The sequence below is a fragment of the Nocardioides sp. genome (assembly GCF_050246775.1).
Lineage (GTDB): Bacteria > Actinomycetota > Actinomycetes > Propionibacteriales > Nocardioidaceae > Nocardioides.
In genome coordinates this window covers 1-55,604 of the sequence record NZ_JBFWVK010000009.1, presented here as the reverse complement: position 1 = coordinate 55,604, position 55,604 = coordinate 1, and the positions used below count along the sequence as shown (strand labels likewise).

The window sequence follows — 55,604 nt, the reverse complement described above, 5'->3', positions numbered from 1 at the left end:
CCATGACCATTCACGACCAACGTGGGTCGGCCTCGATCGAGGCCACGATCGGTCTGCCCGCGTTCGTGCTGTTCGTCGGGCTGATCATCTTCGGAGGGCGGACCTCCGTAGCCCACCAAGCGGTCGAGTCCGCGTCCGCCGACGCAGCCCGCTCAGCCTCCATCGCCCGTACCAGCACCGATGCCAAGCACGACGCTCAACAGGCCGCACACCTCAGTCTCGCGAACCAGGACGTCCACTGCCTGAGGATCGACGTCATCATCGACGCCAGCGACTTCACCAAGCCCATCGGCCACCCCGCCACGGTCAGCGTGACAGTTGAATGTGTCCTCGATCTCGCCGATCTGTCGGTGCCGGGGATTCCTGGCACTCGGGTGATTCGCTCCACGACCTCCAGCCCGCTCGACTCGTGGCGGGAGCGCGCATGATCGTGAGGCTACGAGACGAACACGGTTCGATCAGCCTGTGGCTGGTCACCGCCAGCTTCGTGATGATCGTGCTCGTGGGTCTCGCTGTCGACCTCGGCGGGCAGGTGCACGCCCAACAACGGGCACACGACGTCGCGGCAGAGGCTGCCAGGGCCGGTGGCCAACAGGTCCAGGCGGCGCCTGCCGTCGAGGGCCACTACCTCGCGATCGACACCGCAGCCGCCCGGGCCGCAGCTCAGGACTACCTCGCCGCCGCGAATGTCGAAGGCAGCGTCACCATCACCGGTGGCGACACGATCACAGTCGACGTCACCGACACCTACTCCCCCACGTTCCTCAACTTCATCGGAGTCGGTGATCTCACGGTGACCGGGGAAGCCTCGGCACGACTCATCCGCAGCCTCGGAGGGACCGAACGATGAGCAACCTGCGCCAACGACTCCGCGGCCTCGCCGCCACGATCGCGATCCTGCTGCTCGTTGGCGGCACCCCCGTGCTGCTCGTCGCCATCCGTGCGACGCCCTGGCACCAGGATCTCGGGGATCTCGGCGACCTGCTGACCAGCCCCGACGACGGCACCCTCGTCATGGTCATGATCGCCGTCGTCGCCTGGGCGGCGTGGGCCGTCATGGCGCTCTCTGTGCTGTTCGCTGCGACCGCGCAGGTCCGTGGCATCTCGGCACCGAAATTGCCAGGGCTGGCAATCCCTCAGGGTGTGGCCGGGCGGCTCGTCGCGATGGCTGCGTTACTCTTCGTCGCCGTGCCGGCGGTGACGGCTGCGTTCCCAGCGCCGCCGGCGCACTCCATCGCTGCGCCGCCTGTAGACGCGCCCCAGAAGAGCGCTCCAGCGGTGGCTCTCGCTCAAACCCCCATCCAGGCAGCGCCGGCAGCACCCGTCGTCGATGCCCTGATGGCGGACGAAGACACGATCGACTACACCGTCAAACGCGGCGACAGCCTATGGAAGATCGCCGACCGCCTGCTCGGAGACGGCGCCAGATATGTCGAGATCGTCGACCTGAACGCCGACGTCCTCGGCGGACACCCGGACTTCATCACCGCCGGAACCGTCCTACGGGTGCCGCACACCGTCGAACCCCACGCGGGCGACCAGCCGTCCGAGACCTACGTGGTCGAACCGGGCGACACCCTGTCGGAGATTGCCCTCGACGAACTGGGCGACCCGATGCGCTACCCGGAGATCTACGAGGCATCCCGCGACACCGTCCAAAACGACGGCACCCACCTGGAGGACCCCGATGTCATCCGCCCCGGCTGGAAACTGACGATCCCCGGCACAGCCCCACGTGAGCCCATCGAGCCCGTCGAGGCCGTCCCTGACCCGCCGTCACACCGGAGCGAGGGCGCGACACACCCGGCGGCACCGACACCTGGACACACGCGTGAGCCGACCGCCGAGCCCTACGACGGCGCCGAGCCCACCCAGGTTGCTGGCGTCGACGACGCTGCCAACCCAACTGACGACGTCACTCCCGGTTGGCTGTTGCCAGGACTCACCGGTGCAGGTGCGCTGCTGGCCGGAGCCCTCCTGCTCGCCCTGCGGCGCCACCGCAGCACCCAGCTCCGCTTCCGGCGCCCCGGTCACATCATCGCTCCCCCACCACCGGAGCTCCGAGCCGTCGAGAAAACCACGCAGTTGGCCGGCGCGGTCATGGCCCCCAGACTGGAAGCGCTCGACGCTGCCCTGCGCTGGCTCGCAACAGTCATGTCCACGCTACCCGCCGTCACCAGTGTGGAGCTCACCCCGGACACCCTGATCCTGCATCTCGCCCAGGACTCAGCCCTGCCCGCACCCTGGGAGGGCAACGAGAAGACGTGGTCGCTTGCTCTGGATGCCGCCATCCCCACCGACCTCGACCAGTTCGCGCCGTACCCGCTGCTGGTCACCGTCGGACAAAGCGTCGACCAACACCTGTGGCTCCTCAACCTGGAACACCTCGGCGTCGTCAGCGTCACCGGCGACCCCGAGAACGCTGAAGCAATCGGGCGGTACGTCGCGGCCGAGTTGGCCCTCAACCCCTGGTCGGACCTGGTCGACGTCGACATCCTCGGGCTCGGAGCAGAGCTCGCCACTATCGCGCCGGTGCGCCTCCACCACCACAGCGATGGTGACCTCACGTTCCTCGACCGCCTCGCTCGCCACCTGACCAGCGGCCCCAGACTCCCCGGACACGACCCCGAGCAGTTCCATGCCGTCGTCTCCGCGAACGGTGTGGGTGGAAGAACACCGGTGCGACAGATCGTCAAGATCATCAGGGCTCACCCCGGAAGGCCAGGGGCAGCGGTCATCGCCGTCAACAGCACGCCCGAGCCTGGCGACGTCATCCTCGAGGTCACCCCGGATAGCAGGCTTCGCGTCAGCAGCCTCAACCTCGACGTCACCGCGGCCGGCCTCACCGCGGAAGAAGCGGCCGTCTGCGCGGCGATCGTCGAGGTCACCCGCGACGCCGAGAACGCACCGATGCCGGTTGACGACACAGCGGAAGAGGGATGGCGCCGCCGGACCGACGTCGCGGGCGCCCTGCGCACCGCACTGGTCGAACCACGCCCCGACGGCCCAGCCGGCGAGGGCTCGCTCCTACCTCTTCCCGCGATGCAGTACGCCGACGCCGCCCCGACAACCGCCCAAGACATCGAAGCCCTGGCCCCCGTTGCAGCACCCGAGACGCGCACCAGTGCCGAGGCCGCTGATCCCACCCTGGATCAAGACATCGCACTCTGGCTCGCTCCCGAGTGCCCCCTCCCGAAGCTCGTGCTCCTCGGACCGGTCCGCGCCCGAGCCCACGGGGACGTCTCCGGCATCGCCAAGCGCAAGCCCTTCTACACCGAGCTCCTCGCCTACCTGGCCTTGCATCCGGCCGGGACGACCAGCTCCGAGATTGCTGACGCCATGTCAATCACCACCAAGCGCGCCTACGTCGACCTCAAGATGCTCCGCTCCTGGTTGGGCACCAACCCGCGAACCGGCGTTGACCACCTCCCGAGCGCCAAGCAGTCGCGGGCGGCAATTGAGCGCGGGACGCCCTCCTATCAGGTCGACGACGTCCTGGTCGATCTCGACCTGTTCCGACGCCTGCGAATGCGAGCACAATCCCGAGGGGCCGCCGGCCTCAAAGACCTACAGACGGCACTTCGACTGGTGACCGGCGAGCCCTTCACCCAACTGCGCCCCGTCGGCTGGACCTGGCTCCTCGAAGGCGAACGCCTCGACCATGTGATGGGCTGCGCAGTCGTCGACGTCGCTCACATCCTCACTACCCATGCCCTGAGCGTCGGGGACCTTGACCTCGCTAGGTTTTCGGCCGAAACGGCGTACCGCGCAGCTCCCTACGACGAAACCAGCCGACTCGATCTCGTTGAGGTCGCCGCCGTCACCGGGCACGCCGATCTCGCCGAGCGTCAGCTGATCGACGGCGTCTTCAACCGCAGCGACGACGACCTCGGCCCCGTGGATCTGCCACCCCGGACGGCCACGGTGGTCCGTCAACGTGGCTGGGATCGTCGCCCGTCGCGACGATAGAACCGTCAAATTGTCGGTAGTCCGGGCGAACTCAACCTTTCGGGGGAAGGTGCCCTGACCTGCGAAAACACGGTCCTTCCCCCTGTTCGCAGCGACATCGGGGGAAGCCCCAGGGTAAGGACGCTCGGGCAATCTGACCGCCATGAGCAGCCGGACAGAAACCACAACGCGGTCGGTGGCTACGGCGATGCTTCGAGCGGCCGGGGCACCCGACACCTCGACCGCGGCACAGACCTTGGCACGCTCTGGAGTTCCAGTCTTTCCGTGCTTTCCGGGCGGCAAACAGCCGCTCACAACACGCGGCTTTCACGACGCCACAGCTGACCCCGCACAGGTCGTTGGGTGGTGGCGGCGGTGGCCGGACGCCAACCTCGCGGTACCGACCGGGGCCGTGTCCGGGATCGACGTCGTCGACGTTGATGTCCACCCCGGCGGCAACGGCTTCCCCGCGTTCGAGCAGGCCCGGTCTGCCGGATTCGTCGCAGGCTGGGCATGGCTGGTGCGCACTCCATCGTTCGGCATCCACGCCTATTTCCTGCGAGCCTCGGCAACCGAGCAAAGGTCGTGGCAGGTGCCGGGTAAGCATGTCGACTTCCGCGGCGACGGTGGCTACATCGTCGTACCGCCCTCAACGGTCAACCAGGCCGATGGCATTCGACACAGCTACGAGCTCATCGCCGTGGCGAAGCACCAACCGCACCCGGTCGACGCAGCCGGGCTCCGGGCCTTCCTCGATCCACCCCGGCCAACGCGGCCACCCGCCTTCGTACACACCGCCGGTGCCCGCCCGGACCGCCTCGCCGCCTGGGTGGCCTCGCGACCCGAAGGCGCCCGCAACCACGGCCTGTTCTGGGCGGCCTGTCGGATGGCTGAAGACGGTCACAACCTCGACGTCACCTCTGACCTGCTCGGAGATGCGGCTCGCTCGACGGGACTGACCCGGCGTGAGGTCCAGACGACGATCCAGTCGGCGTACCGAAGGGTCACACGGGTCAGCCCAACACCTGCCGGCGGCCCTACCCGGGCGGTTGAGGCGGTGCGACGGTGAACACCAACGAGCCCTACCACCGCCTGGGCGAACGCAGCCTCGGCGAGGCACCCCCGCTCCCCGAGCACACTGCGGAGGTCGCAGCCCTCGCCATCCACCGCGACCCCTCCCAGCCAGCTCCCCACGCCGGCCCCGAGCCGACTCTGGCGAAACCCACCGTGGCGTGGGTGCGCCCGACCGATCTCCCCGGGTTCCTGGGCGCCCCGCTGACGCGTCGAGGCATCGACCTGCAAGCCGAGCTGACCCGCCGCGCCCGCCAGGCACCAGCCCGCGCAGGACACCGCATCACGCGCTCAGCGATCGCCCGCCCGGACACTCCAACCTCCGCCGCCACGACCCGAGAGGGACTTGGACTATGACCACCCAGCCGACCTTCGTCGAATCCGAGGGGTTGCGAAACCTCTTGACTCACCTCCACTCATCGGGTCCGGAGGCCTGGAGCCGCGCACCTGAGGCCACCGACCTGGTGACCTACGCGATGGACAAGTACGGCGCCCTGGCCCGCAAGCACGGGCAGGAGCCGGCGGATGCCGCTGTCGCCGCGTTCGAGGTGATGCTCACCCGAGCTGCCCGCGATGCGCTCGACCCCTGGGCCGTCATCACCCGGGCGGTGCAGTTGACGTTGACCTACGACGCACGCGCGAACGGTCTTCTGTGCTCCACAGGTCGCGCCAGGCGTGCAGAGAGCGCGGGCTTCCACGACGCCGAGCGTTTCAGCGAGCGCGAGACCCCCGTCTACGAGTACCACCCGGCCTTCACTGTTCCTGCCGAGTCCGAGTCGTACGACGGCGACCCGTTGCCGGAGAGTGATGCGCCGACCAACGCCCTGGTCGCGCTCGACCGCGCAGTGTCGGTCTTCATGCGACAAGGCTGGCCGGAGGAGACGGCACGATCTGGCGTCGAGTACATCTGCAGCCGCTTGATGCGGACCGGGTCCCGGCTCGCGGCCTTCGAGTACCTGCGCCGCGACCGCCACGCCCGAGCGCTCTTCGACCTCGACCAGCGCTGCTGGCTCGCGATGCTCCGTGCCGTACTTGGCAACCAGCACCCGGATCGAGCCCACACCAGCGCCGGCCGCGGGCTCCTGCTCCTGCTGGTGATCGGCTACGACGTCGAGGACGTCCTGGAGATCGCAAGCATCACCCGACCGATCACGCGGGGCGTCCGCGCACTGGAGGACGGGCACACCCATGGCTGACATCAACGGTCACATCGAGCTCGAGAGAAGCATCGACTCGATCATCATCGGAGTCCGTCACCGCAAGGAACTCGGCGACCTCGTCCCGTTGATGACATCGATCCAGGAACGCGGCCTGCTGCAACCGATCACGATCACCCCCGACGGCGTTCTGGTCTGCGGCCGGCGGCGACTGGAGGCCGTCAAACTCCTCGGGTGGCGCACGTTGAAGGTCTGGGTGCGGTCCGGCATCTCTGACAACCTGTCGCGGCTCCTCTCCGAGCAGGACGAGAACGCGCTGCGCAAGCCGCTGACACCGACCGAGGAGTCGGCGCTGTTCGAGGAACTCAAGGAACTGTTGGCCGAAGACGCCGCCCGTCGCCAGGAGGCGTCACGCTTCGGCTCCAGCCCGACTGTGGGTGGAGAGAACGGTGGTGCGGACTCCGCACCACCGTCGCCGCTCGGCAAGGCCCGCAACAACGCGGCGAAGCTCGTCACCGGCAAGGCCTCGCATCAACGCCTCGAACAGATCAACACGATCAAGCGGACCGCCGCCGACCCCACAGTTGCAGCGGTAGTGCGCGACCTGGCGGGCACCGAACTCCGGGCCATCGATGACGGCGCCGACGTGGCTCCCGCCTTCCATCGCATCAAGGCGGCGATCGAGCTGACCGGGGGCCAACTCAACGCCGCCCCACTCTCCCGCGACGAACTCGAAGCCCTCGCCGCCGAAGCCCTGGCGCGCGTGAAACAGGAACGAGCCCGCGGCGGCGGAAGGATCCGGCCGCCCCACCCCGACCACCAGCCCTCACAGCGCTCACTTCGGGCCTTCATCCTCACCTGGAGTGACCTCGACGGCTGGTCGAAGCACCACGACGCGACGGAGGTTGGGCAGCAGCTCTCCGAAAGCGACTGGGCCACGTTCGAGCGAGTGCTGGCCGAAACCGAGGTGTTTGCGGACGCAGCCCGTCGCGCTCGGCAACGGATCCCACAGCCCGCCAGCGCCTGAGCCCGGTTCCAATGCCGCCGGTGCCGGGGATCCACCTGTGACGTGACCGAGTCTCCGCGACCAAAGGACACGCACTGATGTTCCGTTCCTCCGCTCGTGACGGCGGCCTCCGCCAGCGCCGCATCCTGGTCGCGGCCGCCGCCCTCACCGCCCTGCTCATCGCTGCAGGCCTCTACGCCGCCCTTGCACACGACCCTTCTCCATCGGCCACCCAGCCGGCTCCTCAGCCCGACACGGTGGACCCGCTCCCAGCCGAGGAGGACGAATCCCCGGCCGGCGGACTACCGGCGCTGCCACCGACCGACGATCCGGAGGCCTTCGCTCGCATGGCGGCGTCCGCGGTCTTCGAATGGGACACCGCCGCTGCGGTGCCGCTGTCCGAGTACGTCGCACGGCTGGTCGCCGTCGCTGACCCCACTGGCGAGTCCGCCCCCGGGCTCGTCGCCGACCTCAGCACCTACCTGCCCACGTCGGCGGCCTGGACCGACCTTCGCCGCTACTCAACCCGCCAGTGGCTGACCATCACGTCGTCTCAGGTGCCAACTTTGTGGTCACAGGCCAAGGCCGAGGCGGGACCGAACGGGCTGCTCCCCGGCACGGTGGCCTACACGATCGAGGGCGCCCGACACCGAACTGGAGACTGGGAGGGCGAGCCCGTCGCGACAGAACACGAGGTCGCGTTCACGGTGTTTGCGGTCTGCCGTCCCTCGTACCCCCGTTGCTATCTGCTGCGGCTCTCACGTCTCGACGAGCCCCTGAGCTGAGCGGGCAGCGGTGGGCAAGGCAGTAGCCACGGCCCTGGTCCTAGGACTGTTCTTCGGGCCTGCCTCGTGTCTGGTCGGGATGGCTGTCCTGCTCAACCCCGCAGCGCAGGCTTCCTGCCTGCCGACAAGCCGGCTGAACGTTGGTGCCATCCCCGCCAGCCTCAGCGTGACGACAAGCGACGGAACAACCCTGACCCTGAACCGGCGGCAACTGACGCACGCCGCGACGATCATCGCGACCGGCGGGCGCACGCGGGGTGTGGGACGCGACGGTGTGGTCATCGCGCTGATGGCCGCACTCACCGAGTCGAGTCTTCGGATGCTCTCCAACACCAGCGCCTACCCGGAGTCGGCGAACTACCCCCACGACGGCAACGGCGGCGACCGCGACTCCCTTGGCCTCTTCCAGATGAGGCCGAGCGCCGGCTGGGGCACGATCGCCGACCTCATGGACCCCGCCTACCAAGCTCGCGCTTTCTTCGGAGGCCTGACCAGCCCGAACCACGGGTCACCCCGAGGCCTGCTCGACATTCCGGGTTGGCAGCAGTTGTCACCGGGCGCCGCAGCTCAAGCCGTCGAGGGCTCGGCGTACCCCGACCGGTACGCCAGGTTCGAGCGCGTCGCCGCCCAGACCGTCGACGCGCTGACACGCACCGCGTCGACCAGCGCGAGCGCTAGTTCGGTGGTCCCAGAGACCGGACGCGTCGTCTTCCCGCTGCCAGCCGGGACGTGGGTGCGGACGAGTGGCTTCGGGATGCGCGTCCACCCGGTCACTGGCGAGTCCAAGCTGCACACGGGCGTCGACCTCGCCGCTCCCAGCGGCACACACATACTCGCGGCAGCCGATGGTCGTGTGTCCTTCGCCGGACCCGCCCCGGGCTACGGCCACCTCATCCTGATCGAGCACACCGTCGCCCGACGGCGAGTCGCGACCGGCTATGCGCACATGTACGCCGAGGGCATCCGCGTCAAAGCCGGCGACACCGTCACCGCGGGGCAGTACATCGGCGACGTCGGGATGGACGGCTATGCCACCGGGCCTCATCTGCACTTCGAGGTTCGCCCGGGCAGAGCCGATGCTGCACCCGTTGACCCAGAGGAGTGGCTGACCTCGAACGGCGCGTCCGACGTCGAGAGCAGAACCGAACGGAGCGCCGCAGGCTGCGGCAACGCCGGCGGCCCAGCGAGCTCCTACGCTGGCGACGACCCCAACCACCTCATCGACGACCCGACCACCGATGGCCAGATCACCGAGCGCACCGCGAGCGTGCTCGCCCAGGTGCAGAAGAACTTCCCCGACTCGCGTTGGGGGTGCTGGTCGCCGCGCGCAGGCCAGCAATCAGAGCATCCCCTCGGTCGCGCGTGCGACGGCACTTTCGGCAACTCGATCGGCACGGCGGCCAGCGGTCCCGCGCTCGACCTCGGCTGGAAGATCTGCAACTGGCTGAAGGTCAATGCCGTGACCCTCGGCGTCGAGTACCTCATCTGGCAGGGCCACATCTGGTCGGTTGCACGCAACTCCGAAGGCTGGCGCCCCTACGACGGCGGAGGGATGCACGACCCCAACAGCGTGACCGGCGGTCACTATGACCACCTGCACTTCACGGTGGTCGGGTAGTGCCGGAAGTCTGCATCAGCCGCGTGACTCAAGGCTTCGAGGCAAGCGCGAAGCGGTCGTTCTCAACAGGCCCTCAGTCGTCACTGGGATCGGCTTAGGCGCCACGGCGTCGACGCAGTTCTAGAAACAGTGCACCGAGCACGAAAGCTGTCCCGACGACGAGTGATCCCAGCCCGATGACTTGCCATGCGTCGGAAGCGAAGGTGCCGAAACAGCTACCGCCCGGCTCCAGTGCGTCCAAGCACACAGTGGCCTGTGACGATTTGACGTAGCCGCCGATCCAGATCATTGCCAGACCCGTCATGGCCAGGCCGACTGTCCAGCGGATTCCGAACACGAAGACTCCTAACCCGGCCATTCTCGGCAAGCCGGCCTCGGCGAGACTCGAACTATCCATCAGACGGTGCGCGTCGAATGGGCGGTTCCACAGATGCGAGCGTTCCACGCGCTGATCAGCGTAAGCGTGCGCTTGGTCGCGTCGATTTCGTCCGCTGCGATCGTCAATCGCTGGCGTAGCTGATCGCCCGCACGCGCGGTTTGCCGGAACCATCATGCGTCCCTGGGCCCGTACATGATCACCGCGACGCCGACAAGGCAAACAGCGGCTCCGACAAGGTCGTAGCGGTCGGGTTTGAACCCGTCGGCGACCATGCCCCAAAGCAGGGACCCGGCAACGAAAACACCGCCGTACGCAGCAAGGATGCGCCCGAAATTGGCGTCGGGCTGCAGCGTCGCGACGAAGCCGTAGACGCCGAGGGCGATGATGCCCCCGCCGATCCACACCAAGCCTCGATGCTCGCGGACGCCTTGCCAGACCAGCCAGGCACCGCCGATCTCGGCGACAGCGGCGGCGATGAAGAGCGCGATCGAGCGCAGCGTGTCCACCACAAGATCCTCTCAGAGAGCCTCGTCAGGTCGGCGCAACGAGACCTCGACAGCCACGGGACCTGCAACAGTTGAACAATCCCCGGCACGGCGGCGGCGCCGCTGGTTCCACACCGCCAGGAGCGCCCCGACTGCCACCACGATGGCGAAAACTGTCCCGGCGAAAACGAGGGTCGCGGCCGTTGCGGCAACCCCCGCCACACCGAGCAGCGTCAGGATGGGTGCCGCGCAGCAGACCGCGCATGCTGCAGCACCCATGCCGAAGAGATGGCGATCCTTCATGGAGAAGCTCACAAGGGGCTCGATTCTGGGCGGGTGCTGAGCTCGACGAACGGCAGCGGGCAACACTCCGAGGCGGCGCACTGGGCGAGATCGTCGCAGCCGGCGTCCCGGGCAGCGATCAGGGTGTCGCGAATCAGATTGAGGTCCGCGATCTTCTGATCGACCTCGGCGACCTTTGCCTCGGCTCGTGCTTGTAGCCCGCCGCCGTGGCCATGGCGCCCGACCTCCAACAAGTCGACGACTTCGGCGAGGGTGAACCCCAGGCCTTGCGCGACCTTGATCACCCGCAACGTCGTCACGGTCTCGTCGGGGTAGAGCCGGTGTCCGCCAAGACTGCGATCCGGCGCAGGGATGATGCCACGCCGCTCGTAGTAGCGAAGCGTCTCTACGTTGACGCCGACCGCAGCGGCGACCTGTCCCGAGCGCTTGCCAGAAGTCACGAGACTCGCCCGACCCGCGATGACGCGCTCGCTGCGAGCGCGGCTAGAACTGGTTCATGCTCGGGCTCAGTTGAGACGACCATGCCGATCTTGCCCTCGGTGATGGTGAGATTGAAGGTGAAGAACGAGCAGCAGGCCGTCTCCCGAGCCGCCAGACCCGCGGCGCGGGCGGCGACGTCTGGGACTGCGCGGAGTTCCAGTCTCAAGATCCCGGCGGCAGGCTGCTCGACGCTGATGACATCCTGGGTGAACAGGTCATCAAACTGTGCCCGCCGGACCGGCTGTTCCATCGTTGGCAACGTGCATGTGGCCGGGACCCAGCCGTCGTCGACCATCAGGTTCTCACTCATGGATCGACTGTAAACCCGTACCTGGGTACGGGATGCAACACCCTGAGGCTTCCAATCCGAACAGACGGTTCGGTGAGTCGGCTGCACCTACCGGACATGACCAGAGTCCACGCTCAGCTCACTGCGGTCGGCCCCAACTTCGGTGCCGTCGGTGGATCCAGCGATCTGCGCCAGATCGTGGGGGCGCTACTCACCTACGGGCTTCTGACCGCCGTACTCATGGTGGTCGTCTGTGCTGCGACCTGGGCGGTCGCCTCGTCCAACGGAACCTGGAACACCGCCAGCAAAGCCAAGACCGGTCTGCTCGTGGCCCTCGGCGGCGCGGTCTTCATCGGTTGCGCACTCGCGTGGACCAACTGGCTCCTCGACCTGGGCTCGTCCCTCTGACCCGGCGCACCAGGACTGCAACCCTCCCTTCGATCGACCAAATAGGAGTCCCTCGTGTTCAGAGTTCTTCCGACCTACCGGATCGACGGCCGGCTGCCGTACGACATCAACATCAACCCGAACTCAAACGGATTACCCGGCATTAGCCAGCTCCGCGACATCGTCGGGGCGTCCATGACGGTCGGACTCATCCTGGCCGTCCTCGCCCTCGTCATCGCTGCAATCGTGTGGGCCCTCGGCTCCAACTCCTCGAACCCCCACCTCGCTGGCCGCGGCAAGCTCGGTGTCCTCGTCGCGCTCGGCGCAGCGATAGTCACCGGCGCCTCAGTGGCGCTCGTGAATTTCTTCTGGAACGTCGGCCAAGCCGTCTGAACTCGCCTCCCACCAGGACTACGAGAGAGGTCGAGCACCATGGCCGACGTATGCGACATCCCCGTGATCTCCGGAGTCTGCGACACCGCCGGCGATGCCGCCGCGAGCCTTGTGACGGCACCGTTCGACTGGCTTGCCCAAGCGATGGGTGGTGCAGCTCAGTGGATGTTCGAGTCGGTCTGGGAGGTTTTCGACACCACGACCATGGTCGACATCACGAGCGCGCACTACACGCGGGTCTACAACATCGTGTTCGGCGTCGCCGTATTCGTGATGGTCGGGTTCTTCATGCTCCAGGTCATCGGCGGCATGATCCGAAGAGAACCCGCAGCGCTCTCGCGAGCAGCACTCGGCCTGGCAAAATCGATACTCGGCTCGTTCGTAGCGATCACGTTGCTCGCCACCGCACTGGAGATCACCGATCAACTGACCATCGGGATCGTCCACGCCGCGGGCACGAACATGCAGGAGATGGGTGATCGGATCGCCCTCCTGGCAGGAGGCCTCGGCAGCCTGAACCTCGCCGCCCCGGGTGCGGCGGCGATCCTTACCATCTTCCTCGCCGGGCTGGCGATCGGTGCGGCAGTCATCGTGTGGATCAGTCTGCTGGTCCGCAAAGCCCTGCTCTTGATCGCGATCGTGTTCGCACCGATCGCATTGGCCGGGTCGACCTGGGACCAAACCCGCGGCTGGGCCGGCAAATGGGCGACCTTCGTCATCGCACTCATCGTCTCCAAGGTCGTCCTGGTCGTGATCTTCCTCCTCGCCACGGCACAGGTGTCCGCGCCGATCGACTCCGACCTTCAGTCGGTCAGCGATCCGATCGCGGGAGTCGTGCTGATGTTGATGGCCGGGTTCGCCCCCTATCTGACCTACAAGGCGATCAGCTTTATGGGCTTTGACATGTACCACGCGATGTCGGCCGAGCAAGAGGCCAAGTCCGCACTCAATCGACCACTACCGATCCCGGTGGGAGGACGACCAGGCAGTGTGCCGAAGGTCCTCGGTGGCGACTCCCCTCCTGGGTCCGGATCGGGCGGTTCTGCTGGCTCGGGAACGCCACCGACGCCCACAGCCGCTGGGAGCGCGGGTGGCGCGTCGGCTGCTGGCGGTGGCGGGGCGACCGCCGGGGCCGGGGCAGGGGCGAGTGTAGGAGCTAGCGCAGCGGCCGGCCCCGTAGCCGCCGCAGCGGTGATAGCGAAGGTAGCCGCGACTGCCGGACCTCGACTGGCGAACTTCGTCGGCGCCCAGGCAGGGCAACAGTCGGAAGCGGCGCACGAACCTTCGGCGCCCAACGGCGCCTCGCCGCGAGTTGCCGACCCGACTCCGCCCGTACTAGCGCGCTCGTCGGAGCAATCCTGATGTCGAAGACTGCCTCGGCGGGGCGCGAGCATGAGCTGCATCCGGTGAAGTTCTCGCGGCTCGCCCGCAGGGGGATACTCCTCGGCCTCTCCGTCGCTCAACTCGTCGCAGTCGGCATCGCAGCGGCCACTCTCGTCTTCGCGCTCTACCTGGGCGGCGGCATGGTCCTCGCCTACGCACTCCCACTGATCCTGACCTGTGCCGCACTCGCATGGGTTGGTGTCGGTGGCCGCAAGCTCATCGACTGGTTGCCCATCGTGGCCCGGGGGGGATGGCGATCGAGCACAGGGCAACTCATGTTCCGTCGCCGCATCGTCAAACCCCGGCCCGCCGGGACCCTCGCCCTGCCCGGCGACGCCGCACGACTCAGGCAATGGCTCGACCCCGTGACCGGCGCCGTCATGGTTCACGACCCCCACCAAGCGACGCTGACCGCCGTTGTCGCTGTCTCACACCCGGCGTTCATCCTTCTCGACCCGATAGATCAAGAACGTCGCGTCGTCAGCTGGGGACGGGTGCTGTCCACCGCCTGTCGCTCCGGCCGAATCGCGTCGCTACAGGTGATGGAAAGAACGCTGCCGGACTCAGGAAAGGGCTTGACCGACTGGTGGTCGGCGCACGGCAACCACGACAACACCTGGACTTCGACGACGTACGCCGAACTCATAGACCGAGCCGGGCCCGCAGGTGAGCGCCACGCCAGCACCATCTCGCTGGCCCTCAACATGAAGACCGCGGCGCGAGCTATCCGTGCGGCAGGAGGAGGCAACCGCGGCGCAGCCGAGGTACTGCGCCAAGAGATGACGACGATCACCGCCGCGCTCAGAGCCGCGGACCTCGCACCATCCGATTGGCTGGCACCCGGCGACCTCGCGATCATGCTCCGCGGCGCCTACGACCCCGTTGTCGCGTCAGCCCTCGAACGCCACGGTGACCTCGGCCGTGACTTGGCCACCGCAGGCCCGGTTGCTGTAACCGAGACCTGGTCCAGCCTGCGCAGCGACTCCGCTCACCACTGCGTCCTCTGGATCAGCGAGTGGCCCAGGTCGCTGGTGTTCCCCGGCTTCCTCGCCCCCGTGCTCCTCTCATCCGGCGTACGCCGAACGTTCTCGATGCTCTACACCCCGATGCGCACCGACCAAGCCTCACGGGACATCCGCAAGAAGAAGACCGAGTACATCTCCGACGCCGCCCAGCGCCAGCGCATCGGGCAGATCGAGGACGCCCAGCAGAGCGCCGAGTTCCAAGACGTCCTCCAGCAGGAAGCCGACCTCACAGCAGGTCACGGCATCCTCCGCGCGACTGGACTGATCGTTATAAGCTCTCCCGATCAGGACGAGTTGGAACGCGCCGTAGCCGCCATCGAACAGGCCGCGATCCAGGCCTCCTGCGAGACCCGGCGACTGTGGGGGCAGCAAGCCCAAGCCTTCACGGCTGCCGCCCTGCCGCTCTGCCGCGCGGTATGAAGCCTCGTTCTGGCTCATTCTCTCCGATGGGGCGCGTGCCCCGGATTGCGCACGGCGCCAATTCAAGGTTGGAAACCCGGTAGTAGACGAATCAGTGCTCGATGGGATTTAGATCGCTCAGCCAGGTCGCGTGTCGCGGCGCAGTGTGGTGCTCCAGCATCTCGTGATGGTGGTCGTCGGTGTTCGCGTGCGGGCTCACGTGCACGGTCGCTCCCACCAGCTTGGGTATGGCGTGCAGCAATCGGTGGTGAGCTTCGGTGGCGATCTGGTGGGCGGACACCAGGCCGAGCTCCTCGTCCACGGCGATGCCGGCCTCGGCGCGCAGGCGGTGTCCGATCCAGCGGATCCGGAGTTCTTCGACGGCCTTCACGCCGGGGGTGGCGGCGAGGGTTTCGACAGCGGTGGAAGAGACTTCCGGGTCGACGGCATCCATGAGGCGGCGGTAGATGTCGGTGGCCGCGGTGCGTAGGACGAGCAGGATGGCCACGGTGATGAGGAGGCCGACGATGGGGTCGGCGAGGGGGAAGCCGAGCAGCACTCCTATCGCACCGGCGAAGACAGCCAGGGAGGTGAAGCCGTCGGTGCGGGCGTGGAGGCCGTCGGCCACCAAGGCGGCGGAGCCGATCCGACGCCCGACGCGGATGCGGTAGATCGCCACGAGTTCGTTGCCGGCGAAGCCGATGAGCCCGGCGGCGGCAACGACCCATGGGGAGGTGACCGGGCGGGGGTCGATCAGCCGGGAGATCGACTCGTAGCCGGCAACGACCGCCGACAGCCCGATCATGGCGACGATGAAGATTCCTGCCAGGTCCTCGGCGCGCCCGTAGCCGTAGGTGTAGGAACGTGTCGGGGCACGGCGGGAAAGGACGAAAGCGATCCACAGCGGAATCGCAGTGAGCGCATCGGAGAAGTTGTGGATGGTGTCGGCCAGCAGCGCGACCGAGCCGGTAAGGACGACTAGGAGAGCCTGCACCACGGCAGTCACGCCGAGCACCATCAGGCTGATCTTGACCGCCCGAATGCCCTCTTGGCTTGATTCAAGGGCGTCGTCCACAGAGTCGGCTGCGTCGTGGCTGTGCGGCTTGAACAGCGATTCCAGGAAGCCTCGGATTCCGCTCGCATGTTCATGATGCTGTTCAGCGTCGTGTGTGTGCCCGTGTCCGTCGTGGTCGTGGTCGTGGCCAGAGTGCCGCGTCATTGCCTCACCCCAACGCCTCGAGCGGAGACCTCGGTGTCTTGGTGGTGTTCAGGGGTGCCCGGGCCCGCGTGCTCCGCGTTGTAGACCGCGTCGCTGATCAGCTGGCGCACGTGGTCGTTGGTCAGCCGGTAGAACACCTGGTTGGCCTGCTTGCGAGTGCTGACCAGCCTCGCCATCCTCAGTTTCGCGAGGTGCTGGGACACCGCGGTTTGCGGTTTGGCGACTGCTTCCGCGAGCTGGTTCACCGGCGCCTCGCCGGCCAGCAGCACCCACAGCAGCTTCACCCGGGTCGCGTCCGCCAGCATCCGGAAGACCTCGACAGCCAGGTCGACCTGCTCCTCCGCAGGAAGAGCAGGTCGACCCTTATTCGGCTTGTATGCGCACATGCGTAGATACTAAGGCACGGCACGCCAGGCCGCTAAACCCCGAACAGCAAGTAGAGCCCGCTGAAGGTGTAGAGCACCATCACTGCCAGCAGGGGCAGTTGGCCGGTTGCCTGATGGCGTTTCGGCAGCACCTGGAGCGCTCGGTCGTGGGCAGCTACCGCTCCGAGGATGTGGCCGGTCACGATCGCGAGCACCTTGATTGAGGCAAGCAGCGTTGGATGCTCTGATAGCCAGTAGTTGACCTCCCAGTTCGCGGTGCCGAATAGGTTCGATCCGTTGCTCAATGGATCGCTCACGAGGATCAAGGTGGCTTGGCCGGTCTCGACAAAGAACGTCAAATAGTGGGCCACCATGTAGCCCACGATGATCGGCACCAGCGAGTGGGCGAACATCGCAGGCAGCTCCGCCCGCCGGAACTTGCCGTCCACGCCAGTTGCCATGGTGGCCGTAACAAACGCCAGACCCACGAAGAGGCACATTCCGGCCAACAGAACCGTGTCGATGACAGGCACGCTGGCGGTCGTTGTCTGCGTCCATCTCAGCCAGGCGTTCGAGCTGCGGAAGCTGTCGAACGCCGTACTGCCGAGCAGGATCGCCACCACGGCGACCAGTCCAGGTCCGGCCCGGACCCGGTCGAGATTGGCCAGAGGATTCCGGAGGACGAGCACGCCGTCAGACCGTCTCCCCCAGACCGACAGATGTGCCACAAGAGTGGAGTAGACCTCGAACGGATCCGCGCGCGCGAGCCAGCTCGACCCGTAGTAGAGCGCCCCGATCAGCATCGCTGCGACATAGCCAGCGAACCACAGGCGCAGGCTGCTCAGGTACGTCGCGTCGGGGTACACAAGCTCTAGCCAGACGAACGCGAACAGCCCCACCGCGGCCGGCCAGTAACCCAGCCGGGCCGGCATCTTCGCCAGACCGGAGTCCGGGTCCTCACCGGTGGCTCTTGCTAACAGCAAGTGCAGGGTGCGCACCGGGCTCATCGCCTTGAGGACTGGTCCGAACAGCAGGGACACAGGGATCAGGCCAACCCACAGCCACACGTAGACCAGGCCGAAGGCAGGGTTGGTCAGCAGGTCCTTGCCCGCGATGGAGACCCAGACCAGGAACCCGGCGAAGAGCAGGCCCACGGCTCGCAAGGTGACCGCGAGAGCCTGGCTGTCGACGGCTTGGGTGAACCAGCCGGGCATCTCCAGTCCGGCGTCGGACTTGTCGAACCGAGGGGTCCGCCACGCCAGCAGGAGGATCACGAACGACAGGGTGAGAGCCGCGCCGCCACCGGCGATCGCGTAGGCGGCCGGGATCGGTAGGTCGCTGCCGCCTCCCAGCCCGTGTGCCAAGTTCACCGCTACTTCACCTCGAGCTGGGCGATGACGATGCCGGATTCGTGGTCCTCGATGTCCACGATGCCGGGGGTCTTGATGATGAGTTCCTGGGTCGACGTACCCCTACCGAACTCGACGACCTGCTCGGGCTTGGAGTGCACGTGGAGCTCGCCCGAGCGGTCCGAGGTGAAGTTCAGTACGACGGGTGCGTTGAGCTCGGCCTCCACCAGGACCCCTTGGGGTTTGACGCTGTCGCCCTTGATCGTGATGTCCACGGTGGGACGATCATTGTTCGTTTCGCTAGGGGTCTCGCTGGGCGTGGGCGAGGCGGAGGCGTCGGCGTCGGAGGGCGACGGGGAGGCTGACGCCGGGCTGGTGGAGGGCGGGCTGACCGGATCGCTGGAGCCGCAGCCGGCAAGGAGCGAGGCCCCTAGGGTGGCGGAGGCGATGAGAGAAATCGTGCGCATGGAATGTCCTTCGAATGGGTTGACGACGCGCAGGCTGCACAGATCGCCACGAGGCGACCCTGCGCCAGGCGAGAATCGACGAGGGTTGGTGGGTCAGAGAGCTGCCGCGAGTCGCGGTGGCCCGCGACGTGCTGGTCGCCGTTCGATGACCCACCTCGCGGGCGGCCGCTCCACCCGCACTGCGGCGGAGGCAGCGCGGTGGCGCTTCCCAAACGCCAGCGTTCCACCGGCCCCCGCGGTGAGAAGCAGGACGAACTTCCAGGACTGGCGGCCCGTCAGGCAGATCAACGCCCACAAGGCGGCCTCGCCCGAGGCGAGCCACCAGCCGACCGCCGCAGCCGCAGTGAGGTGTGCCAATGCCATGAGCGCGTTCGCTCCCGACAGATCAGCCACCACGTGCTGCGCCCAATGTGGAACGGCCAGTTGCAAGTCGCCACTGGCAGGCATTTCTGGGGCTGCCATCAGGTCACGCAGAGAGCCTGTACGCCGGCCGCCCGCGGTGGCCGAGCGCACGACCTCAGCACGGATGGCGTCGCCGGCTCCAGCGTGTGAGCCTGCCCCGGCGTGACCGGCCAGCGCCGTCATGGCCAGATGGAATCCGGCCTGTCCCAGGGCCAGCAGCGCAACGGTGGCTCTCGTCGTGATCGGTCGGCCGAACAAGGCGGCGCAGCCAAGGAGGGTGGCCGAGCCGAGCAGCACCAAGATCCCGATGTCGGGCAGCAGACCGCCCGCACTCACGTGCGCGACGAGCCCGCCGCCGAGGATCAGCGCGGCCACCAACGCGGCGCGCGACCAGCGCAGCACCCACCCCGCTCGCAACTCCGACACGGCTACATGGTCGCGCATCAAGTCGAATCGCGTGGGACCGGCCTTCATCGTGGAGATTGCTACGGTGGCCCTCGTGTTCGCGAACGTGAGGCTGACGACGCTGGACAGGTGCTCCTACCTGTTGCTGTTCGTGGTGCTCACTGGTGTGTTCGGGATGCACGGTCTCGCGGGCCACGGCGCGACGCCGCTGCAGTTCGGAGCGAGCTCAACCGCCGTCACTGGAGTTCAGAGCGCTGCCGCGGTCGGCGCCGACGAAATGGCGTCACTGCTGCCAGCAGTTACCGCCGCGGGACCCCATTCCGATCCGGATGGGAGCCCGGACCTCGCTTTGGTGGGTGCCTGTCTGGCTCTTCTCATCGGCGGGCTGGCATTCCTAGCGAAGTGGGTGAGTAGGCGAACAAGATCGTGGCGCGCCGTTGACCGCTCAACCCCTGTTCGTGCACGGCCGTCAAGTCACCACGTGAACGCATTCCGTCCGGAGCTGCTGGCCGTTTGTCGCTGCTGAGTTCGAGAACCCAGACGGGTTCCTCCTCATACCCAGCAGGCTCAAACGTCCCCACCACCGCCGCGGAGTCACGCGATGAACCAGCACGAGCAACCTCGGCACCGCCGACAGCGACCTCGAGGGCGCGCACGGACACTCGCCATCGGAACGGGCGCGACTCTCACGCTTGTCTTCGCTGCTTCGATGAATGATCAATCGCCCAGCCCAATCGTTGGTTCAGTCCCAGACGCCGTGTCGTCAACAGGTGTGCCCAATTCCTCCAGTCCGGGGTCGAGGACCATCAACGATCCGAAACCGGATCTGGTGCGACGCAGTGTCAGCAAACCTTCCACCGCACGGCGAGCACAGGTCGTACCGGAGCGCGGGTCGGGTGAGTTCGACGTCGCCTCAGGAGGCTCTCCCGTGGTCGGCTCCGGCACCCGGGTCACCTATCAGGTCGAAGTCGAGAACGGCATTCCACTCAGAGCAGCTCGAGTGGCGAGGCGGGTGGACACCGTTCTAGCCGATCCGCGCGGTTGGACCGCGGCGGGTGAACACGCGCTCAGCCGCGTCGATGCCGATGGGGATCTTCGTATCCTGATCGCTACGCCGACGACTACGGACAGACTCTGCGCGCCACTCTCCACCGGCGGCAGACTCTCGTGCCGCAACGGCAACCTGGTGGTCCTGAACGCGTGGCGCTGGATGAACGGAGCCGCCTCGTATGACCGAGACCTGGCCGGGTACCAGACCTACCTGATCAACCACGAGGTGGGACATGCACTGGGCAATGCCCACGAATCCTGTCCAGGGGCCGGCGAGTCGGCTCCGGTCATGTTGCAGCAGACCAAGGGCCTGGATTCGTGCGTGTCCAACCCGTGGCCGACATCGTGAAGTCGCCGAGGTTGCCCATCCGAGGTCTGCTTGCCACGGCGAGCGGTGTCGCCCTCGCGACCACCAGCGCCCCCTGGAGTCTGGGCTCGTTGCTTCCCGTGGCGGTAGCCGGGTGGATCCTCGCCCTGCACGGCACCCGGGGACGCAGTGGGGCCGTCGTCGGCTATCTGTTCGGGGCTGCCTATTCGCTGACGCTGTTGTTCTGGCTGCGCGCGGTGGGCACCGACTCCTGGCTGCTGGTCTCACTGCTCGTAGCCTCCTACTACGCCCTTCTGGGAATGGGGATCGCCTGGCTCAGCCGACGCCGCGCATGGCCGCTGTGGACCGCAGTGTCGTGGGTGGCCGTCGACATGATCCGGACTTCCTGGCCTTTCGGCGGGTTCCCCTGGGGTCGCTTGGCGTGGTCCGTGCTCGACACTCCCCTGAGCTCGTGGCTGCCCTGGGTCGGCGCCAACGGTGTGAGCTTCCTCGCCGCGTTCAGCGGCAGCACGCTCGCCTGGATCCTCCTTCGGGTTACTCGCGCCCCCATCCGAGTTGGCTGCGTTGCCGCGGGCGTCATCGGTCTTGTCATGATCCCCACATTCGTTCGACCCGCGTCGCTGACGCCCGGCTGGGAGGCCGGACTGCCCAGCGCGACCGTCGCGGCAATCCAAGGTGACGTACCGGGACGGGGCAATGACCTGATCGCCCATCACCAGCAGGTCACTCGCAACCACATCGAGGCGACGATCGCGCTCAGTCGGCGCGTGGACAGCGGCGCAGTTGCCCGCCCAGACCTCGTGATCTGGCCGGAGAACTCAACAGCGGTCGATCCGACCACAGATGCAGTCACCCGGTCTGCCATCAACGAAGCCGTCGAGGCCATTGGGGTGCCCGTTCTCGTCGGAGCCATCACCGACGGAGCGACCACGGCGCAGGCACGCAACCAGGGAATCCTGTGGCGGCCCGTCTCTGGACCGGCCGAGCGGTACACCAAGCGACACCCGGTGCCGTTCGGGGAGTACATCCCGTTCAGGGGTCTCCTGGGTCGATATGACATCAGCCGACTGGGGCAGATACCCCGCGACATGGCTCGTGGTGATCGCTCCACACCCCTGCGCGTGAGTGACCGGATCCAAGTCGCGGACCTCATCTGTTTCGACGTGGCCTTCGATGACTCCCTCGCCGAGCAGGTCCGTTCCGGAGCTCAGTTCATCGCCGTCCAAACCAGCAATGCCACGTTCATCCGCACCAACCAGATCGAGCAGCAGTTCGCGATCAGCCGCGTGCGGGCCGTCGAAACCGGGCGAACGGTGGTGGTGGCCGCCACCAACGGGATCACCGGGATTATCGGACCGGACGGGTCGGTCCGTGAGCTCGCGGAGCCCCAAACACGCGCGGTCCTGGTCAGCCAGGTGCCCCTCCAGGACAAAGACACGCCTGCGTTGTTCCTGAGCCCGTGGATCGGGTGGGCCTGCGTCGTTGTCGCAGCTTTGGCCCTGGTCACCCCGCGCCGGAGGCTCACCGTTCGCTCTCGGGTTGTCTACTAAGTTACATAGTACGTAGAGTGGCAGGGCACAGCCGGCGGCGGCCGGACCGGCACCCTTCCCCGCTTACCCGGCCGCCGTCGAACCACTGCCGCCAATCAAGGAGAACCCGTGGAACAGCCCGACAGCGCCTCGGACCGGCGGCAGACGGCAGCCGACATCCTTCGGGAACAGCGCGATGCCGAGCGGCGGCGCAAGCTCATGATCTTCGGCCCCGTCGCTGTGACAGCAGCACTGATACTCGCGTTCGTCGCGTTCAGCATCTCCACCGATGGCGGCAACGATGCGGACGCGTCGGCGGCCGCGAGTGAGCTTGAGGGCGTGGAGGAGTTTCCTGACCTGCCGCGGAACCACGTCGAGGATGCTGTGGACTACCCACAGAACCCCCCTGTCGGGGGCGACCACAATCCGGCCTGGATGAACTGCGGCGTCTACGACGCGCCAGTGCCGTCCGAGAAGGCTGTCCACTCCCTGGAGCACGGAGCAGTCTGGATCAGCTACGACCCGGCGCTTGACCAAAGCGATGTCGACAAGCTGACTGCGCTCGCGGACGGCAACTCCTACGTGCTGGTCTCCCCAGTCGACGGGATCGGTTCGGAGATCGTGGCGACGGCCTGGGGCAAGCAGATGATGATCGACGGTGCCGCCGACCCCTCGCTGGAAACGTTTGTCACTGCCTTCGCCCAAGGACCCCAGACCCCGGAGCCGGGAGCACCCTGCACCGGCGGCGTCGACTCGTGACCCCAGGGAGTGGCTCTGGCTCGAAATTTGGTCGCGCCGTGTGGTTGCCAGCGGCCGTCCTACTGCTTGCTGTCGCGGTGGCTGCGGGCATGCTGCTCGGTGCCCGTCTCGACAACGAAGCCACCAATCAAGGCCCGACCGAGGGCTCCGTCGACGTCGGGTTCCTCCGGGACATGCAGGAGCACCACGCCCAGGCGGTGGAGATGTCGGTGCTGATCCGCGAGCGCACGAAGGACCCGGAGATCCTCAGACTCGCCCTGGACATCGAACTGAGCCAGCAGCAGCAGATCGGCCAGATGTACGGCTGGCTCGCCGAGCGCGAACTGGCCCAGAGCGCCTCCGGGCCCCCCATGCAGTGGCTGGCTCAGGACCAGATGATGGAAGAGCCCCACGACATGGGCGACTCCTCGTCGATGCCCGCGGACATGACTGTCATGCCCGGCATGGCCTCCGACGCCGACCTCACCAGATTGACGAGCCTCCCGGTGGGCGCAGCCGAACGGCTCTATCTCCAGCTCATGGTCCCCCACCATCAGGGTGGTGTTGAGATGGCGCGCTACGCGGTCAGCCAGGCGAAAGACAGCCACGTTCGGCGCCTCGCCCAGCGCATTCTCGAAGCGCAGGACTCCGAGATCGAAGCGCTCAAGAGCATGCTGTCGGCGCGTGGCGGACCAGTCACGTGATCCAGGCACCAGGCGCCCGATCTGGGGCCCGACCGACTCGCGGGCGACGAGTGACCGTCGCCCTCACACTGCTACTGGCCTTGCCTCTGACAGCCTGCGCCTCGGGGGCGCAATCCACTTCCACTGCTCTTGGAGTTGGCGCAATCGAGCAGATCGCGCCGAAAGACCGGAAGTCGGTTGCGCGGATCACGGGCCGCCTCCTGGACGGCGGCACCTACGACAGCGCCCAGAACAACGGTGAGGTCGTGGTCTACAACCTCTGGGGCTCCTGGTGCGCGCCGTGCCGCAAGGAAGCACCGATCCTGGCGAAGGTGGCAGCTGAATACCTGAACGACGGGGTCCGCTTCGTCGGCGTCAACGTGCGAGACAATGACGACGCGGCCAAGGCCTTCGAACGGAAGTTCGGAATCGACTATCCCAGCCTCACCACTGGATCCTCTTCCCAGGCATTGCTCGCCTTCGGCAACGCGCTGCCGCCGAATGCCGTTCCCATCACTCTGATCGTGGATCGTTCCGGCAAGTTGGCCGCCCGCATCATCGGGGTGACCACCTACGTCACCCTGTCAGCGCTGGTGACGGACGCAGCTGGCGAGGTGGCGATCCCGTGACCCAACTGCATCCCAGCGCCCCAGTCAGCTCGGGGGCGCCGGACGCTCCCGAGCCTGAGCATCCTCTGTCGTGGGGATGGGGGCGCTGGCTGTGGCGCACTCTCACTTCGATGCGAATTGCCATCGTGCTGCTCACCCTCCTGGCAATTGCTGCCATACCCGGATCACTGCTGCCGCAGCGCAACGTGGCCAGCGATCCGGTTGCGGTACTTCAGTTCACACTCAAGCACCCGACGATCTCGCCGTGGCTGGACCGCTTCGGGTTCTTCGAGGTCTACGCCTCACCGTGGTTTGCCGCGATCTACCTCCTTCTGCTGGTCTCCATGACGGGGTGCGTGCTGCCGCGATCCCGACAGCTCTGGAAAGCCTCCAGATCGGCGCCGCCCCGCGCCCCGCGCAACCTGGCGAGACTCGAGAACCACCACAGCTGGCAGACGTCCACTTCTCCGGGCGAGCTTCTCGAGCAAGCGGCGTCTGCGCTGCGGCGCGCCGGCTTTCGGGTCGTCGCCGACGCCGACCAGGTGCGTGCCGAGCGCGGATTCCTGCGCGAGGTGGGCAATCTGGTGTTCCACCTGTCGCTGCTGGTTCTCTTGGTGGGAATCGGGGCTGGACGTCTCTACGGCTTCGAGGGCCGCGTCGCCGTCATCGAGGGGTCCTCGTTCACCAACGTACGTTCGGAGTACGACGCCTTCACGCCCTCGGTCTGGACCGACGTCGACAGCCTCGAACCGTTCTCCTTCACCCTCGACCAGTTCACCGCCTCGTTCGAGACGAGCGGACAGAAGATGGGTGAGCCTCGCGGCTTCAGTGCCGACCTCACTTCTCGCACGTCCGCGGGGGATGAGGCACTTTCGGTCCGACCCAACCGGCCCCTCGACGTGAACGGGACAAAGGTGTTCCTCACCGGTCACGGCTACGCGCCGCGCGTCACGGTCAGAGACGGTGAGGGCGAGATCGCTTTTGCCGGCCCAGTGATCTTCCTCCCGTTGGACGGCAGCTTCGCCTCCGACGGGGTCATCAAGGTCCCTGACGCCCAACCCACTCAACTCGGGTTCGAAGGGCTTTTCCTGCCGACCGCCGCTGATGGCACCAACGGTGCTTTCTCCGCGTTTCCCGACGCCCTCAATCCGCAACTGCTCATGACCGCCTACACCGGTGATCTCGGACTGGAAACCGACGGCGTCGCGCAGTCGGTGTTCACCCTCGACAAGGCCCAACTCCAGCAGGTCACCGAGGCTGGCAAACCCTTTCGCCAGGCCTTGGCGGTGGGCGACACCATGACCTTGCCGGACGGTCAGGGAAGTCTCACCTTCGATGGCGTGTCGCGGTTCGCGAATTTCCAGATCGCCTACGACCCAGGCAAGGAGATTTCGCTGTTGGCAGCCGTCATGCTGCTCCTCGGCCTCACCGCGTCGCTCTGCATTCGAAGAAGACGGATCTGGGTAAGGGTCAGCAGTACCCCCGACGCGTCGGTCACCGTCGTGTCGCTCGCCGGACTCTCCTTGACCCGTCGCCCTCCCCCGGAGCACGAGTTCCACGACCTCTGCAAGGCGCTCGGCAAGCCCGCGCCGTCGCCAACAACGACCAACCCGCCCGGAGATCATCGATGATGCTGTCACCCGAAACGCTTGCCGAACTGTCGCTTCGCCTCGTGTATTCAGCGATAGCGGTCTACGCCCTGGCGATGCTCGCCTACGCAGCTGAAACAGCAGGGAGGGTGACCTCCAAAGCGCTGGTGACGGCGGGACCGCCGGTAGACGCGGATCCCAGCGGTCGGTGGTACCGCATCGGCGCGATCGGTACGTCCCTCACCGTGACCGGATTCGCACTGAGCGTGGGTGCGGTGCTGACCCGTGGGCTGGCCGCGCAGCGGGTCCCGTGGGGAAACATGTACGAGTTCGCCATGGTCGGAGCCGTCGCGGCCGGTGCCGCTTACCTCACTCTCCTGTATCGCCGCCCCGTACGCGCCCTGGGGGTGTGGATCGTCGGCATTGTGCTGCTGGTCCTGGGACTGGCGGTCACAGTGCTCTACACCCCCGTCGACGCACTCGTGCCTGTGCTGAACTCCTACTGGCTCGTGATTCACGTCGCCGCCGCCATCACGGGTGGAGGTGTGTTCACCGTCGGGGCCGTCGCCACCGTCCTGTTCCTGATCAAGTCCCGCAGCGAGGTGGCTGCGGAAGGTTTCGACAACCCCAGAGCCCGTCGCTACGCCACCACGCTGCCGAGCAGCAAATCCCTGGATCAGGTGGCCCACGCTGCGCACATGTTCGCCTTTCCCATATGGACCTTCGCGGTCATCGCCGGGGCGATCTGGGCAGAGAACGCCTGGGGCCGCTACTGGGGCTGGGACCCAAAGGAGACCTGGGCCTTCATCACCTGGGTCTTCTACGCCGCCTACCTGCACGCCCAGGCGACCGCGGGATGGCGTGGTCGCAAGGCCTCCTGGTTCGCCCTCGCCGGCTACGCGGCGTTCCTCTTCAACTTCTTCGGCGTCAACCTCTGGATCAGCGGACTGCACTCGTACGCCGGTGTCTGATCTCACCGTCCATGACCCACACACCCGAAGGAGTCTCATGATCCGCGGATGGCTGATCGTCGCCTTGGCGAGCCTCACCTGGTGGTCCACCCCGGCACCCGCGAACGCGCACACTGACCTCATCAGTTCCTCGCCCACCACCGATGAGGTCCTGACCGGATTCCCGGAGACTGTCCAGCTCGTGTTCAGCGAGCCCGTAGCCCCCGAGTTCGTGACCGTCACCCTCACCCAGGACGCCGGGCCTAGCCTGGAACTCGCGCCCCGCGCTGAGGGCGCGACCGTCACAGCACCGGTGCCAGCGCTCAAGGCGGCCGGGGACACTCCAGCTGATGGGTGGACGCTCTCCTACCGAGTTGTCTCCACGGACGGGCACCCCATCACGGGCCACATTGCGTTTCGGGTGACCGGGTCGGGCTCTACGAGTGACAAGCCGACTCAGGCTGTCGCGACACCGGCGACCGAGGGTTCACGTGGTCAGGGACGCAGTGTCATCATCATTGGGGTGTTCTCTGCGGTGACCACGATCGCGGCCATGTACCTACTCGCACGTGGACGCGCCCGGGATCGCCACGAATGAGCACCCCCACGCGCAGGTCCACCGCCTGGGTGGCGGGCGCCCTCCTCATCACGCTTCCAGCCGTCGTCGCGGTGGCTCTCCTCGCCGCGAACGGAAACCTCGAACCCGTGGTTGGGTTCGGACTTCCCGATCCCGGCGCAACCACACGCTGGGCACTCCCGGTGGCGAGAGCGCTGCGCGATGTGGGAGCCACCCTCACCATCGGCTCGCTCGTCCTGGCCGCCGTTGTGGTCCCGGGTCGTCCCGATGCCAAGGCCATGCTGAGCCCGCCTCAGCTCCACCTGCTGTCCGCCGCGGTGATGGCCGGGTCTCTGTGGATCTGGTCCGGGGTCGCCGAGATCGTCCTCGTCTACTCCGATGTCGTGGCGCAGCCGGTCAGCGCAACCCCCCTGGACCAGGTGAGCTTCTTCGTCACCGATATCCCACTTGGCCGCTCGCTCGCCCTGAGCCTGGCGTTCGCGGGGGTGGCGACAATGGGCAGCATGGTCGCCCGCACCGTCACTGGCGTCGGCTTGTTGGCAGTGGTCTCCCTCGCGGCACTGTGGCCGCTGTCCCTGACAGGTCATGCCTCAGGCGAGACCAACCACGACCTGGGAGTCAACGCCCAGTTCCTGCATCTGGCTTCAGCGTCACTCTGGCTAGGTGGACTGCTCGCGTTGATCCTCCTGCGCAACCTGCCGAGGACCTCCTTCGCGACGGTGGCTGCCCGATACTCGCGGATCGCCGGATGGTGCTTCATCGCCACCGCAACCTCCGGCATCCTGTCTGCCTCCCTCCGCCTGCCGTCATGGCAGTCGCTCCAGAGCAGCTACGGCCTACTCGTTCTGCTCAAGATCGGAGCGCTGGTGTTGCTCGGTATCGCCGGCTGGCTACACCGGCGTCGGCTGCTCCCCCAGCTCGCCGACACTCCACCAGCCGGGCACGCCTTCGTTCGCCTTGCCATCGGCGAGCTCGTCATCATGGGCGCAGCCGTGGGCACGGGTGTCGCACTGGGACGCACTCCCCCTCCGGTTTCCGGACCCGAACGCCCTCTCAGCACCGCCGAAGGCCTGCTCGGGAATCCCCTACCCGCACCGCTGGGTGGCTCGGAATGGTTCACCGAGTGGCGACTGGACAGCTTCTGGGCGCCGTTCGCCATCGGCGCCCTCGCGCTCTACCTCGTGGCGGTGGCCCGTTTGCGGTCCAGGGGAGATCGCTGGTCACCCGGTCGGACCACCGCGTGGGTGCTCGGCTGCCTGGGCCTGCTCTGGGCCACCAGCGGCGCCCCGGGCGTGTACGGCGACGTGCTCTTCAGCATGCACATGGTGGAACACATGACTATCGCGACCGCGGTCCCGGTCATGCTCGTGCTTGGTGCGCCGGTCACCCTTGCCCTCCGCACGCTGACGCGCCGTCAGGACGACTCACGCGGTGCCCGCGAATGGCTCCTGGTCGCCGTGCACGGATGGCCTCTGCGGCTTCTGGGGCAGCCACTTGTCGCCAGCGGCCTCTTCGTCACCGGACTGGTCGCCTTCTACTACTCTCCCTTGTTCGAGCTCTCCATGCGCACCCACACCGCCCACCTGCTGATGACCGCGCACTTCCTGTTCACGGGCTACCTCTTCGCCAGCGTGATCTGCGGCATCGACCCCGGCGTACGCCGTCCGGCGTACCCCCTGCGGGTTCTGCTCCTGATGGGCACCTTCGCGTTCCATGCGTTCTTCACCGTTTCCCTCATGGGGAGCAGCACGATCCTGGCCGAGGACTGGTTCTCGGCCCTCGGGCGCGACTGGGGCAACCCCCTCGAACGCGACCAGTACATCGGCGCCTCCCTGGGATGGGCACTGGGTGACTACCCATTGGCGATTCTGGGCGGAGCCTTGATCTGGAGCTGGGTCAAGGACGACCACCGCGAGGCTCGACGTCTGGACCGCCAGGCAGATCGTGACGAGGACCTCGCCCTCACCACCTACAACGACCAACTGCGCCGGCTCTCCAACTCCCGGGATTTCCGATCCCCGCGGCCATGACCTTCCATCCTCTACAGTCATCGGAGCCCGGAATGTCACCCAAGGGGCACGTTGGCCCTGGTCAGGAATGAAGCGATGACCCCCGTAGCCCAAGCCGCGGTGCTCGTCTCCTTTCCAGTGGCTGCGGCGGCCATCGGATCCGGTGTCGCTCTGGTCCGTCCGCCGGGTCCACGGCTGGTCTCCGGTATCCAGCACTTTGCCGCCGGTGTGGTGCTCGCGGCTCTGGCCGGCGAGGTATTGCCTCGACTACGCGAGGAGGGAAACCTCCCTTGGGCGGTCATTGGGTTCACAGTCGGTGTGCTGACGATGCTGGCGCTGGCTGCCTACGGTCGCAGTCGGGATGAGGCACGCACGAACGTGTCCACCAGGACACTCGTCATGGCCTTGCCGCTGGGCATGTTGGTGGCCGTTGGCATCGACCTGTTGATCGACGGTCTGCTCGTGGGACTCGGTGTCACGTTGGGAGCAACGGCCGGCCTCATCCTGACCGTGGCCCTGACTATCGAGATCCTCTTCCTTTCGCTGTCGCTAGCCGCTGAGCTGACGGAGACAGGACTGGGACGACTCCAGGCGGGGTTGATCTGCGCCGGCTTGGGACTTATCACGGCCGTGGGTGCCATCGGAGGGGTGCTGGTGCTGGGCGGCGCGTCTGACGCCGTGCTGGCTGCTGTGCTGGCGTTCGGTTCTGCCGCGCTCATGTACCTGGCCGTCGAGGAACTCCTCGTGGAGGCTCACGAGCAGGACGAATCGAGCCTGCTGACGGCCATGTTCTTCGCCGGGTTCCTGGTGATCTATGTGCTCGGTGAACTCGCGGCCTGAGCCGCTCAGGACTGGGATGCGCTTGAGGGTCCGGGGCCGTGCATCCAGACGGGGCAGTAGTCGAGCAGCACGGCCTCCGCGGCTGGCGCGGCCGCGATCAGCAATGGAGTCGCCAGTACGGCGCTGATGGCCGCCACGATGAGACCCCGCCGCACCCGGGTGACCTGAGCCGGTGGGGTGACCAGGCGGCGTACCCGCACGAGTGCCGTCTCACCGCCGGCCCCCAGCGCGCCCATGGGCGTAGTGCCCTGGGCAAGCCGGACCAGCGCTGTCGCCAGAGTCATCCGGTCTCCCGCTTGGAGAGCCCGGTCGTCCGCGCGCATCTCCAGCAGCGCGGCCACGTGCTTGTCTGCATGGCCGAACAAGGGCACGAACGGAAAGGCGCGTTGGAGTGCACCCGACCCCACCAGTGCCATGTCATGGCGCCCCTCGAGGTGCGCGCGCTCATGGGCAAGTACGGTCGCCAACTGGGAGCCGGTCAGGCTCTGTGCGGCTCCCGATGTCATCACAACTACCGGCACCCGACCCGGCATGCAGTAGACCGCGGGGCGGGGATCGTCGATCAGCATGACGCCGGTCGCGGCATCGACTCGCGCGATCAGACTGATGGCAGTTCGTTGCCGGGCTCGGATCCTGCCCACGTTCCACAGCGAGGAAACCAGGCACGAGAGGGCTCGGGCGGTGACGGCGAGCGCAATGCCAGCGCCGAAGACCGCGACCAGGAACCCGCCCGGGGAGTCGTAGTGCTCGCGCACCAGGAACGCGCAGACACCCAGGAAGGCGGCCCCGTTGTCGGTCGTTCCGAAAGGCAGTGTCGGAAGTGCGAGGGCGATCCCAGCCAAGACGACCGAGAAGAGCGCCGACCAGCTCACTGCCTGCCAGGCGATCACCCCCAGTCGAGGCAGCCGTACGGTCCAGTCCGCGTTGGCCAAGACCAAGTGGCCACGCCAGGCCAGGGCGAGCGCGACCGATACCAGGGCGAAGGCAGCGATCATGTGCCGTTGTCCTCACTGTGTTGGCGCAGGGCCTCCTGGAGCTTTGACGCCTCGTCGGCCGACATCTGCTCAACGAAGTGCAACAACGTCGCACCTCGATCGCCGCCCGCGGACAGCAGCTCTTCCATCACCGAAGCCGTGTGTTGCTCACGGGAGTGGACTGGTCGGTAGCGGTAGGCACGACCGCTCAACTCGCGAGTGACGAAACTCTTGCGGAACAGGTTGTCGAGAACGGTCATCACGGTGGTGTAGGCACGACTCTGGTCATCCGACAGCGTGTCTGCGACGTCGCGGACCGACAGTGGTTCGGTCGCTGACCACAGCCGGTCCATGATCACGGCCTCGAGCTGTCCCAGGTTTCGCAACGACGTCGTCCTTTCGTGGGCCTCGATCCTCCCATGAAGGGTTCGGATCCAAGTGTGTCCTATGCTGCATAGTAGACCTCGGGTCCGAGGCTGAGGCGACTGAGAGACCACCGATGAACCTGGCCCTGTCCGCGACGGATCTCGTGCTGTCCGGGCCCATCATGCTCGCCGTGCTGGTTGCGGTGGCAGCGGGAGTGGTCTCCTTCTTCTCCCCGTGCTCGTTGCCCTTGGTGCCTGGCTATCTTTCGTACGTCGCCGGGATCTCCGGTCTCGAGAGCGGGACCCGCGCCCAGTCGACGGACACTATCGCTGCTCCTAGGTCGCGCACCCTGGTGGGCGCCGCCCTGTTTGTGGCCGGTTTCGCCGCCGTGTTCACCAGCTATGGCGCCCTCTTCGGTGCGTTCGGCGCGCTGCTGATCACCCACCAAGACATGCTGATCCGGGTTCTCGGCGTCGTCACGATCCTTCTTGGCCTGATGTTCACCGGGTTGCTCTGGCGGATCCCGCTGGCCGGGCGAGTGTTTCGACCGGCGTACCAGCCACGCGCCGGACTGGTCGGCGCACCGCTGGTCGGGATCATGTTCGGGCTCGGGTGGACGCCCTGCATCGGTCCCGCGCTTGCAGCAGTGCTCACCTTGGCCACCAGCAGCGGCGGGGCCGGCCGAGGCGCCCTCCTCTCCCTCGCCTACAGCGCCGGGCTCGGGATTCCTTTCCTAGTCGCCGCTCTGTCGATCGACAGGGCCATGGTCTCGTTCGGCTGGGCCCGACGCCACGCCAGGACCGTGATGCTGACCGGCGGGTGCATGCTGATCGCACTCGGGCTCCTCCAGGTCAGCGGGCTGTGGCTAGACGTCATCTCGCGCATGCAAGGCGTGATTTCCGGCTGGCAGACACCACTTTGATCGCCCGAGTGGCGTCTGTTCAGGATCAGGTTCACCAGGACATCTCGCGACAGTCGACAGCATCGGATTCGACCTGCAAGGTCGCATGGTCGATGCCGAACTGGCGGGCCATGACTTCTCGCGCGGCCGCCAGGACCTCATCAGAGTCTGACTGTGGGCCGGCCACCAAGTGCGCCGTCGCGACGTTCATGCCGGATGTCAGCGTCCACAGATGGAGGTCGTGCACCTGGGTCACCCCGCGGACGGCAGCGAGGGCCGCCTCGACGTCCGCCGGGTCCATCCCGCTCGGCGCGTGCTGGCCCAGGACCGTCAACACCTCGCGACCGAGCAGCACCGCCCGAACCGCGACGAAGACGGCGATCGCCAGGGCGATGGCCGTGTCCCAGAAGGCATCCCCGGTGCGGGCGACGAGGAAGCCCGCAACAATCACGCCGACCGAGCCGACGGTGTCTGCCACGACCTCGAGGTAGGCGCCCTTGACATTGAGACTCTCCGAGGCGCCACCCCGGAGCAGGAAGAGAGCAATCACGTTGATCAGCAGGCCGATGGCGCCGACGATCATCATCGCCCCGGTCTGCACCTCCACGGACTCGCCGATCCGGCCGATCGCCTCGATCGTGACGTAGGCCGCCGCTCCGAGCATGAGCAGCACAGTGAGACCGGAGGCGAACACCTCTGCCCGATAGGACCCGAAGGTGCGGCGACCCGTTGTGTCTGGTCGCGTCGCGATCCTCGTCGCGGCCAGAGCCGCACCCAGCGCGACGACATCGGCGGCCATATGGCCGGCGTCCGACAGCAGGGCAAGTGAGCCGGACCAGAGCCCGAACCCGAGCTCGACACCGAAGTACGACGCCACAAGCCCGAACGCGAGTGCGAGGCGCCAACGGTGCTTGCCTCCGGCGTGACCTCCGCCGTGGCTGTGTCCTGATCCCATCAGAGCACCTTCAACTGGTTATCGGGGCCGGTTGTGAAGCCCGCTGGTTCACAGCAACCGTCACTGCAGGCAGTGTCGTCGCTCGTGGAGGTCGGCGCGCAGCAGCCCTCGCCCTGCCAGGCCTGCCAGCCCTCCCGAAGTGCCACAGCGGCAATCACCAGGCCAGCAAAAGGGTCCGCCCAGGACCATCCGAGCCAGGCGTTGAGCAACAGCCCCACCAGCAGCACCGCGGACAAGTAGGTGCACAGCAAGGTCTGGGTGCCGTCTGCCTGCACAGCTTGCGAACCCAGCTCCGTGCCCGTACGTCGCTGGGCCCACGACAGGAACGGCATCACCACCAAGGAGGCCATGGCAAGGCCGATGCCCACCCGAGACACCTCGGGCGAGACTCCGGTCATCAGGGCACGCACTGACTCGAAGCCGACGTACGCCGCCAGGACGAAGAAAGACACGGCCAGCAGACGCAGCGCCCGCCGCTCGCGAGACTCCGGAAGAGGATGCCGGAACTGCCACAGGATGATCAGCCCGCTGCTCACCTCGACGGTGGAGTCCAGCCCAAAACCGACCAGGGCCACCGACCCAGCGGCGACGCCGGCACTGATCGCCACCACAGCCTCGAGCACGTTGTAGGTCACGGACGAGGCCGCCAACAATTGCGCGCGTCGACTCAGCACCGCTCGACGAGCAGGGTCACGAACCCAGGCAGCGTCACTCATTTCGAGGCTCCGAGCCCGGTCGTGGAGCAAAGCGTCACGGCGTCACCCGTGGCGGCGAGCAGTTCTTCGGTTGCACCGAGCACCTTGAGGACCAGGTCCCGCTCGGTGAGGGCAAACATCGAGGAGCGTGCCACCGGACGGGAGGAGACCAGCCCACAGTCGCGCAAACAGGCGAGGTGCTTGGACACCGTCGACTGGGCCAGACCCAGGTGATCCACCAGGTCGACGACACGGTGTTCGCCCATGGTCAGGTGTCGCAGGATCGTCAGCCGGGCTGGATCTCCGAGCGCCCGGTAGAGGCAGGCCGCCGGAGCAAGAGAGTCGCGCTCGCTCACCTCGGAAGTCACAGGATTCGCTAATATCGCCATCTGGCGATGATATTCAGTTCGGGGCCCTGAGCACAATTCCTCGAAGACAGTCATCGGGGTCGCGGCTGCCCGTCTGCCGTGCAGCCGACCAGTTCCACCGAGGTTGCCTCGCGCTCGGTGCGGACCGATTTGGTGAGGTCGACCCGCTTGGGATCGGAGCCGTCCAGCGTGAAGTTCAGCTCGCCGACCGTCGTGTGGTCCTCGGCATAGGCGCGGAGCAGACAGTTGGCCACGACCCCTGAATTTCGGCGGGTCACCGTCAACGTCGCAGTCGCTCGATGGTCGTCAACAATCTCGTACGCCGTGAGTCCCGACTGCGCCAAGGGACGTCCGTGGAAGCCCGTCACCCAGATCAACCAAGCGACGCCCGAGACACCCGCAAGGACAGCGAGGATGACAATCAGCGCCTGCCCCCTCGGCCTCCCATTGCCGTAGCGGCCGGAAAGGTCACTCGTCGAGGTGGACGCACCTTGAGCGCTGGACCACTGACCTGCGGGCACCGCTCATCACCTCGACCCATTTGTCCGGCGGGCAGCCCGCGACCGACACACATCTACTAGGTTTGATAGTAGTCCTACGCTCATCGGACCTACTAGCGCCGGGCTCGCAGGACCACATAGCCAAGTGCCACTCCAAAACCGGCCACGATCGACCCCAGCGTCGCCAGCGCACTTGAGGGGTCAGGGTTGCCAAGGACGCCTTCGCCTTGCAGGGCCCACAGTGAGCCGACAGAGATAAGCAGCATTGCGCACACCACACCGGCGATTTTGCGCCTCACAAGTGGGCCGTCCGCGCTAGGGCGCGAAAGAGTCCACGACGTCCGTGCTGAGCCCCGCCGAACCGGTTGCCAGTCATTCGTCCATCTCCGCAATCAGGTCGCGGAGGGTGATGGCGTCGGCTTTGCCTACCCAGCGGGCGCGGATTAATCCGTCGGCATCCACGAGAAGTGTTGATGGGACCGAGTCCACAGCGACAGTGCCACGTATTTCGTCGAGCACTCGTCCGTCACTGTCATCCAGGCTGGGATCAACCAGCCCGGCCCTGCGCTGGAAAGTTCGGCCATCCGACGGCCGGTCTCGAACGTCGATACCGACAAACCGAACGCCCAGCGGTTTGGTCTCCCTCTTGAGTGCCGCGAGGTCCAGTGCTTCAGCCCGGCAGGCCTCGCACGAGGAGCTCCAAATGCTGAGAACGACCACGTGACCCCCGAACTCCTCCAGCGATAGCCGTCGGCCGGAGAGGGTTCGGCCCGTGATGGCTGGCAGTTCGATGCCTTCGCTTCCCAGGAACACGGTGAGGCCGGGTCCGGTGGCGGTGCTCTCCGATTCGGAGGCGCCGGTTTGGATCTGATTCGCCTGCCAGACAACAACGCCTACCAGGCCAGCGGCTATCGCGAGAGCCGTCATGACGCGCAGGACCCTGGCGCGGTCGCTCGCGATCACCCGTCACCCCATCTACTATGTTGAATAGTTGATACTAGTGCATGGGTTTGGTGCCGCTCAAAGACCTAGAGTTTGATCCCAAGCAAGACCGCTTTGCGAGCCTCGTACTCGTCCTGCTCGATCTCACCACGGGCAAACCGCTCGTCGAGGATGTCCACCGGTCTACGGTGGGTCGGCGGGGCTTCCCGACTACTGTCTCGACCGCCGCGAGCACCTCGGAAGAGAATGATGCCGACGGCGATCACGCCTCCCCAGAACAGGCTCATCATCAGGATCATCGCGATCCAACCGCCAGCCCCGATACCTCCGTTGTCGTACCAATCCATCATCGTGCTCAACTCCCTCATTGCTTGTTGTCTCCACCGTGTCCCCGGGACCGTGGGTGTGCGGTCGTGGTTGTGTGAAGGTTCACTGAAGAATGGGAGAGCTGCCGCGCAGCGGCCAGTTGCGCCTGCTGATCGCTGGCAGCATGAGCCCATGTCGAACCCCAGTTCTCCGAAGACCGCAGACCACGTCGCCGGGGCGACGGCGCCCCAACTGCGACCGTCATCAGGCTTGCGGGCCCTGGTGGTGGAGGACGAGATCTCCTTGGCGGCACTGATTGGCAGCTACTTCGAACGGGACGGATTCGAGACCTCAATCAGCCACGACGGCCTGCAAGCAGTGGCGCTCGCCCGCGACGTGGATCCCGACGTCGTCATCCTCGACCTCGGGCTGCCCAGCCTGGACGGCGTCGAGGTGTGTCGCCAACTGCGGACCTTCTCCGATGCGTACGTCGTGATGCTCACCGCACGCAGCGACGAGATCGACACGCTGATCGGCCTCTCCGTCGGCGCCGACGACTACCTGACAAAGCCGTTCAGTCCCCGCGAACTCATGGCCCGAGTGCAGGCGATGCTGCGGCGACCGAGACAGTCGAGAGGGCTGACCCCAGCCGGGGAGCCCGTGGTCGGGTTGCGATCGTTTGGTGCGCTCAGCATCGACACGGTTGGACGCGACGTCTGGCTTGACGGGGAGCCTGTCGCGCTCACCCGCACTGAGTTCGACCTCCTCGCGGCGTTGTCGGGACGGCCACGCATGGCCTTCAGCCGGCGGCGGCTCATCGAGGAGGTCTGGGGTCCCTCCTGGGTAGGCGACGAGCACCTGGTCGACGTCCACATTGGCCACCTACGCCGCAAGTTGTCCGACGATGCGGCGGACAGCCTGTACATCCGCACGGTGCGTGGAGTCGGCTACCGGATGGGGACAGTCCAATGAGGGCACGCTGGCCGGGCTGGTCGGGCTTCGCCCCGCGGCTACTCGCCGCGCAGGCCATGGTCCTCATGGCTGGGGCCGTCACGACGTGGATCGTGGCGTCGCTCGTGGGGCCGAGCATCTTCCGCGACCACCTGCACCGCGCCGGGGTCTCGCACACCTCAACAGAAACCCAACATGTCGAGGAGGCCTTCTCCTCTGCGCTGCTGATCTCGATCTCCGTCGCACTCCTGGCCGCAACCACTGCCGCCCTGGGGGTCACCTGGTACTTCACCCGAAGGGTGAAACGCTCCATCGCCCAGGTCGCCTTGGCGGCCTCGGAAGTGGCTGCTGGGCGCTTCGACGACCGAGTCGCCGACCCCGGTCTCGGCAACGAGTTCGCCACCCTTGCCGAGAGCTACAACTCCCTGGCCCAGCGACTGGGAAACGTCGAGGCGACTCGGCGACGCATGCTGGCCGACCTCGCGCACGAGATGCGGACGCCCCTCGCAACCGTGGACGCACACCTCGAAGCCGTCGAGGACGGCATCCGCAGTCTCGACAAGGACACCCTCAGCGTGATCCGGCAGAGCACCCGCAGACTCAACCGGCTCGCCGAGGACATCGCAGCGGTCTCCCAAGCCGAGGAAGGCACACTCGACATCCACCGCGAACTGGTCGAGGCACGCGTGCTGGCCACTAACGCAGCCGAAGCGGCCCAGGATCGATTCACCGCGAAAGGGGTCAAGCTCGAGACTGACCTCGCGGCCGGGAACCCCGTGCTCGCGGATCCCGAGCGCATCGGCCAGGTCCTCGGAAACCTGCTCGACAACGCACTTCGACACACCCCAGCCAGCGCCACCGTGAGCCTCACGTGCCGTCGCCACGACCGATGGGTCGAGTTCGCGATAGCCGATGCCGGAGTGGGCATCGCCCCCGAGCATCTGGCCCACGTGTTTGACAGGTTTTACCGCGTCGACACCGCGCGGGACCGAAACAGTGGCGGCTCCGGAATCGGGCTGAGCATAAGCAGGGCAATCGTCGAAGCGCACGGTGGGACCCTGCGTGCCACCAGTGCCGGACCTGGCAGGGGCGCCGCGTTCACCGTGCGGCTGGCACTGGCCAACCAGTAGCAATGCGCATCCGGCCCTGCACCGGATCGGACCTTCAGCAAATCTTCACACGAACTCCGCCGGATGCCCGGAGGAGGCACACCAGGCTGCTTGTTGCACAACGATTCGACCACCCCTCAGGAGACAGTTCCATGAAGAAGGCGTTCAGCCTCGCGTTGCTCAGTGCAGCCATCCTCTCCCTCACCGCCTGCGGCACCGACAGTTCCAGTAGCGCCGAGGGCACCACGGATACCCAGAACCAGCAAGACGTCACTTTTGCGACCGAGATGATTCCTCATCACCAGCAGGCGGTGCAGATGGCTGAATTGGCCCAGAGCCAAGCCGCATCGACAGCGGTCAAGGACCTTGCCGATCAGATCCAAGCGGCCCAGGGTCCCGAGATCGACACCATGACTGGATGGCTGAAGGCCTGGGGCGAAGACGTCCCGGACCCCTCGATGGGCGGCATGGACATGGGGGAATCCGAGAGCATGCCAGGGATGATGTCGGATCAGGCAATGAACGACCTGTCGGCCGCCAGCGGGGAAACCTTCGATCGGATGTGGCTCGAATCGATGATCGCGCATCACGAAGGCGCCGTGGAGATGGCCGCCACCGAGATTGCCGACGGCAGCGATGCCGGCGCCATCTCGCTTGCACGGACGATCAAAGCAGCACAGAAGGCCGAGATCGCCACCATGAAGAAGCTGCTGGCGTCCTAATCTGCAACGACCAGATCCCTCGGAGGAAGCCATGCACGAGATCTCCCGACGCGTAGTTCTCCTCGGCGGTATGACGGTCAGCGCCACTGTCGCACTGCCTGCGTGCTCGGGAACATCAAGAACCAAGGCTCCAACCTTCGCCACCGCGGCACGGCTACGGCCGATCGCGGGACAACGGGTGGTCGAGCGCAGTGTGAGGGCCAAGGCGACGTCGCTGGACCTCGGCGGCACCACGGTCGAGACCTGGGCTTTCGGCGATACCGCACCGGGGCCGTTGATTCGGGCCACAGCCGGGGACTTGTTGCGAATTCGAGTGGAGAACGAACTCCCGGCGGACACTTCCGTGCATTGGCACGGCATTGCCTTGCGCAACGTCGCGGACGGGGTCCCCGGCCTCACCCAGGCTCCGATCGCGGCTGGATCGTCGTACCTCTATGAGTTCATCGCACCGGACCCGGGAACCTACTTCTACCACCCCCATGTCGGCGTCCAGCTCGACCGCGGCCTCTACGCGCCGTTGATCATCGACGACCCCCACGAACCCGGCGACTATGACCTGGAGTGGGTGGTGGTCCTGGACGACTGGGTCGATGGCACAGGCCGCACCCCCGACGACGTCTTGGCGGATCTCACTGGCTCATCCGGAGACAGCTCGGATTCCAACAGCTCGGATTCCATGGGCGGCATGGACATGGGAACCATGTCGATGGGCGGCGCCCCACCCTTCGGCGACGCCGGCGACGTCACCTACCCCCACTACCTGATCAACGGCCGCCTTCCAGCCGCTCCCGACGTCCTCCGGGGAAAGCCCGGGCAGCGGGTCCGGCTCCGCATCATCAACGCGGGAGCGGACACGATCTTCACCGTCGCACTGGGCGAGCACCGCCTCACCATCACCCACACCGACGGGTTCCCGGTGCAACCCCAAGACACCGGAGCCTTCTACATCGGAATGGGCGAGCGGTACGACGCCCTCGTCACTCTCGGTGACGGCGTGTTCCCGCTCGTGGCGGCGCCATATGGCAAGGAGGGCCAGGCCAGGGCACTGATCCGCACCAGCTCCGGTGCCGCACCAGACGCGGCAGTCCATCCCGCGGAACTCGACGGACCCATCCTCGAAGGCGCCGACCTCCAGCCGTCTGACGCTTCACGGCTGACCGCCCGGGAGCCGGACTCGAGCCACGCTGTCCATCTGAGCGGCCAGATGATGCCGTACCAGTGGGCCATCAACGGAGCCCCCTACGGCAAGAACGATCCACTCATGATCAACGAGGGAGACCGGGTGCGCCTGGCGATGATGAACATGACGCAGATGACCCACCCGATGCACGTCCACGGACACACGTTCGCTTTGCCCAGTGGGCTCCGCAAGGACACCGTCCTCGTCAAGCCGAAGTCCTCGCTGGCAGTTGATGTCCAAGCCGACAACCCAGGCGACTGGATGACGCATTGCCACAACATTTACCACGCCGAGGCGGGAATGATGATCGCCCTGAAATACCGGAAGTGACCCGAGTTCGACGACCGCTTGCCACCACCACTGGAGATCCCATGGAGATTGTCATAGCCGGCCTGATCGGGCTGCCGCTCGCTGCGTTGGTGATCGGCGCCCTTTCGGGCCGCGTAAGGGTCACGTCGTGCTGCGCCACAGCCGACCCGTCCCGGGACCTGCGGATGCGGGCCGCCTTCGAAGACGATCGGCCAGCTGCAGACTAGGCGGGACTTTGGACTCTTGCTTGCATACCCCCCAGGGGTATGCTGACGCCATGAACAGTGACACCGAAGGTCGGCTAGTGAACCCAGCAACAGAGCTCGTGAAGGACCCCGTCTGCGGCATGGGCGTCGACAGCGCCACGGCTGATCACTTAGTCGACCACGAGGGCTCGACGTACTACTTCTGCTCGGCGCACTGCCAAACGATGTTCCAGGCTAGCCCGGATGGGTTCCTCAACCCGTCGACTGGTCAGGTCGCTCCCGTGGCTGCCAACGACGGAGCGGTGGAATATACCTGCCCGATGCACCCGGAGATCCGTCAAGCAGGACCGGGTGCTTGTCCGATCTGCGGAATGGCCCTTGAACCCGTCATGGTGACGGCCGACAGCGGTCCAAGCCCCGAACTGTCGGACATGAGCCGCCGGTTCTGGATCGCGCTGGCCCTCTCGATCCCGGTGGTGGTCCTGGAGATGGGTGGACACCTCTTCCCGGCACTGGAGAACGTCGTCAGCCCGACGGCCTCGACCTGGATCCAGTTCGTCCTGGCCACTCCGGTCGTGTTGTGGGCCGGTTGGCCGTTCTTCACCCGTGGCTGGGTCTCGGTGCGGACGATGCAGCTCAACATGTTCACCCTGATCGGGATCGGCACCGGTGTCGCGTGGCTCTACAGCGTGGTTGCCACGCTCGCCCCGGGTGCGTTCCCTGAGGCGTTTCGTAGCATGGGCGGCACCGTGGACGTGTATTTCGAGGCCGCTGCCGTCATCACTGTCCTGGTGCTGCTCGGTCAGGTCCTGGAGTTGAGGGCCCGCGAGCAGACCTCTGGGGCGATCAAGGCGCTGCTGGACCTGACTCCGAAGACCGCGCACCGCATCACCTCCGAGGGCGAGGAGGAGGTCACCCTGGACCTGGTGCAGATCGGGGACCGGCTACGCGTCCGCCCCGGTGAGAAGGTTCCGGTCGACGGCTCGGTTGAGGACGGCCGGTCGTCGTTGGACGAATCCCTGGTCACCGGGGAGTCCATGCCGGTCACCAAGACCAGCGGCGACACCGTCATCGGCGGGACGCTGAACCAGACCGGCTCGATCGTGGTCCGCGCCGACCGGATCGGGCGCGACACGATGCTGGCCCGCATCGTCCAGATGGTCGCCGAAGCACAACGCTCACGGGCACCGATCCAGCGGATGGCAGATCGGGTCGCGGCCTGGTTCGTGCCCGCCGTACTCGCTGTCGCCGTGGTCGCGTTTATCGTCTGGGCCTCCGTCGGGCCCGACCCTCGTCTGTCACATGCCCTCATTGCGGCGGTCGCAGTGCTGATCATCGCTTGTCCCTGCGCCTTGGGCCTGGCCACTCCGATGTCGATCATGGTGGGAGTCGGGCGAGGTGCCGGGCTCGGCGTCCTGATCAAGAACGCCGAAGCCCTCGAGCTCATGGAGAAGGTCGACACCTTGGTGGTCGACAAGACGGGAACCCTCACTGAGGGGCGGCCCTCGGTCACCCGGATCGTCGCAGGCACGGGATTCGACCGCGACAATCTCCTGAGACTCGCGGCCGGCGTCGAACGGGCCTCGGAGCACCCCCTTGGCAGGGCAGTCGTGGAAGCAGCAGAAAGCGCCGGTGTCACCATCCCGGATGTCATCGACTTCGACTCCCCCACCGGGAAGGGAGCTCTCGGCACGGTCGATGGCAAGCAGGTCGTACTCGGAAGCGCCGGGTTCCTGCTCAGCCACGGGATGGACACGGCTCCCCTGACGGCAAAGGCCGACGAACTGCGGGCCGACGGTGCCACCGCCATCTTCATCGGCGTCGATGACGCGGTTGCTGGCATCTTCGCCGTCGCTGACCCGGTCAAAGCCACCACCGCCGACGCCCTCGCAGCCCTTCGGGCCGAAGGGATCGAGGTGGTGATGCTGACCGGCGACAACCGGGTCACCGCCGAAGCCGTGGGACGCCGTCTCGGCATCGCCCGGATCGAGGCCGAGGTGCTCCCCGACCACAAGAGTGACATCGTCAAGCAGCTCCGCGAGGAGGGACGGGTGGTCGCCATGGCCGGCGACGGCGTGAACGACGCCCCAGCCCTGGCCGCTGCCGATGTGGGGCTCGCGATGAGCTCCGGGACCGACGTGGCGATGGAGAGCGCCGGCGTAACGCTTCTCCGAGGTGACCTCACCGGCATCGTGCGAGCCCGCAAGCTCTCGCAGGCCACCATGTCCAACATCCGGCAGAACCTGGTGTTCGCCTTCGTCTACAACGTGGCCGGCATCCCCGTCGCCGCCGGTGTCCTGTACCCCACTTTCGGGCTCCTGCTCTCCCCGATCATCGCTGCGGCTGCCATGGCAATGTCGTCGGTCAGCGTGATCACCAACGCACTGCGACTGCGGACGCAGAAGCTCGGATGAGAGTCCCGCGGACCAGGCACACCTGTGTCCCCTGCCGATGTTTGGGCAGATACTTGCCTCACGGACAGAGCAGGAGCCCAATGTGACGGCACCAGACCACCCAGGCAGCAGCGCCGAGTTCGCCACGGCATTGTTCGCGGCGTTGGTGGCTGGCACCCGTGAGGCGTTCACGGCTCTGCTCACCGACGACGTGCACTGGGGCGGTGAACACGGTGGCAATCAGTGCACCAGCCGGGCCGAGGCCGGCGACCACTATGACGGCCTGCTTGCCGCTGGCGTGACCATCACCCGCACCGAGATCCACCCCGATCTTCGCGACGGCCCTGACGGGCCGGACAGCAACACTCTGCTCGTCCGACTGAAGGTCGACGCACCGGACCCCGACGACTTCCCGGCCGAGCTGACGGTCCGGCTCACCCTGCGGAAAGGTTTGATCGCCGACATCCGCGAACTCGACCCACCGCCCAGCATCGAGCTGCTCTTCTTCGACGGCTGTCCCCACCATGAGACCTTCCTGCCCCACCTACGCCAACTCCTCGGCGAGTACGCAGTGGCGATCCCGATCACCCTGGTTCGCATCGACAGCGAGGACGACGCTCGCGCCAGGCGATTCCTAGGCTCACCCTCGCTACGGGTCAACGGCCACGACGTCGACCTCACCGCTGCCGGGCGCAACTCCGATGCCAACTACGGCCTGCAATGTCGCCTCTACTCCACCCCGAACGGGACCACGGGCACCCCACCGGACCAATGGATCCTCGACGCCCTCATCGAGAACCCCACTCATGAGGCAGCCATCACCGCCGTCCGTGGCGGCGAACTGTCAACTCTGACTGAACTCCTGGACGCGAATCCCGGACTCGCCGCAGCCCGCCTCGCCCGCCACGAAAGTCGCACACTCCTGCACATCGCCACCGACTGGCCCGGCCACTACCCGGGTGTCGCTGCCACCATCGCTGCGCTCGTCGCGGCCGGGGCCGACCCCAACGCAGCCAGCCTCGGTGACCACGCCGAGACTCCTTTGCACTGGGCCGCCAGCAGCGGCGACCTTGACGCCATCAACGCCCTGCTCGACGCGGGCGCCGACCTCAACGCGACCGGGGCCGTCATCGCCGGCGGCACCCCGATGGCCGACGCCACCGCGTTCGGACAGTGGGAGGCCGCCCGCCTGCTCCTCGACCGCGGCGCCTCCACGAACCTGTTCGAAGCCGCAGCCCTCGGCCTGGTGTCGCGCGTTATTAGACTGCTGGGCAACGGCAACCACACCCTCGACGGCATCACCAGCAGCTTCTGGGGAGCCTGCCACGGCGGACAGCTCGACACCGCAATCATCCTGCTCGACCACGGAGCCGACCTCAACTGGGTCGGCTACGACGAACTCACCCCACTCGATGCCGCCCGACGCGCTGAAGCCCCCGACCTCATTGACTGGTTGGAACACCGGGGTGCCCGAACGGCCGCTGAGCGTCCGACGTGAGCCGGATTGGACCATTCGGCGTTCCGAAATGACGGGTGGCGGACTCCCGTCCGCGCAACTCAAACTGGTGCTTGGCGTCGAGTTTCGTACATGCGGATGGCGACGAGCAGGCCTGAGGCGGCGGTGAGCGCGGCGACGGTCCAGACGGCAGCGCGGACCCCCCACAGGTCGGCAACCACTCCGGAGAGGACGGCTCCGACCGCGAAACCGCCGTCGCGCCAGAGCCGGTAGATCCCGACCGACCTGGCCCGCCAGGCGGGGTGCGCGACGTCGCCGATCGCGGCCAGCAAGGTCGGGTAGACCATGGCGGTCCCTGCCCCGAGGAGCACCGCGGCCAGCGCCCAGAGGCCGAACGTGCCCCCCGCGGCGACGACGCCGAGCGCCACGGCTTGGGTGAGCATGCCGCGGACGATCAGGTGTTTGCGACCGATCCGGTCTGAGAGTGCCCCGGTGCCGAGCTGGCCAAGCCCCCACACGGCGGGATAGAGCGCGGCCAGGATGCCGAACTTCCCCAGGCTGGGTCCTGCGGTGGCGAACAGCAACGGGAACAGCCCCCAGGCGAGGCCGTCGTTGAGGTTGTTGACAATGCCGGCCTGGCAGGAAGCGGACATCGCTGGCTCACGGAAGCTGGTCTGCACGAACACCTCGCGCTGGGTCAGTTGCGCGTGCAGGTGCTCATCACTGCCGTCAGAGCGCGCGACGTGGCTGCGGGCCTCGGCCTCGGCGTGGCCCCGGGTCTCGCGAACGAGCAACGTGGACAGACCGAGTCCGAGCGCAGCGAAGGCGATTCCGAGGTAGAAAAGTTCGGGATGGAGTCCGCTCTGGGCGGCGATGAAGCCCGTGGCCAGCGCAGTGACCGCGACGGCAGCGTAGCCGGCGGCTTCGTTGAGGCCCATCGCGAAGCCACGTCGGTGCGGGCCGACCATGTCGATCTTCATCATGACGGTCGTGGACCAGGTCAGGCCCTGGCTGATGCCGAGCAACAGGTTGGCGACGATGACCCACCACCAGGTTGGGGCCCAGATCAACAGAAGGGGAACGGGTACGGCGACCAGCCACCCCGCGATGAGCGCTGGTTTGCGGCCGTAGCGGTTCGACCAGGTGCCGGCCAGGTAGTTGGTAGCTGCCTTGGCGAGGCCGAACGCGAGGATGTAGGTCATCCCGGCGGTGTAGGCGTTGAGGTGGAACTCCTGTTCTGCCAGCAGCGGCAGGACGGTGCGTTCCTGGCCGAGCATTCCGCCGACCATGGCGTTGACCGCGACCAGCAGGGAGAACTGTGCGAGGTTGGCGCGCAGCCCCAGCTGCACGGGTGGGTCCTTGGTCTCGGCGTTCGTCATGCGTCGGTCTCCAGGGTGGCGCCATGCGTGGTAGCCCAGTCCTGCGGCCCACCGAGGAGCACCGCCACCTTGGCTCGGCTCGCTCGTTCGAGGAGGCTGGCTGCGGTCATCGCACGCTCACCGTGGCCGCACATCCACCGTGACTGGTCCCCCTCGCAGTGACGGGGCGGCGGCGGAGAGGTCGCCGAGCTCGATGTGCCCGGCTCCCGGCACGTGCCCGCCGGTGAACTCCGATGCCTGACGGATGTCGAGCACCTGGTCGTCGGACATCGCGGCCGGAGTCCTCAATTCGGTGGAAGTTGTCGGGAGGTCCTGGGCCGCCCACGCGGACAGTCCTCCGGTGAGCTCGCCAGCCAGATCGTCGTACCCGACCTTGGCCGCCTGCGCGAGGATCTCGACGGGGTCCTGGTCGGGGTTGCGCACGACGACCACGGGACAGTCCAGTGGGGCGAGCCAGCCGAGCCAGGTGGCGAAGGCCTCTCGCAGCGGGATCGAGAGCGCTCCGGGCAGGTGTGCCGCGGCGTATTCGGCGATGGGCCGTACGTCGATGAGGGTGGCGCCGTCGGCCACGAGCCGCTGTACCTGCTCGACGGTCAACCCACCCAGGCGCAGGGGTTCGGGAAGGAGGGTGGGTCCGCGGCGGTTGATCTCACCGAGCCGTCGGAAGTACTTGTAGCCGTGAGTGATGAAGACCTGTGCCGCTGTCGTACCCGGCGACCCATTGTTCGTAGGTCTCGCCATCGAGGTCAGGAGCTTGCAGCACAGCCGGGCTCACTACGTGCCTCACACCGACCACGAAACGAGCGGCGACGCCGGACCCCTGGGTCAGGTAGTAGTCGTCAGCGCGGGAATGATCGGCCTCAACGTACGCGCGTGCAGCAGCTGCGGAACCGCGGTAGAACTTCATCCCGCCATGCACACGACCACCTCAAATCCGGACCGGACGAGGTGGCAGCAACTGCCAACGACGTCCAACAACGACCCTGAAAATCGATCGTGGGCCGCCCGTTTCCGGGCGACCATCTCCGTCCTTCGTAGGATGCGTGCCGCTTGCTTGGAAGGTGACGAATGCCAGTCAGGGGCGGAGATTTCGAAGAACTTCAGCCGGCATGAACGGCGGTTCTTGGTAGGCGTTGGTTGGTGAAATCGAGTCCTCAGGGCCATATCGCGTCGGACGGCACCTCGGTCGAGCCAGCGGCAGCCGAGGTCGAGGCCTTTGAGTAACGCAGTGATCGTGCAGCTCGAAGTCCGCTGACGCTGGTGCCACTCATTGTCCCCATGCACGGGTCGGAGGCGCCAGGACCTTCCGCGATGCTGCGTGGTCTCGTTCGGCCAGAACGGGTTTCGAACTTGTCGTCAGCGTCGGCCTTGCCATAGGCATTGGCTCCGCGCCAGGGCCTCTTTGGAGGCAACGCAATGCGATATCATCGGAACATGCCGATAACAACGACCGTTGGTGATGATCCTGGTTTGCGCCGCGGAGCAGCTCTCTTCCACGGCCTTGCAGACCGCACCCGGTTGGCGATCGTACGCCAGTTGGCCGAGGCCGAGCTGCGCGTGGTGGACCTGACCAGAAACCTCGGTCTCGCCCAGGGCACTGTTTCGGGTCACCTGGCCTGCCTGCGCGAGTGCGGTCTTGTTGTCGGCCGCCCAGAAGGCCGCCAGATGTTCTATGGACTTGCGCATCCCGAGTTGTTCGACCTGCTGAGCAGCGCCGAGCAGTTGCTTGCCCTCACCGGCGACGCGGTCGAGCTGTGTCCCAATTACGGCGACCCCGTCGATTCCGACACCTCCATCTCCCCGACGAAACAGGAACACGCGCGATGAGCAACGCCTGCGGCTGCGGCCACGACGAACCAAGCACCGACGACGACGTGGAGGAGCAGGAGCCCGAGCGGTTGTGGGAGGTCAGCGAGCTGCGTTTCGCCGCGGCTGCTGGGGTGTTGCTGCTCGCAGGGTTCCTCACGGGACTCAACGAGGGCCCCGACCGCGTGGCCTCGGGCTTGTACGCCGTGGCCCTTGCCCTGGGTGCCTGGACCTTCGTCCCCAGCACTTTGCGTCGGTTGGTCAAGGGCAAGATCGGTGTCGGCACGCTGATGACCATCGCCGCGGTCGGCGCGGTGATTCTCGGCGAGGTCGCCGAGGCCGCGGCGCTCGCGTTCCTGTACTCGATCAGCGAGGGGCTGGAGGAGTACGCCGTTGCCCGAACCCGCCGCGGTCTCCGTGCGCTGCTGTCACTGGTCCCGGCCGAGGCTACTGTCCTCCGCGACGGCGCTCAGGTCACCGTGGCTCCGGTCGACCTTGTCGTCGGCGACCTGATGCTTGTCCGGCCCGGCGAGCGGCTGGCCACCGACGGCGAGATCCGCTCCGGCCGGACCGCCCTAGACGTGTCCGCGCTCACGGGCGAATCGGTCCCGGTCGAGGTCAGCGTCGGCGCCACTGCCTTTGCAGGCTCTATCAACGGCAACGGAGTCCTCGAGGTCGAGGTCACCACCACCGCCGAGGACAACTCGCTGGCCCGGATCGTCAACATCGTCGAGGCCGAACAGTCCCGCAAGGGCGACGCACAGCGGCTCGCGGACCGCATCGCCAAGCCCTTGGTCCCCGGGATCATGGTCCTCGCCGCCGGGATCGCCATCGCCGGCAGTCTTCTTGGTGACCCCGCCACCTGGATCGAACGGGCCCTGGTCGTCCTGGTCGCCGCCTCCCCGTGTGCGCTGGCGATCGCGGTGCCGGTCACCGTGGTTGCCTCGATCGGTGCCGCGAGCCGCATCGGCGCCCTGGTCAAGGGCGGTGCTGCCTTGGAGGCACTGGGCCGGATTCGGAGTGTCGCCCTGGACAAGACGGGGACCCTGACCCGCAACCAGCCTGCCGTGGTCGACGTCGCCACCGCTTCTGGCCACAATCGGGAGCAGGTCCTCGACATTGCGGCCGCCCTGGAGTCCCGCAGCGAGCACCCGCTGGCTCGTGCCATCCTCGCCGCTGTACCGGGGCACCCTGATGCCGAGGGCGTCGAGGCTGTCACCGGCGCGGGCCTGACGGGAACCGTTGACGGCCGGCAGGCTCGCCTTGGCCGACCGGGTTGGATCGACGCGGTCGGGCTCGCTGAGCAGGTCACCGTGATGCAGGAGGCTGGCGCCACGGCGGTGCTTGTCGAGTACGACGGGGTTGTGATCGGTGCCGTGGCGGTCCGCGACGACCTGCGCCCCGAAGCACCCGAGGTGGTCGCTCGGCTCCGTGCCGACGGCTACCGGGTCGCCATGCTGACCGGCGACAACGAGCGCACGGCGACCGCGCTGGCCGCCCTGGCCGGGATCACTGATGTCCACGCCGATCTGCGCCCCGAGGACAAGTCGGAGATCATCCGCCGGCTGCGTGAGAGCGCACCGACGGCGATGGTCGGTGACGGTGTCAACGATGCCCCGGCGCTGGCGACCGCGGATGTGGGCATCGCGATGGGTGTGATGGGCAGCGACGTGGCCATCGAGACGGCTGATGTTGCCCTGATGGGCGAGGACCTGCGCCACCTGCCGCAGACCCTGGCCCATGCGCGTCGTGCGCGGTTGATCATGCTGCAGAACGTTGGCCTCTCTCTTGGCCTCATCACCGTCTTGATCCCGCTTGCAGCGCTGGGCGTCCTCGGGCTGGCCGCGGTGGTCCTGGTGCACGAACTGGCCGAGATCGTCGTGATCGGCAACGGCGTCCGGGCTGGACGGACGTCAGGGGCGCTCGCGAACATTGCTACCGCATCGACGGTCGAGCCCGCTGACACGGGGGTCACAGCGTGAGACCGGCCACCAGCGTGGCGACCGAGCTCGCGGCGGCTCGCCGACGGCGCTGGCTGGTCGGGCTGGCGGCTGGGCTCACCGGCATGTGTCTGGCGGTCAAGGCGATTGCGGATCAGACCCTGGGTGCGCATCCGGTCGACCTGGGTCCGATGGACCTGCGCCTTGCGTTCAACCCTGGCGTTGCGTTCAGCTTCGGCGACCGGTTGCCGAGCGCCGTCATCGTGGCATTGACCGGCGCGATCACGCTCGGCGTGCTCGTCTTCGCGTGGAGCAACGCGCGAACACTGACCTCGTTGAGTGTGGTGGGATTCGCCGCTGTGCTCGCCGGCGCCCTCTCCAATCTCCTCGATCGGGCCACTGATGGTGTGGTCACCGACTACTTCCACACCGGGTGGTATCCCACCTTCAACCTCCCCGACGTCCTCATCACCATCGGCGTCGGCCTGATCCTGATCAGCGCACTCCGGCACGGCAACGACGGCAACGCGGAAGAGGCTAGACAGAGTGCGGCGTGCTGACCACCATCGCGACGGCGATCGGCCTCTTCGTGGCCACCAACCTTGATGACGTTGTCGTGCTGACGTCGCTCTTCGTCGCTTCCACCCGCGGAGGCATCCGGGGCCGGTCGGTGGTGGCGGGCCAATACATCGGTTTCATCGCGCTCGTGGGTCTCAGCGCGATCGCGGCTCTGGGTCTCACGATCGTGCCCGTCGAGTGGGTGGGACTGCTCGGCCTCATCCCGATGGCGATCGGTGTCCACGCACTGATCCGCACTCTCCGCCACGGGGGAGGCGACGACGCGGCAGAGTCAGCCCTGAGAGCGGGTGGGCTCCTCGGCGTCGCCGGGATCACGTTTGCCAACGGCGGCGACAACATCGCCATCTACACCCGGTTTTCCGCACCATGTCAGGTCCGCAAGCCGCCACCACCATCATCGTCTTTTTGGTACTGGTGGCGATCTGGTGCGGCATCGGCGGCGTCGTCGGAACCCATCACACCGTCGTGGAGGGCCTGGAGAAGCTCGAGGGCTGGCTCGTCCCGGCTGTCTTCATCGGACTCGGCCTCTACATCCTGATCGACTCCGCGACGCTCCCTCACCTGCTGCCCTGACCGCGCTCACTGCCAGCCGCACCTCGTGGGCAACAAGACCCGCACCCAACACGAAGGATCCCGTCGCATGTCCTGGTTCACCGCTGCTGTCCTCGGACTGGTGCAAGGTCTCACCGAATTCCTCCCGATCTCGTCCTCGGCGCACCTTCGCATCGTCGCCGCGCTCGCCGGGTGGAGCGATCCAGGTGCGGCCTTCACGGCGGTCACGCAACTCGGCACAGAAACGGCAGTGCTGATCTACTTCCGCAAGGACATCTCCGCGATTGCGACCACCTGGATCCGATCGTTGCGCAACACCGGTCTCCGATCCGATCCCCACGCGCGGCTCGGGTGGTTCATCATTCTGGGAACCCTCCCGATCGGCCTGCTGGGCCTCGCCCTGCAGGACCCGATCGAGACCGCATTCCGCGACTTGCGCATCCTCGCCGTCACCCTCATCGTGTTCGGGCTCATCCTCGGACTCGCCGACCGTGTTGCCAGCAACCGCATCCCGCTCGATCAGCTCAGGTCCAAAGACGCCATCGCGATGGGCTTCGCCCAGGCTCTCGCGCTGATTCCCGGAGTGTCACGCTCCGGGGGCACCATCAGTGCCGGACTGCTCCTGGGCTATCGCCGCGAGGATGCAGCGCGGTTCTCCTTCCTCCTGGCTGGCCCCGCAGTCTTGGCCTCCGGAGCCCTCGAGCTCACCAAGATAGGCTCTGCGACCGCTCCTCCTTGGGGCCCTACCATCCTGGCCACCGTCATCGCTTTTGTGGTCGGCTATCTGATCATCGCGTGGTTCCTGCACTACATCAGCCACCACAACTTCACGGTCTTCGTCGTCTACCGGATCGCGCTCGGCGCGGCCATCCTCGCCCTGGTCGGAACCGGTGTCATGCACCCGGGGAGCTGACCGGTGCGCGGTAGGATCGCGGATGTGAGCCGAAGCGTTCTCCAGCGGATTCACAACCCGCGAAACCGTCAGTGCGGTTGCGATCCGGACTGCTGGTGCCGTCGCACGACTCCCCGTCGGGCGGTGAAGTGGTGGCTACCTGCCCGCCTGGTCGGCCTACGGCATAAGAACGACGCCCTGGCCGACTGGAAACGCGGACAGGATCACGGCAGGCCCGGCCACGTCAGGGGATCCGGAACGTGATCACGAGCGCGCTCGGTTGCTCAAAGTTGGGCGCGACCCTCGTGAGGAGGGCTACTCACCAGGAGTGAGTGTGCGAAGGTCCAGCGAGCACCTGCGTGCGTGGCAAAAACGTGGCAGAAGAAGCAGCCGCGACCAATCGCACACAGCGTCCGCTAACACGTTTGTGCAGGTCAGCCCCACAATGCCAACAAGGTCCATCAAGGGCAACTGAGCGTGCCGCGCTTCCCCTGGCACGACTGGCGGTTCGCCTGGCGCTCCCGCCAGGCACCTCGCTGTCCGTGCGGTGGACAGTGGCGGCCCATGCTGGGTGGCCTCGCACTCGCGCTGGCCACTCAGGCCGGTTCGATCATGAGGCTCGCGTTCGGAGGAGAACGCACCGGTGTAGCGGCCGAGGCCTCGCGAGGTCACCTCAGCGGAACACCGTGGCCGCTCAAGGCCGGCCTGGACGTCGTACTACTTGCGGGAGCCGCGCTTTCGTTCGCGTTGACCGCGCGGAACGGCTTTCAGGTCGTCCTTGCTCCCGAAGGAATCCCGCAGACCCAGGTCAACTACCCGGCGCTGGCAGACCCAAACTGGCGTGGCCAGGTCTGGCCCCCTCGTCTGGCGCATCACCTCGTGGGCCACGGGGAAGCGGACGGGCCGGTGGTCGTTCAGCCGCGCCGGTGGCGCTCCCGAGCTTGAGGCCGCTGCGCTACGCGCTCGCAGGCGGACTCATAGACAGTCGAGCAAACAGTGTCAACGCTCATATCGGGGCCTTTCTGGGTTGGGGTCACGCCATCGTGCGGCTAGTGCCCTGCCGACGACCTGACTGCCCCCGTCCACGCCGTGCGAGCTGAACGGTCTAGCGCCGGTGCGGTGATGACCGCACACCTCTTGGGTGACCAATCCAGTCAGGAGCAGGAGGGTCTCGATGCCAAGGTTCCAGGACCCAGTTCGGGAGGCGGCACAAGCACGGGAAGCGTTGCGTTGCCTCGCGCACTCCACCCGGGCCATCGACGACCCGCGGCAGATCTACTCAGTGCTGGGATCGTTGTCTGCCGGCGGATCATCATTGGAGCAGTCCCTGCCTCAGCTTGCGGCCTTCCACGACGGAGCGGCCCAAACAAGGACGTGGACCACCGATGTAGACGTAGCCAGTCGGGCTGCCGCCCATAAGGTTTCGTGGGAGCTGCACCGGGCAGGCGAGGAACTTCGACAGGTTTCTGCGCCCCTCGAGCACGCCCACGAGGTCGCAGCATCGATCGCCTACGTCCGGCAGGACTCCGCGCTCGCCGCCGCAACCCCGCCTACAACCCGAAACCCAGGTGTCTCGTTGTGACCGGCAGGGGTGAGGGGCGTCTGTACAGCGCAGTGCTGGTTTCCCCTGGCCGGGAGCGGCGCAGGGAGCGCAAACTACGTACACGGGCCGCCAAGGGACTGCTGGCCGCCGACCGCGCTGAATCCAAGTCCGCCGCGAACGCGAAGTCTGCCGCCCTCGTCGCGGAGCGAAAGGCGACGACCATCCTTCCTCGGTCGGGCGAGCGCGGACCATCCGCGTTACGCACCCCAGGAAGACTTCGAATTCCTCGCCATCAGGACACCTCTGCGACGTTGGCTGGTGCGTACCCATTTCTGGCAGAGGGTGGGCTTGGGAGTGAGGGCGTTTTCGTCGGGCAGGACCTCTACTCGGGGAGCTCTTTCGTGTACGACCCGTGGGTGCTCTACCAGCGAGGTCTGATCACCGCGCCGAACCTCGTGCTTGCCGGCATCGTCGGCTCGGGTAAGTCTGCGTTGGCCAAGAGCCTCTACACCCGCTCGATTCCCTTCGGTCGTCGTGTCTACGTGCCGGGTGATCCGAAGGGTGAGCACACCGCGGTTGCCGAGGCCGTGGGCGGGAAGGCCATCGCTCTCGGGCATGGGATGAGCAACCGGCTGAACCCTCTGGACGAGGGCCACCGTCCCAGCGGGCTGGAAGACGCCGAGTGGTTGGCGCAGGTCAGTTCGCGTCGCCGAGAGTTGGTTGGCGCGCTTGCCGAGACGGTGCTGGACCGTCGGCTGACCCCGCTGGAACACACTGCGATCGACGTCGCCCTGATCGGTGCGGTCCGCTCGAGTGAGGTGCCGGTGCTGCCGATGGTGGTCGATCGACTGCTCACGCCCGACATTGCCGAAGACCCGGACGGTCGTCTGGCTCAGGACGGGCGGCTCGCCGGCCACGCGCTTCGACGCCTCGTCGCCGGCGACCTGGCGGGTCTGTTCGACGGTCCGTCGACGGTGCGGTTCGACCCCACCTTGCCGATGGTCTCCCTTGACCTGTCACGGGTGACCGAGAACGCAATGCTGGTCTCGGTCCTGATGACCTGTGCGTCGGCGTGGATGGAATCCGCGCTGCTCGACCCCAACGGTGGTCAGCGGTGGGTTGTCTACGACGAGGCGTGGCGTCTCATGTCGCACCCCGCGCTACTGCGGAGGATGGACGCTCACTGGCGACTCGCGCGGCACTACGGCATCGCGAACATGCTGATCTTCCACAAGCTCTCTGATCTCGACAATGTCGGCGACCAGGGGTCAGCCATGCGCGCTCTCGCATCCTCGCTGCTGTCGAACGCTGAGACCCGGGTGGTCTACCGGCAGGAATCCGACCAGCTCGGAACCACAGCCACCGCCCTCGGCCTCACCGGCACCGAGCAGTCACTGCTCCCCACGCTCGGCACCGGGCAGGGGCTGTGGCGGATCAAGAACAGGAGCTTCGTTGTTCAACATCAGCTACACCCAGCCGAGCTGGAGTTGTTCGACACTTCGGCCCGGTTCATCGGTGGCAATCGCGCACCTGGCGTCTGAGACGACAGGAGCTGATCCCCGATGAGACAGCAACCGCAGAGCCGGGCGGCTCGTGATGCGAAGCTCGATGCGATTCAAGAGCAACTGACCAAATCGGTGGCTGCGTTGGTGAGCGGTGATGATTGGCGCCGGGCATTGGAGTTCGCGGCTCGCTTCCGGTCTCGGTCCTTCAACAACACGATGCTCATCCACGTCCAGCACTACGCGGCGTACGAGGCGGGGCGGGTGCCCGATCCGGTGCCGACGTACGTCGCCGGGTTCAAGCAGTGGCTTAGCCTGAACCGACAGGTCATGAAAGGCCAGTCCGGCTACGCGATCCTCGCCCCGGTGACTGGCCGCTACGCCACCAAGACCCCCGAGAATCCCGAGTCATGGCGGCGGCTGGGACGTGGAGAGAAACCCCAGTGGGGAGAAGTGGTCCGATCCCGGCTGGTGGGGCTGCGACCGGCCCATGTCTGGGACATCTCCCAGACCGACGGCGACCCGGTCCCCGAACGCCCCCTGCCCACACTGCTCCAGGGCCAGGCACCCGTTGGGCTGTGGGACGGCCTGGCCGCCCGGGTCCAGGCGTGCGGGTTCACCCTCAAGCAGGTGCCGGACGCCGCCTCGATCTATGGGGCGAACGGGATCACCGACTACCTGACCCGCGAAGTATCGGTGCGTACCGACATGGACGCTGCCGCACAGGTCAAGACCCTCGCCCACGAGCTATTGACCGCACCAACTGGAGTGCCCTGAGCCGTCCCCCGGCTGTCCGTGCAGCTACGACTCGCCGGTCATTGTCGATGTCCACCGCTGCCGAGGCTGTGCGTGCTCCCGTTTC

At 66.7% G+C, this 55,604-nt stretch carries 56 protein-coding genes and 1 pseudogene; 37 read left to right on the top strand and 20 right to left on the bottom strand.

Features of this window, described 5'->3' with window-relative positions; genetic code table 11:
* From AB7I40_RS22995 to AB7I40_RS22955, 9 genes are all read left to right on the top strand, one after another.
* On the top strand, positions 1-428 hold a 428-nt coding region (locus tag AB7I40_RS22995; RefSeq protein WP_428347432.1), incomplete at its 5' end, for a TadE/TadG family type IV pilus assembly protein.
* A complete protein-coding gene (locus AB7I40_RS22990; protein ID WP_428347433.1) occupies positions 425-850 on the top strand; it encodes a TadE/TadG family type IV pilus assembly protein in 426 nt (141 codons plus the stop codon). The genes AB7I40_RS22995 and AB7I40_RS22990, both read left to right, overlap by 4 nt.
* Positions 847-3,969, top strand: a complete 3,123-nt coding sequence (locus tag AB7I40_RS22985; RefSeq protein ID WP_428347435.1) for a LysM peptidoglycan-binding domain-containing protein — start codon at positions 847-849, stop codon at positions 3,967-3,969. Before AB7I40_RS22990 ends, AB7I40_RS22985 begins: the two co-directional genes overlap by 4 nt.
* Positions 3,970-4,111: 142 nt before the next feature.
* Positions 4,112-5,017, top strand: coding sequence for a bifunctional DNA primase/polymerase (locus tag AB7I40_RS22980; RefSeq protein WP_428348139.1), 906 nt, complete (start codon positions 4,112-4,114; stop codon positions 5,015-5,017).
* Positions 5,014-5,376 (top strand): hypothetical protein, encoded by a 363-nt coding sequence (locus AB7I40_RS22975; protein ID WP_428347436.1) that lies wholly within the window; start codon positions 5,014-5,016, stop codon positions 5,374-5,376. Before AB7I40_RS22980 ends, AB7I40_RS22975 begins: the two co-directional genes overlap by 4 nt.
* Positions 5,373-6,215: a serine/arginine repetitive matrix protein 2 gene (locus AB7I40_RS22970; protein WP_428347437.1), complete on the top strand. Its 843-nt coding sequence runs from the start codon at positions 5,373-5,375 to the stop codon at positions 6,213-6,215. Before AB7I40_RS22975 ends, AB7I40_RS22970 begins: the two co-directional genes overlap by 4 nt.
* Positions 6,208-7,203, top strand: a complete 996-nt coding sequence (locus tag AB7I40_RS22965) for a ParB N-terminal domain-containing protein (RefSeq protein ID WP_428347438.1) — start codon at positions 6,208-6,210, stop codon at positions 7,201-7,203. Before AB7I40_RS22970 ends, AB7I40_RS22965 begins: the two co-directional genes overlap by 8 nt.
* 77 nt (positions 7,204-7,280) lie before the next feature.
* A complete protein-coding gene (locus AB7I40_RS22960) occupies positions 7,281-7,967 on the top strand; it encodes a hypothetical protein (RefSeq protein WP_428347439.1) in 687 nt (228 codons plus the stop codon).
* Positions 7,968-7,977: 10 nt separating this feature from the next.
* Positions 7,978-9,585, top strand: a complete 1,608-nt coding sequence (locus AB7I40_RS22955) for a M23 family metallopeptidase (RefSeq protein WP_428347440.1) — start codon at positions 7,978-7,980, stop codon at positions 9,583-9,585.
* A gap of 94 nt (positions 9,586-9,679) precedes the next feature.
* Here the strand turns inward: AB7I40_RS22955 and AB7I40_RS22950 are convergent, their stop codons facing one another.
* The 5 genes from AB7I40_RS22950 to AB7I40_RS22930 all read right to left on the bottom strand — a co-directional run bounded on the left by AB7I40_RS22950 (position 9,680) and on the right by AB7I40_RS22930 (position 11,542).
* On the bottom strand, positions 9,680-10,030 hold the full coding sequence (locus tag AB7I40_RS22950; RefSeq protein WP_428348138.1) for a hypothetical protein: 351 nt from the start codon (positions 10,028-10,030) through the stop codon (positions 9,680-9,682).
* Between the two features lie 104 nt (positions 10,031-10,134).
* A complete protein-coding gene (locus tag AB7I40_RS22945) occupies positions 10,135-10,470 on the bottom strand; it encodes a YnfA family protein (protein ID WP_428347442.1) in 336 nt (111 codons plus the stop codon).
* Positions 10,471-10,482: 12 nt separating this feature from the next.
* A complete protein-coding gene (locus tag AB7I40_RS22940; RefSeq protein ID WP_428348137.1) occupies positions 10,483-10,752 on the bottom strand; it encodes a hypothetical protein in 270 nt (89 codons plus the stop codon).
* 8 nt (positions 10,753-10,760) lie between these two features.
* Positions 10,761-11,192, bottom strand: coding sequence for a MerR family transcriptional regulator (locus AB7I40_RS22935; protein ID WP_428347443.1), 432 nt, complete (start codon positions 11,190-11,192; stop codon positions 10,761-10,763).
* The gene (locus AB7I40_RS22930; protein ID WP_428347444.1) at positions 11,189-11,542 is read right to left on the bottom strand and encodes a hypothetical protein; all 354 of its coding nucleotides are present in this window, start codon (positions 11,540-11,542) and stop codon (positions 11,189-11,191) included. The genes AB7I40_RS22935 and AB7I40_RS22930 overlap by 4 nt, the downstream gene beginning before the upstream one ends.
* Before the next feature lie 96 nt (positions 11,543-11,638).
* On the opposite strand from AB7I40_RS22930, the gene AB7I40_RS22925 reads away from it, so the two are divergent.
* From AB7I40_RS22925 to AB7I40_RS22910, 4 genes are read left to right on the top strand one after another with little or no spacing between them, the layout of a single operon-like run.
* Positions 11,639-11,929, top strand: a complete 291-nt coding sequence (locus tag AB7I40_RS22925) for a DUF6112 family protein (RefSeq protein ID WP_428347445.1) — start codon at positions 11,639-11,641, stop codon at positions 11,927-11,929.
* A 54-nt stretch (positions 11,930-11,983) separates the two neighbouring features.
* A complete protein-coding gene (locus AB7I40_RS22920) occupies positions 11,984-12,301 on the top strand; it encodes a DUF6112 family protein (protein ID WP_428347446.1) in 318 nt (105 codons plus the stop codon).
* A gap of 39 nt (positions 12,302-12,340) precedes the next feature.
* On the top strand, positions 12,341-13,663 hold the full coding sequence (locus tag AB7I40_RS22915) for a conjugal transfer protein TrbL (protein WP_428347447.1): 1,323 nt from the start codon (positions 12,341-12,343) through the stop codon (positions 13,661-13,663).
* Positions 13,663-15,129, top strand: coding sequence for an SCO6880 family protein (locus tag AB7I40_RS22910; protein WP_428347448.1), 1,467 nt, complete (start codon positions 13,663-13,665; stop codon positions 15,127-15,129). The genes AB7I40_RS22915 and AB7I40_RS22910 overlap by 1 nt, the downstream gene beginning before the upstream one ends.
* Positions 15,130-15,220: 91 nt before the next feature.
* Here the strand turns inward: AB7I40_RS22910 and AB7I40_RS22905 are convergent, their stop codons facing one another.
* The 5 genes from AB7I40_RS22905 to AB7I40_RS22885 all read right to left on the bottom strand — a co-directional run bounded on the left by AB7I40_RS22905 (position 15,221) and on the right by AB7I40_RS22885 (position 19,336).
* Positions 15,221-16,327 (bottom strand): cation diffusion facilitator family transporter, encoded by a 1,107-nt coding sequence (locus AB7I40_RS22905; RefSeq protein WP_428347449.1) that lies wholly within the window; start codon positions 16,325-16,327, stop codon positions 15,221-15,223.
* Positions 16,324-16,713, bottom strand: a complete 390-nt coding sequence (locus AB7I40_RS22900; RefSeq protein WP_428347450.1) for an ArsR/SmtB family transcription factor — start codon at positions 16,711-16,713, stop codon at positions 16,324-16,326. Before AB7I40_RS22900 ends, AB7I40_RS22905 begins: the two co-directional genes overlap by 4 nt.
* A gap of 32 nt (positions 16,714-16,745) precedes the next feature.
* Positions 16,746-18,062, bottom strand: coding sequence for a hypothetical protein (locus AB7I40_RS22895; RefSeq protein ID WP_428347451.1), 1,317 nt, complete (start codon positions 18,060-18,062; stop codon positions 16,746-16,748).
* A 2-nt stretch (positions 18,063-18,064) separates the two neighbouring features.
* Complete coding sequence (locus AB7I40_RS22890; RefSeq protein WP_428347452.1) at positions 18,065-18,508, bottom strand: hypothetical protein; 444 nt, start codon at positions 18,506-18,508, stop codon at positions 18,065-18,067.
* 93 nt (positions 18,509-18,601) lie between these two features.
* Positions 18,602-19,336: a hypothetical protein gene (locus AB7I40_RS22885; protein WP_428347453.1), complete on the bottom strand. Its 735-nt coding sequence runs from the start codon at positions 19,334-19,336 to the stop codon at positions 18,602-18,604.
* Between the two features lie 907 nt (positions 19,337-20,243).
* Here AB7I40_RS22885 and AB7I40_RS22880 point away from each other — a divergent pair.
* The 10 genes from AB7I40_RS22880 (at position 20,244) to AB7I40_RS22835 (ending at position 30,216) form a co-directional block, all read left to right on the top strand.
* Complete coding sequence (locus AB7I40_RS22880; RefSeq protein ID WP_428347454.1) at positions 20,244-20,714, top strand: DUF3152 domain-containing protein; 471 nt, start codon at positions 20,244-20,246, stop codon at positions 20,712-20,714.
* Positions 20,684-22,243: an apolipoprotein N-acyltransferase gene (gene lnt, locus AB7I40_RS22875; protein WP_428347455.1), complete on the top strand. Its 1,560-nt coding sequence runs from the start codon at positions 20,684-20,686 to the stop codon at positions 22,241-22,243. The genes AB7I40_RS22880 and lnt overlap by 31 nt, the downstream gene beginning before the upstream one ends.
* Positions 22,244-22,351: 108 nt before the next feature.
* Positions 22,352-22,981 (top strand): DUF3105 domain-containing protein, encoded by a 630-nt coding sequence (locus AB7I40_RS22870; RefSeq protein ID WP_428347456.1) that lies wholly within the window; start codon positions 22,352-22,354, stop codon positions 22,979-22,981.
* A gap of 38 nt (positions 22,982-23,019) precedes the next feature.
* Entirely contained in the window at positions 23,020-23,664 is a 645-nt protein-coding gene (locus tag AB7I40_RS22865; RefSeq protein ID WP_428347457.1) for a DUF305 domain-containing protein, read from the top strand.
* 50 nt (positions 23,665-23,714) lie between these two features.
* The gene (locus AB7I40_RS22860) at positions 23,715-24,272 is read left to right on the top strand and encodes a TlpA family protein disulfide reductase (protein ID WP_428347458.1); all 558 of its coding nucleotides are present in this window, start codon (positions 23,715-23,717) and stop codon (positions 24,270-24,272) included.
* 110 nt (positions 24,273-24,382) lie between these two features.
* Complete coding sequence (gene resB / locus AB7I40_RS22855) at positions 24,383-25,882, top strand: cytochrome c biogenesis protein ResB (protein WP_428347459.1); 1,500 nt, start codon at positions 24,383-24,385, stop codon at positions 25,880-25,882.
* A gap of 41 nt (positions 25,883-25,923) precedes the next feature.
* Positions 25,924-26,811 carry a c-type cytochrome biogenesis protein CcsB gene (gene ccsB, locus AB7I40_RS22850; protein WP_428347460.1) on the top strand — a complete coding sequence of 296 codons (888 nt, stop codon included), beginning with the start codon at positions 25,924-25,926 and terminating at the stop codon, positions 26,809-26,811.
* Between the two features lie 37 nt (positions 26,812-26,848).
* Positions 26,849-27,388 (top strand): copper resistance CopC family protein, encoded by a 540-nt coding sequence (locus tag AB7I40_RS22845; protein WP_428347461.1) that lies wholly within the window; start codon positions 26,849-26,851, stop codon positions 27,386-27,388.
* The gene (locus AB7I40_RS22840; protein ID WP_428347462.1) at positions 27,385-29,397 is read left to right on the top strand and encodes a cytochrome c oxidase assembly protein; all 2,013 of its coding nucleotides are present in this window, start codon (positions 27,385-27,387) and stop codon (positions 29,395-29,397) included. Before AB7I40_RS22845 ends, AB7I40_RS22840 begins: the two co-directional genes overlap by 4 nt.
* 75 nt (positions 29,398-29,472) lie before the next feature.
* Positions 29,473-30,216, top strand: coding sequence for a ZIP family metal transporter (locus tag AB7I40_RS22835; protein WP_428348136.1), 744 nt, complete (start codon positions 29,473-29,475; stop codon positions 30,214-30,216).
* A gap of 5 nt (positions 30,217-30,221) precedes the next feature.
* Here AB7I40_RS22835 and AB7I40_RS22830 read toward each other — a convergent pair whose 3' ends face one another.
* Positions 30,222-31,211 (bottom strand): M56 family metallopeptidase, encoded by a 990-nt coding sequence (locus AB7I40_RS22830; RefSeq protein WP_428347464.1) that lies wholly within the window; start codon positions 31,209-31,211, stop codon positions 30,222-30,224.
* Positions 31,208-31,576 carry a BlaI/MecI/CopY family transcriptional regulator gene (locus AB7I40_RS22825; protein ID WP_428347465.1) on the bottom strand — a complete coding sequence of 123 codons (369 nt, stop codon included), beginning with the start codon at positions 31,574-31,576 and terminating at the stop codon, positions 31,208-31,210. The genes AB7I40_RS22830 and AB7I40_RS22825 overlap by 4 nt, the downstream gene beginning before the upstream one ends.
* A 113-nt stretch (positions 31,577-31,689) precedes the next feature.
* On the opposite strand from AB7I40_RS22825, the gene AB7I40_RS22820 reads away from it, so the two are divergent.
* Positions 31,690-32,478: a cytochrome c biogenesis CcdA family protein gene (locus AB7I40_RS22820; RefSeq protein WP_428347466.1), complete on the top strand. Its 789-nt coding sequence runs from the start codon at positions 31,690-31,692 to the stop codon at positions 32,476-32,478.
* 31 nt (positions 32,479-32,509) lie between these two features.
* Here the strand turns inward: AB7I40_RS22820 and AB7I40_RS22815 are convergent, their stop codons facing one another.
* From AB7I40_RS22815 to AB7I40_RS22790, 6 genes are all read right to left on the bottom strand, one after another.
* A complete protein-coding gene (locus tag AB7I40_RS22815; protein ID WP_428347467.1) occupies positions 32,510-33,412 on the bottom strand; it encodes a cation diffusion facilitator family transporter in 903 nt (300 codons plus the stop codon).
* On the bottom strand, positions 33,412-34,128 hold the full coding sequence (locus AB7I40_RS22810; RefSeq protein WP_428347468.1) for a cation diffusion facilitator family transporter: 717 nt from the start codon (positions 34,126-34,128) through the stop codon (positions 33,412-33,414). Before AB7I40_RS22810 ends, AB7I40_RS22815 begins: the two co-directional genes overlap by 1 nt.
* The gene (locus AB7I40_RS22805; RefSeq protein ID WP_428347469.1) at positions 34,125-34,463 is read right to left on the bottom strand and encodes an ArsR/SmtB family transcription factor; all 339 of its coding nucleotides are present in this window, start codon (positions 34,461-34,463) and stop codon (positions 34,125-34,127) included. The genes AB7I40_RS22810 and AB7I40_RS22805 overlap by 4 nt, the downstream gene beginning before the upstream one ends.
* 83 nt (positions 34,464-34,546) lie before the next feature.
* Positions 34,547-34,996, bottom strand: a complete 450-nt coding sequence (locus AB7I40_RS22800; RefSeq protein WP_428347470.1) for a DUF4307 domain-containing protein — start codon at positions 34,994-34,996, stop codon at positions 34,547-34,549.
* A gap of 351 nt (positions 34,997-35,347) precedes the next feature.
* Complete coding sequence (locus AB7I40_RS22795; protein ID WP_428347471.1) at positions 35,348-35,938, bottom strand: TlpA family protein disulfide reductase; 591 nt, start codon at positions 35,936-35,938, stop codon at positions 35,348-35,350.
* A gap of 65 nt (positions 35,939-36,003) precedes the next feature.
* Positions 36,004-36,267 carry an SHOCT domain-containing protein gene (locus AB7I40_RS22790; protein ID WP_428347487.1) on the bottom strand — a complete coding sequence of 88 codons (264 nt, stop codon included), beginning with the start codon at positions 36,265-36,267 and terminating at the stop codon, positions 36,004-36,006.
* A gap of 148 nt (positions 36,268-36,415) precedes the next feature.
* Between AB7I40_RS22790 and AB7I40_RS22785 the strand changes: the two genes are divergently transcribed.
* The 6 genes from AB7I40_RS22785 to AB7I40_RS22760 all read left to right on the top strand — a co-directional run bounded on the left by AB7I40_RS22785 (position 36,416) and on the right by AB7I40_RS22760 (position 44,591).
* Entirely contained in the window at positions 36,416-37,195 is a 780-nt protein-coding gene (locus AB7I40_RS22785; RefSeq protein WP_428347472.1) for a response regulator transcription factor, read from the top strand.
* The gene (locus AB7I40_RS22780) at positions 37,192-38,304 is read left to right on the top strand and encodes a sensor histidine kinase (protein WP_428347473.1); all 1,113 of its coding nucleotides are present in this window, start codon (positions 37,192-37,194) and stop codon (positions 38,302-38,304) included. The genes AB7I40_RS22785 and AB7I40_RS22780 overlap by 4 nt, the downstream gene beginning before the upstream one ends.
* Positions 38,305-38,435: 131 nt before the next feature.
* Positions 38,436-39,005 (top strand): DUF305 domain-containing protein, encoded by a 570-nt coding sequence (locus AB7I40_RS22775; protein ID WP_428347474.1) that lies wholly within the window; start codon positions 38,436-38,438, stop codon positions 39,003-39,005.
* Between the two features lie 31 nt (positions 39,006-39,036).
* Positions 39,037-40,515, top strand: a complete 1,479-nt coding sequence (locus tag AB7I40_RS22770; RefSeq protein WP_428348135.1) for a multicopper oxidase family protein — start codon at positions 39,037-39,039, stop codon at positions 40,513-40,515.
* Between the two features lie 256 nt (positions 40,516-40,771).
* The gene (locus AB7I40_RS22765) at positions 40,772-43,114 is read left to right on the top strand and encodes a heavy metal translocating P-type ATPase (protein ID WP_428347476.1); all 2,343 of its coding nucleotides are present in this window, start codon (positions 40,772-40,774) and stop codon (positions 43,112-43,114) included.
* Between the two features lie 82 nt (positions 43,115-43,196).
* Positions 43,197-44,591, top strand: a complete 1,395-nt coding sequence (locus AB7I40_RS22760; RefSeq protein ID WP_428347477.1) for a DF family (seleno)protein — start codon at positions 43,197-43,199, stop codon at positions 44,589-44,591.
* A 59-nt stretch (positions 44,592-44,650) separates the two neighbouring features.
* Here AB7I40_RS22760 and AB7I40_RS22755 read toward each other — a convergent pair whose 3' ends face one another.
* On the bottom strand, positions 44,651-45,928 hold the full coding sequence (locus AB7I40_RS22755; RefSeq protein ID WP_428347478.1) for an MFS transporter: 1,278 nt from the start codon (positions 45,926-45,928) through the stop codon (positions 44,651-44,653).
* A 117-nt stretch (positions 45,929-46,045) separates the two neighbouring features.
* Positions 46,046-46,669, bottom strand: coding sequence for a rhodanese-like domain-containing protein (locus AB7I40_RS22750; RefSeq protein WP_428347479.1), 624 nt, complete (start codon positions 46,667-46,669; stop codon positions 46,046-46,048).
* Between the two features lie 693 nt (positions 46,670-47,362).
* On the opposite strand from AB7I40_RS22750, the gene AB7I40_RS22745 reads away from it, so the two are divergent.
* The 7 genes and pseudogenes from AB7I40_RS22745 to AB7I40_RS22715 all read left to right on the top strand — a co-directional run bounded on the left by AB7I40_RS22745 (position 47,363) and on the right by AB7I40_RS22715 (position 55,519).
* Entirely contained in the window at positions 47,363-47,755 is a 393-nt protein-coding gene (locus AB7I40_RS22745) for an ArsR/SmtB family transcription factor (RefSeq protein ID WP_428347480.1), read from the top strand.
* Positions 47,752-49,716: a heavy metal translocating P-type ATPase gene (locus AB7I40_RS22740; protein ID WP_428347481.1), complete on the top strand. Its 1,965-nt coding sequence runs from the start codon at positions 47,752-47,754 to the stop codon at positions 49,714-49,716. The genes AB7I40_RS22745 and AB7I40_RS22740 overlap by 4 nt, the downstream gene beginning before the upstream one ends.
* Positions 49,713-50,234 carry a signal peptidase II gene (lspA, locus tag AB7I40_RS22735; protein WP_428347482.1) on the top strand — a complete coding sequence of 174 codons (522 nt, stop codon included), beginning with the start codon at positions 49,713-49,715 and terminating at the stop codon, positions 50,232-50,234. The genes AB7I40_RS22740 and lspA overlap by 4 nt, the downstream gene beginning before the upstream one ends.
* Positions 50,228-50,826 (top strand): annotated as a pseudogene (locus tag AB7I40_RS22730) (cadmium resistance transporter). The gene lspA and the pseudogene AB7I40_RS22730 overlap by 7 nt, the downstream one beginning before the upstream one ends.
* Positions 50,827-50,893: 67 nt before the next feature.
* A complete protein-coding gene (locus AB7I40_RS22725) occupies positions 50,894-51,718 on the top strand; it encodes an undecaprenyl-diphosphate phosphatase (RefSeq protein ID WP_428347483.1) in 825 nt (274 codons plus the stop codon).
* Positions 51,719-53,641: 1,923 nt separating this feature from the next.
* On the top strand, positions 53,642-54,781 hold the full coding sequence (locus AB7I40_RS22720; RefSeq protein WP_428347484.1) for an ATP-binding protein: 1,140 nt from the start codon (positions 53,642-53,644) through the stop codon (positions 54,779-54,781).
* A gap of 21 nt (positions 54,782-54,802) precedes the next feature.
* Complete coding sequence (locus AB7I40_RS22715; protein ID WP_428347485.1) at positions 54,803-55,519, top strand: ArdC family protein; 717 nt, start codon at positions 54,803-54,805, stop codon at positions 55,517-55,519.
* Positions 55,520-55,604: the final 85 nt, after the last annotated feature.

Bases quoted from the DNA above. Each gene is read 5' to 3' on its own strand.
- AB7I40_RS22930 (WP_428347444.1), bottom strand. From the start codon at position 11,542: ATGAGTGAGAACCTGATGGTCGACGACGGCTGGGTCCCGGCCACATGC.
- AB7I40_RS22770 (WP_428348135.1), top strand. From the start codon at position 39,037: ATGCACGAGATCTCCCGACGCGTAGTTCTCCTCGGCGGTATGACGGTC.
- AB7I40_RS22845 (WP_428347461.1), top strand. From the start codon at position 26,849: ATGATCCGCGGATGGCTGATCGTCGCCTTGGCGAGCCTCACCTGGTGG.
- AB7I40_RS22990 (WP_428347433.1), top strand. From the start codon at position 425: ATGATCGTGAGGCTACGAGACGAACACGGTTCGATCAGCCTGTGGCTG.
- AB7I40_RS22750 (WP_428347479.1), bottom strand. From the start codon at position 46,669: ATGGCGAGACCTACGAACAATGGGTCGCCGGGTACGACAGCGGCACAG.
- AB7I40_RS22755 (WP_428347478.1), bottom strand. From the start codon at position 45,928: ATGACGAACGCCGAGACCAAGGACCCACCCGTGCAGCTGGGGCTGCGC.
- AB7I40_RS22905 (WP_428347449.1), bottom strand. From the start codon at position 16,327: ATGACGCGGCACTCTGGCCACGACCACGACCACGACGGACACGGGCAC.
- AB7I40_RS22785 (WP_428347472.1), top strand. From the start codon at position 36,416: ATGTCGAACCCCAGTTCTCCGAAGACCGCAGACCACGTCGCCGGGGCG.
- AB7I40_RS22960 (WP_428347439.1), top strand. From the start codon at position 7,281: ATGTTCCGTTCCTCCGCTCGTGACGGCGGCCTCCGCCAGCGCCGCATC.
- AB7I40_RS22765 (WP_428347476.1), top strand. From the start codon at position 40,772: ATGAACAGTGACACCGAAGGTCGGCTAGTGAACCCAGCAACAGAGCTC.
- AB7I40_RS22745 (WP_428347480.1), top strand. From the start codon at position 47,363: ATGCCGATAACAACGACCGTTGGTGATGATCCTGGTTTGCGCCGCGGA.
- AB7I40_RS22790 (WP_428347487.1), bottom strand. From the start codon at position 36,267: ATGATGGATTGGTACGACAACGGAGGTATCGGGGCTGGCGGTTGGATC.
- AB7I40_RS22925 (WP_428347445.1), top strand. From the start codon at position 11,639: ATGACCAGAGTCCACGCTCAGCTCACTGCGGTCGGCCCCAACTTCGGT.
- AB7I40_RS22830 (WP_428347464.1), bottom strand. From the start codon at position 31,211: ATGATCGCTGCCTTCGCCCTGGTATCGGTCGCGCTCGCCCTGGCCTGG.
- AB7I40_RS22780 (WP_428347473.1), top strand. From the start codon at position 37,192: ATGAGGGCACGCTGGCCGGGCTGGTCGGGCTTCGCCCCGCGGCTACTC.
- AB7I40_RS22890 (WP_428347452.1), bottom strand. From the start codon at position 18,508: ATGCGCACGATTTCTCTCATCGCCTCCGCCACCCTAGGGGCCTCGCTC.
- AB7I40_RS22725 (WP_428347483.1), top strand. From the start codon at position 50,894: ATGTCCTGGTTCACCGCTGCTGTCCTCGGACTGGTGCAAGGTCTCACC.
- AB7I40_RS22915 (WP_428347447.1), top strand. From the start codon at position 12,341: ATGGCCGACGTATGCGACATCCCCGTGATCTCCGGAGTCTGCGACACC.
- AB7I40_RS22910 (WP_428347448.1), top strand. From the start codon at position 13,663: ATGTCGAAGACTGCCTCGGCGGGGCGCGAGCATGAGCTGCATCCGGTG.
- AB7I40_RS22715 (WP_428347485.1), top strand. From the start codon at position 54,803: ATGAGACAGCAACCGCAGAGCCGGGCGGCTCGTGATGCGAAGCTCGAT.
- AB7I40_RS22775 (WP_428347474.1), top strand. From the start codon at position 38,436: ATGAAGAAGGCGTTCAGCCTCGCGTTGCTCAGTGCAGCCATCCTCTCC.
- resB (WP_428347459.1), top strand. From the start codon at position 24,383: ATGCGAATTGCCATCGTGCTGCTCACCCTCCTGGCAATTGCTGCCATA.
- AB7I40_RS22815 (WP_428347467.1), bottom strand. From the start codon at position 33,412: ATGGGATCAGGACACAGCCACGGCGGAGGTCACGCCGGAGGCAAGCAC.
- AB7I40_RS22900 (WP_428347450.1), bottom strand. From the start codon at position 16,713: ATGTGCGCATACAAGCCGAATAAGGGTCGACCTGCTCTTCCTGCGGAG.
- AB7I40_RS22840 (WP_428347462.1), top strand. From the start codon at position 27,385: ATGAGCACCCCCACGCGCAGGTCCACCGCCTGGGTGGCGGGCGCCCTC.
- AB7I40_RS22820 (WP_428347466.1), top strand. From the start codon at position 31,690: ATGAACCTGGCCCTGTCCGCGACGGATCTCGTGCTGTCCGGGCCCATC.
- AB7I40_RS22965 (WP_428347438.1), top strand. From the start codon at position 6,208: ATGGCTGACATCAACGGTCACATCGAGCTCGAGAGAAGCATCGACTCG.
- AB7I40_RS22940 (WP_428348137.1), bottom strand. From the start codon at position 10,752: ATGAAGGATCGCCATCTCTTCGGCATGGGTGCTGCAGCATGCGCGGTC.
- AB7I40_RS22985 (WP_428347435.1), top strand. From the start codon at position 847: ATGAGCAACCTGCGCCAACGACTCCGCGGCCTCGCCGCCACGATCGCG.
- AB7I40_RS22740 (WP_428347481.1), top strand. From the start codon at position 47,752: ATGAGCAACGCCTGCGGCTGCGGCCACGACGAACCAAGCACCGACGAC.
- AB7I40_RS22835 (WP_428348136.1), top strand. From the start codon at position 29,473: ATGACCCCCGTAGCCCAAGCCGCGGTGCTCGTCTCCTTTCCAGTGGCT.
- AB7I40_RS22970 (WP_428347437.1), top strand. From the start codon at position 5,373: ATGACCACCCAGCCGACCTTCGTCGAATCCGAGGGGTTGCGAAACCTC.
- AB7I40_RS22810 (WP_428347468.1), bottom strand. From the start codon at position 34,128: ATGAGTGACGCTGCCTGGGTTCGTGACCCTGCTCGTCGAGCGGTGCTG.
- AB7I40_RS22980 (WP_428348139.1), top strand. From the start codon at position 4,112: ATGAGCAGCCGGACAGAAACCACAACGCGGTCGGTGGCTACGGCGATG.